We start from the raw sequence: 47,640 nt of genomic DNA on the forward strand, positions 1-47,640 counted from the left end.
GGTCCGCAGGTGCGGACCGCGCCCTTCCTCCGTGCTGTGCTCAGACTCCGGCGTAGGAGTGCTTGCCGGTGACGAAGATGTTGACGCCGTAGTAGTTGAAGAGCCAGCAGCCGAAGGCGATCAGCGCCAGGTAGGCGGCCTTGCGGCCCTTCCAGCCGGCGGTCGCGCGGGCGTGCAGGTAGCAGGCGTACGCGACCCAGGTGATGAAGGACCAGACCTCCTTGGGGTCCCAGCCCCAGTAGCGGCCCCAGGCGTCGCCCGCCCAGATCGCACCCGCGATGATCGTGAACGTCCACAGCGGGAAGACGGCCGCGTTGATGCGGTACGAGAAGGTGTCCAGGGACTTCGCCGAGGGCAGCCGTTCCAGCACCGAGCTCGCGAACCTGCCGGGCGTCCCGCCGCCCGCGAGCTTGTTCTCGTAGCTGTCGCGGAACAGGTAGAGCAGCGTGCCCACGGCGCCGAGGTAGAAGACGGCACCGCAGATGATGGCGGTGGAGACGTGGATCCACAGCCAGTAGGAGTGCAGCGCGGGCACGAGCTGGTCGCTGTCCGTGTAGAGCGTCGTGGTGGCGATGCCGAGGTCCAGCAGGACCGTGGTGATCAGCAGCAGCCCGATCCAGCGGACGTTCTTCCTCAGTGCCAGCAGGACGAGGTAGGCGCCGACCGCCACGGTGGAGAAGGTGATCGAGAACTCGTACATGTTGCCCCAGGGGGCGCGCTGCACCGACGCGGCCCGGGCGACGACCCCGCCGGCCTGGACGGCGAAGGCCACCACGGTCAGGGAGACCGCGATCCGTCCCCAGAGGTCGCCCTTGAACGTGCCGCCCGCCGCTCCGGGGCCGTCCGGGACATCCCGGGTGCCCGCTGCGGAGCGGGTGACGATCCTGGGGCGCTCCAGCACGGCTGTGCCGCCGGCGTTCTGCGCGACCTGGACCTTCACCGTGGAATCGGCGATGGCGGGCCCGGTCAGCGCGGCGGCCGTCCGGCCGACCTTGCTGCGGCTGCCGAACACCCACTCCGCGATGTGTGCGAAGAAGGCCAGGGTGTAGACGGCCATCGACGAATAGATCAGCGTGTTGCTGATGTTCGCCAGATTCTCGTTGGTTGCGGCGGCGAGACTCACTTCTCAGCCCCTTCGGCAGGTTCTTCGGAAGGTTGTTCGGTCTCAGGATCGGGATCGGGTGCCGTGGGCGCCACGGTGTTGAGCGCGACCGCGAGACCGGCCAGCTCCTCGGGAAGTCGCGCGGACTCGCTGCGGCCCAGGCCGGCCATCTCGACCACGGTGACGCCGTCCGTTCCCCGTACGGCCTTCACCCACACCCGGCGCCGCTGGATGAAGAGAGATCCGGCGAGTCCGGCGATGGCGGCGATGGCGCCGGTCAGTGCCCAGCCGCTGGCGGGCTGGCGCGAGATCTGGAAGCTGGCCCATTCCTCGACGCTCTCGAAGGTGACCGAGCCCGCCCCGCCGGGCAGCTTCATGGTCTCGCCGGGACGCAGCCGCTGCTTGAGCTTGTCCCCGTTGCTGTCCTTGAATTCCTTCATCTCGGACGTGTCGAGCTGGTACACGTTCTGCGGCAGTCCCGAGTCGACACCCAGGCTGCCGTAGTAGCCGTTGAGCGCGAGGACCGGGTAGTCGGCACCGGGGAACTGGGAGAACATCGTGCCCTGGCCGTCACCCGCGAACGTCGGGACGAAGAAGGCCTGGAAGCCCAGCTGGGTCTTCCTGCCGTCGGCGCCGCGGTAACCGTCCATCACCTTGATCGCACCGGTCGATGTGACGTTGTTGTCGATGGGCAGCAACGGCACGGCGGTCCTGTAGACCTCCTTGCCCTTGCCGTCCTTGACGGAGATCACCGGGGCGTAGCCGTGCGCGTTCAGGTAGACCTTGGTGCCGTCCACGACGAGCGGCTTGTTGACCTCGATGACCTTCTTCTTCGGCGCACCGTCCGTGCCCTCCGAGTACGTCACGCGGGCCTCGTAGGTCCGGGGCGTGCCGCGCTGGGGGCCACTGCGCTCGTACGTACCGACGAAGTCGTCCAGCGTGAAGCTGAACGGGGCGAGCTCGTCGGTGTCGAAGAGCGAACCGGACTTGAAGTTGTCGTACTGGGTGAGCGTGTTGGAGAAGCCGTCGTCCTCGACGACGAGCTTGCCGCCCTCGGACTTGAAGAGCTGTCCTCCGGCGAAGGAGACCAGCATGACGATCAGCGCGATATGGAACATCAGGTTCCCGGCCTCGCGCAGATAGCCCTTCTCCGCGGCGACGGCGTCAGCCACCGTATGCGAACGGAAGCGGCGCTTGCGCAGGATGGCGAGGGCGGCCTCGCGGACCTGCTCGGGTTCGGCATCGGTGCGCCAGGTGGTGTACGCGGGCAGCCGGGTCAGCTTCTTCGGGGCGCCGGGCGGGCGGCCGCGCAGCTGGCCGACGAACTGGCCCGTGCGCGGCACGATGCAGCCGACGAGGGAGACGAACAGCAGGATGTAGATCGCGGAGAACCACACCGAGCTGTAGACGTCGAAGAACTGCAGCGCCTCGTAGAGCGGGGTGACCGTGGTGTGGGCTTCCTTGAAGGTCTGCACCTTCAGCTCGTCCACGCTGTTCTGCGGGATCAGCGAGCCGGGGATGGCTCCGAGCGACAGCAGGAAGAGGAGGATCAGGGCGACCCGCATCGAGGTGAGCTGCCGCCAGAACCAGCGGACCCAGCCGATGACGCCCATCGCGGGTACGGAGGAGGCGGACTCTTCGCGCGGGGCGGTGGAGAGCTGCGCTCCGGCCTCGCCGAGGTCGCGCTCTTCCCTGGTGTTCGTGTTGCTCATGGACTCAGATCCCCACAGTGAAGCCGTTGGACCAGACCTGCATCTCCTGCATGAGCACGTCCCAGGCGCCCGTCAGCAGGAGCACGCCGGTCGCGATCATCATGCCGCCGCCGATGCGCATGACCCATGCGTAGTGGCGCTTGACCCAGCCGAACGCGCCGAGTGCCTTACGGAAGGCGACCGCTGCCAGCACGAAGGGGATACCGAGTCCGAGACAGTACGCCACGGTGAGTATCGCCCCGCGCCCGGCGGTCCCCTGGTCGATCGCGAGCATGCTGACCGAGGTGAGCGTCGGACCGAGACACGGGGTCCAGCCGATCCCGAAGAGGGCACCGAGCACCGGCGCGCCCATCAGTCCGGTCACCGGCCTCCTGTGGATGCGGAACTCCCGCTGCGTCATCCACGGCATCAGCCCCATGAAGAAGATCCCCATCAGGATCATCAGCACGCCGAGGACCTTGGAGAGCACCTCGCCGTGTTCCTGGAGCCGGTCGCCGAAGTAACCGAAGAGCGCGCCGCCGGAGACGAAGACCGCGGTGAAACCGAGGACGAAGAGCGAGGCGCCGGCGACGATCCGGCCACGCCGGGCTTCCGCCAGATCGGTGCCGCTGACCCCGGTGACGTAACTGAGGTAGCCGGGCACGAGCGGCAGGACGCACGGCGAGAAGAAGGAGACGAGTCCGCCGAGAAGGGCGATGGGCAGGGCGACCAGAAGGGCCCCGCTGAAGACCGTCTCGTTCATTCCGGTGTTCGCGGCGAGCTGGAGCACGGGGTCACTTCTCCGCGATCAGCGGGTCGATCATCTCGCGCAGCTTCTCGGCGTCGAGCGCGGCGAGCGTGCGGGCGGCGATCTTCCCGTCCCGGTCCACGACCACGGTCGACGGGATGGCCTTCGGGTTCAGGGTGCCCTTGGGGAAGCGGAGGAGAAGCTTTCCGGTCGGGTCGAAGAGGCTCGGGTAGGTGACGCCGTAGTCCTGCTCGAAGTTGATCGCGGCGGCCTTCTGGGCGTCCCGGGTGTTGATCCCGACGAACTGGACGCCCTGGTCCTCGGTTTCCTCGGCGACCTTCGCGAAGTGTTTGGCCTCGGCGCGGCAGGGGGCGCACCAGGATCCCCAGACGTTCAGGACGACAACCTTGCCCTTGTAGTCGGCGAGGTCGAGAGCCTTGCCGTCCAGGGTCGTGCCGTCGAGCTTCGGTGCGTTTGTGCGTTCACCCTTGGCCACGGTGGAAATACCGCCGCTGCCGGTGACGAAGTTCGTGTTGCCGCCACCACCGGCCTCGGTGCCGTCGTCGCTGCATGCGGACAGAGTCAGTGCACCGGCCACTGCTGTGGCGGCGAGCAGGGTGAAGCGGCGTCGGGGTGCACGGCCAGAGCTCATGTGAAAAGTTTCGCATGGCAGTTCCAGGGATCTTCCGCGCCCCCCTCGATGCCCGTAAAGCCCCTTGTCAGGCCTGTTTAAAGAAGGTGTTCCAGCCGCCGTCCGGCGACTGGCCGACCTCGAGGGTACGAAGCTTCGCAAGCACTGCCGGGTCCTGTACGTCGAGCCAGTCGACGAACTGCCGGAAGGAGACGAGACGCACATCCGGCTTGTCCGCGATCGTTTTGATCACTTCCTCGACGGCGTCCATATAGATACCGCCGTTCCACTCCTCGAAGTGGTTTCCGATGTAGAAAGGCGCACGGTTCGTCTCGTAGGCGCGCTCGAAACCGGCAAGGTAGGCGCCGGTGGCCTGGGTGCGCCAGCCCGGATAGCGCGACGGCATTCCGTTGGTCGAATTCATCGACTGGTTGGCGAGGATGTTGTAGTCCATGGAGAGAACTTCGAAGCTGTGACCGGGGAATGGCACGCCCTGCAGCGGAAGGTCCCAGATGCCCTGGCGTTTCTCCGGCCACATCTGCCGGCCGCCGGGCGAGCTCGCGTCGTAGCGCCAGCCCAGCTGTTTCGCGGCCGGCAGGAGATTGTCCTGACCGAGCAGACAGGGGGTGCGGGCGCCGACGAGTTCCTTCCGGTAGTCGAACGGCAGCGGATCGAGGTCTGTCCAGCCGGTGTTCGTCCGCCATTCGGTGACGAAGGAGATCGCCTGATCGATTTCACTCTGCCATTGTTCGGCCGACCAGTTGCCGACGGATCCCGAACCACCGCAGAAATGCCCGTTGAAGTGCGTACCGATCTCGTGCCCGTCGAGCCAGGCCCGGCGGACGTTCGTGAGGGTCTGCTTGACGTGATCGTCGGTGAGGTAACCGATGTCGGAGGCGCCCCTGGGATTGTTGGGCGGGCGGTACAGGGACTTCTTCGACTCGGGCAGGACATACAGCCCGGAGAGGAAGAAGGTCATCCCTGCGTCGTGTTCCTTGGCGATTTCGAGAAAGCGGGGGAAGAGACCGTTGCCGACCTCACCGGCCCCGTCCCAGGAAAAAATCACGAACTGCGGCGGTTTCTGGCCGGGTTCGAGCGGGACGGGGGTGGCGGGCTGATTCGGCTGCTTTCCGGTATCGGCGGTGGAACCGTCACCGATGAGCCTGATGTTGTTCTTGGGAGAACCTCCGCCGTTCCCGTGCGTTCCCTTGTCGCCTTTGGGAATCTTCTCGGGACCGGAACGTCCGCCGTCCGACGGGCCGAGGGTGCCGCAGCCGGCCATGGAGAGTGCGGCTGCGGCGCCGAGCCCCGCCCCGAGCAGGTCCCTTCGGTTGATCTCACGCATGGCGTCCCCATCTGCGGTCGTTTTACCTCAAGCCCATACAAACTGGCGAAGGCTTAGATGAGGAAAGCAACACGACGGTTCCACCGATAATCACAAAAGTTGTTACGTGATCAGACCCTTACAGGTGCTGCACATAACGCGGCCGCGAAGGGGCGACGCCGGGGTCGTACCGGGCCCTATGCCCCGAACGCCTTGGACTTCCCCTTCACCGGCTTCGCTCCCGCGAGCAGATGCGCGGGCACCAGATCCCTGGCCGGCTCGGTGTACCCGACGGAGACGATGCTGTCGCCCTGGTACGTGAAGCTGGTGAGCGAGGCCAGCGTGCACTGCCGCTTGCGCGGGTCGTGCCACAGCCTGCGCCGCTCCACGAAGCTCCGCACGATCCAGATCGGCAGCTGATGGCTGACGCACACCGCCTCGCGCCCGCGGGCGGCATCGCGCGCCGCGTCCAGGGCACCCATCATCCGTACGACCTGCTCGATGTACGGCTCACCCCAGGACGGCTTGAACGGATTGGTGAGGTGCTTCCAGTTGTCCGGCTTGCGCAGCGCCCCGTCACCGACCCCGAACGTCTTGCCCTCGAAGACGTTGGCCGCCTCGATGAGCCGCTCGTCGGTGGCCAGGTCCACACCGTGCGACTTGGCGATCGGCATGGCCGTCTCCTGGGCGCGCTCCAGCGGCGAGGCGACGACATGGGTGATGTCGCGCTTGTCCAGGTGCTCGGCGACCCGGTCGGCCATCCGGCGGCCGAGGTCGGAGAGGCTGTAGCCGGGGCGCCGCCCGTAGAGCACGCCCTCCGGGTTGTGCACCTCACCGTGGCGCATCAGGTGGACGACGGTGATGTCCTTGCTGCGCGCGCTGGTCTCGCTCATGCGGTGGCCTCCGATGCGGCACGTGCGGCGGCGGGCAGGGCTGCGGCGATCCGCTCGACTGCCTGCGCGTCGTGGGCGGTGGAGACGAACCAGGACTCGAACGCGGAGGGCGGCAGGTAGACGCCCTGCTCCAGCATCGAGTGGAAGAAGGCCGTGAAGCGGAAAGCTTCCTGCTTCTTCGCGTCCTCGTAGTTGCGTACGGGCTCGTCGGTGAAGAAGACGGAGAACATGTTGCTCGCCGCCGACACGGTGTGCGCGACACCCTCCTTGGTGAGCGCCTCCCCCACCAGGGCGCGGAGCTCCGCGGAGACCGCGTCGACCTTCGTGTACGCCGCGTCGTCGAGCAGCCGCAGCTGGGCGAGGCCGGCGGCGGTGGCGACCGGGTTCCCCGAGAGGGTGCCCGCCTGGTAGACCGGGCCGACGGGGGCCAGGTGCGCCATCACATCGGCACGGCCGCCGAAGGCCGCGGCCGGGAAACCGCCGCCCATGACCTTGCCGAAGGTCATCAGGTCGGGCCGCACCCCGTCGATGCCGTACCAGCCGGCCCTGGACGTACGGAATCCCGTCATCACCTCGTCGGAGATGTACAGCGCGCCGTTGGCGGCGCAGATCTCCTTCAGCCCGGCGTTGAAGCCGTCCAGCGGCGGTACGACACCCATGTTGCCCGGAGACGCCTCGGTGATCACACACGCGATCTCGCCCGGCTGTGCGGCGAACGCGGCGCGTACCGCCTCCAGGTCGTTGTACGGGAGCACGATCGTGTCGCCCGCCTGGGCACCCGTGACACCGGGTGTGTCGGGAAGGCCGAAGGTGGCGACCCCGGAACCGGCGGCGGCCAGCAGTGCGTCGACGTGCCCGTGGTAGCACCCGGCGAACTTCACGATCTTCGCGCGCCCCGTGAATCCACGGGCGAGCCGGATCGCGGACATCGTCGCCTCGGTGCCCGACGACACCAGTCGCACCTGCTCCACGGGTTCGATCCGGGCCACGATCTCCTCGGCGAGGGCGACCTCGCCCTCACCGGGAGTACCGAACGAGGTGCCACGGGCGACCGCGTCCTGGACGGCCGCGATGACCTCGGGGTGGGAGTGGCCGAGGATCATCGGCCCCCACGAGCACACGAGGTCGACGTACTCGCGGCCGTCGGCGTCGGTGAGGTACGGACCCGTACCGGACACCATGAACCGGGGCGTACCGCCCACGGCCCGGAAGGCACGCACGGGAGAGTTCACGCCGCCGGGCGTCACGAGGGACGCGCGGTCGAAAAGCGTCTGCGAAACTGGGGCTTCGTATGAATACGCCACTTTGGTCCTGATCTGCGATTCGAAGTTCGGGGGGCCTGGCCGGAATTCTCGGCCACCGGTGAGCAGGGAGCGTGCTCTCCCCGTATGAGGCTCGTACAACGAAAGGGCTTCAGTCTCCTCGCGTCTGCGAAACTGGGGCGTCATAGGGAAAGCTCACACATGCCATGGTGTCAGAGGCACCGACGGTCTTGCGGACAGGTGTTTCACCGCACGCTCGTGGGGGAGGTCACTGACACGATGATCGGGTTGCGCGGCGGGGGCTGTGTCTCCTAAGAAGTAGTCGGGTGGATGAGATATGCATCGCGGTGGCGGAGTGGGCGAAGGGACCGACGACCTGGGGCCCGAGCCTGCCCGGCGAGGGCGGCACCGGCGTGAGGCCGAAGGTGTACGGGACCCCCGGGCGGACAACGCCGGGAGTCCCGGGAGCAGGAGCAGTGGACTGGTGGGGGTGACCTACAAGTACTTCGGTGCCCCCGACGGCGCCACTGCCGCACGCGTGCCCATTTCGATGCGCCCGGAGGAGCTGGGCGGCGACGAGCTGGGCATGGGCGGCATGTTCAGCAAGATCAAGCCCGAGACGGTGGCGGCCATGGTCCTCACCGGCATACAGGGCATACCCCTCAACAAGGTCCCCCCGCTGGAACTGGTCGTGCTCCACCCCGACTACGCGGTGGTCAAGCTTCCGATGACGGTCGTCGACCCGCTGCGGGAAGTGGGCGAGGAGTCGGTCGGCGCGGCGGCCTTCATCTGGTCCACGGTCCCGGACCGCGGCGGCCCGCGCGACGCGTTCAACGTGTACCAGCTGCTCCACGAGTGGCAGGACTTCTCCCACCGGCTGCATGACGCGGGGCACCAGGCGTACTGCCTGGTCTGGCCCTGAGCCGCGGTTTCGTCGGCCATGGGCGGCCCTCCTCCGGTGCCGGAGGCGCCGGGCATCCCTCCTCAGCAGGAGACAGCCGGCCCCACGTCCGCCGTCACGAGGTCCGGCGCAACGGACAGCGCCAGGTCCCGCCGAGCCACATGAGGGTTCCGGGAACGAAGCCCAAGGAGGCCGGCCTGCTCTCCTTCGAGCGGCGCGGCACCTGGGTCCACCGCCGCGCCGAGCCCTCCGTACCGGCCGCGACGGGGCAGATGCTGCCCACCACCGCGAGCTGAGACGTCAGTGGCCGCCGGTGAGTTCGCCGCTGAGTGAGCTGTGGATGCGTGCGCTCGGTTCGTTGAGCCCGATGATCTCCACGCTCTTCCCGCGCTGTTCGTACGTGGTGGTGATGGCGTCCAGGCTCGCCACCGAGGAGGCGTCCCAGATGTGCGCGGCGGTCAGGTCGATGACGACCCTGTCGGGGTCGTCGGCGTAGGCGAACCGCCCGACCAGGTCGTTGGACGACGCGAAGAAGAGCGCACCGGTGACGAAGTAGACGACCCGGCTGCCGTCCGGGTCGGTGACCGCGGTGACGTCGGCGAGGTGGGCGACCCGCTTGGCGAAGATGACCATCGCGGTGACCGAACCGACGATGACGCCGACCGCGAGGTTCTCCGTGGCGACCACACAGACCACCGTGATGACCATGACCGTGATCTCACCGGCGGGCATCCGCTTGAGGGTCCTGGGCGCGATGGAGTGCCAGTCGAAGGTCGCGAAGCACACCATGACCATGACCGCGACGAGGGCCGCCATCGGGATGTCGGAGACGACCGGCCCGAAAGCGATGCACAGCACCATCAGGAACGTGCCGGCGAGGAACGTGGACAGCCGGGTACGGGCGCCCGAGACCTTTACGTTGATCATGGTCTGGCCGATCATCGCGCACCCGCCCATGCCGCCGAAGAACCCGGTCACGATGTTGGCGACGCCCTGGCCGATGGACTCGCGGGTCTTGCTGGAGCGGGTGTCGGTGATCTCGTCGACCAGCTTCGCCGTCATCAGCGACTCCATCAGGCCGACCAGCGCCATGGCCAGCGCGTAGGGAGCGATCGTGGTCAGCGTGTCCAGGGTGAAGGGCACGTCCGGCAGGCCCGGCACGGGCAGCGACGAGGGCAGCTCGCCGTTGTCACCGACCGTCGGGACGGCGATGCCGGCCGCGACGGTGATCACGGTCAGGATGATGATGGAGACCAACGGGGCCGGGACCGCCCTGGTGATCCTAGGGAAGAGCACCATCATCGCCAGCCCGCCGATGACCAGCGGATACACGGGCCAGGGGACATCGCTGATCTCGGAGATCTGCCCCATGAAGACGAGGATGGCCAGCGCGTTGACGAAGCCGACCATCACGCTGCGGGGCACGAACCGCAGCAGCCTGGCGACGCCGAGCGCCCCGAGGACGATCTGGAAGAGACCGCCCAGGATGACGCCCGCGACCAGATAGCCGAAGCCGTGCTCGCGGTTGAGCGGGGCGATGACCAGCGCCACCGCGCCCGTCGCGGCGGAGATCATCGCGGGCCTGCCGCCGACGAAGGAGATGACGACGGCCATGGTGAACGAGGCGAACAGACCGACCGCGGGGTCGACACCGGCGATGATCGAGAACGAGATCGCCTCGGGAATCAGCGCCAGGCCCACGACGAGACCTGCCAGTGCCTCCGTACGGAAGACCTTCGGGGACAGCCAGGACGGGCGGTGACCACGCAGCAGGCCGGCCGCGGAAAGTACGGAAGAGGGCAAGGGGAGCGACACCTGTCGTACTCGGGCACGTCCGGCAGCACCGTGGGACATGCGTGGACCGCGGAGCCCGGACGGCTTTCCGCGGATCGTCCGCGACGGCGGACGGAAGTTTCGGGGGCAGCAGCGCCGATAGCTGTTGCCGGGGCAGCAGCACCGATGGCTGTTACCGGGGCGGAGTTTTCGCGGCGAGCGGCTGCGTCGGCACACATGCTCCGCCGGCACACGACGTCGCCGGGGGCATCCTCGGCCCCGTCCCGGCGCCTGGGAGCTGAGCAACTCTACCCTAACGTTAGGGTAGAGATCGGAACGCCGTCCGCTCCCGGCCGCGGCGAGAGGCGAGAAGGGCACTCCGCGTGAGCAGCGCGCACATGCAGATCGGCGAGGTCGCCGCGCGTACCGAACTGTCGCTGCGCACGATCCGGCACTACGAGGAATCGGGGCTCGTGGTCCCCTCGGCGCGCTCCCGGGGCGGGTTCCGCCTGTACACCGAAACCGATGTCGCCCGGCTGATGGTCATTCGCCGGATGAAGCCTCTCGGCTTCACCCTGGAGGAGATGCGGGACCTGCTGGAAGCGATCGGTCGCCTCGATCGTGACGAGGACCTCACGGCGGCCGAGCGCGACGCGCTCGTGGAACGGGTACGCACCTACGAGCGCGCCGCGGCCGAGCAGGTGGTCAGGCTGCGGACGCAGCTGGCACGCGCCGAGGAATTCGCCGGGACACTCCGCGCACGCCTGCAACGGACCGGCCCGCCGGAGGCGTAGCGCGCCTCGTCAGCCCTTCTCACCAGCGGCGACGAGGGCCGCGGGGGCGAATTTTTGCCGCCAGGCCAGTGACACGTACACCAACGCGATCAGTACCGGGACCTCGATCAGCGGGCCGACCACGCCCGACAGCGCCTGACCGGACGTGACGCCGAAGGTGGCGACGGCGACGGCGATCGCCAGCTCGAAGTTGTTGCCGGCTGCCGTGAACGCGAGCGTCGCGGTGCGGTCGTAGCTCAGGCCGATGGCCTTGCCCAGCAGGAACGTGCCGAACCACATCAGGGCGAAGTAGACCAGCAGCGGGAGGGCGATCCGGACCACGTCCAGCGGCTGCGAGGTGATCGTCCTCCCCTGCAGCGCGAAGAGGACGACGATCGTGAAGAGCAGCCCGTACAGCGCCCAGGGGCCGATCTTCGGCAGGAACGCCGCCTCATAGGTGTCGCGCCCCATCCGCTTCTCGCCGATGCGGCGGGTGAGGAAACCCGCGAGCAGCGGCACACCGAGGAAGACAACGACGTTGAGGGCGATCTTCCCCATCGAGATGTCGAGCTTGTCGCCGTCGCCGAGACCCAGCCATCCGGGCAGCAGGTCGAGGTAGAACCATCCCAGCACGCCGAAGGCGATGACCTGGAAGACGGAGTTGAGGGCGACGAGCACGGCGGCGGCCTCGCGGTCGCCGCAGGCCAGGTCGTTCCAGATGATGACCATGGCGATACAGCGGGCCAGCCCGACGATGATCAGACCGGTGCGGTACTCGGGCAGGTCGGGCAGGAAGATCCAGGCCAGCGCGAACATGACGGCCGGGCCGACGATCCAGTTGATGACCAGCGACGAGACCATGAGTCTGCGGTCCCCGGTGACGGCATCGAGTCTGTCGTACCGGACCTTGGCCAGCACCGGATACATCATGATCAGCAGGCCGACGGCGATCGGCAGCGAGACACCGCCGATCTCGACCTTCGCGAGCGCGTCGTTCAGCCCGGGGACCAGCCGGCCGAGCCCCAGACCGAGAGCCATGGCGACGAGGATCCACACGGCCAGGAACCGGTCGAGCGTGGACAGCCCGGCGACGATCGAGCCGCTGCCGCCGTCCGGTGCGGGCGTCCGCGCCGGTGAGGCGGTGCCCTGTTCGGACGTGGACATCAGCAGGCCCGCTTCCGGCCGGTCCCGGCCGTCGCACGCGCGGTGGCGGCCAGCTCGCCGAAGGAACCGGCGAGCGCCTCGATGACCTCGGTCCGCAGCGAGTAGTACGTGAACCGGCCGCACGGCTCCGTCTCCACCACACCGGCCTCGCGCAGGACCTTCAGGTGGTTGGAGAGATTCGTCTGCCGGGCACCCGTCTCCTCCACGAGGTGGGAGGTGCACAGGGTCTCGTGGGCGAGCAGGGTCACGATCTGCAGCCTGAGCGGGTCGGCGAGAACCCGGATCAGATCAGTAGTGGCTGATGTCATCATGGACTGATACTTTCACACATCAGTGGTACCTGATATCAGCGGGCGCACTGAAGCGTACGGAGCCCCGATTCCGCCGTGAGACGAGAGAGATCCCTGATGCCCGACAAGCCCTCCGTGCTGTTCGTCTGTGTCCACAACGCCGGCCGCTCCCAGATGGCCGCCGCCTGGCTGACCCACCTGGCCGGGGGCCGCATCGAGGTCCGCTCCGCCGGTTCCGCCCCCGGGGACGCCGTAAATCCGGCCGCCGTCGAGGCGATGGCGGAGGTCGGCATCGACATCTCCGCCGAGACCCCGAAGATCCTCACCGTCGACGCGGTCGAGCAGTCCGACGTCTGCGTCACCATGGGCTGCGGCGACACCTGCCCCGTCTTCCCCGGCAAGCGGTACCTGGACTGGAAGCTCGATGACCCGGCCGGACAGGGCGTCGCAGCCGTCCGCACCGTCCGGGACGGGATCAGGGCTCTGGTCGAGGGCCTGATCGAGGAGATCGCCCCGGCGGGAACGGCCTGAGGGAGCAGCCGGGCGCGCCGGGGCGCTGACCCGACCTCGCACAGGTCACGGCCCCATTCAGCCATTCATTGGCCGAAGAAGGATCTTCAGCCGCCCCGTCGGCCGTGCCGATGCAAGAGGCATCGACGTCGGAGGAGGCCCGGCATGGGCGACATTCTGCTGGCCCTGTCCATCCCGGTCCTGACCTTCGCGAGTGGCATCTACGCGGCATGCGACTGCTGGTGGCGGCGCAGGCATCCGGTCCCGCCGTCCCCGTACACCCGTCACGCGGCCCGTCGCGCCGAACAGGACCTGCTGACACGGGCCGAGGGCATCATCGACCGTGCGTACGCCTCCCTCGGCGGCCTCTACGACAGCCCGCCGGGCATGCCGCATCCAGCCACGGAGGAGGGCGGCCACGTCACGGCCGGGGCGAGCGCCAGCCCGGATCGCGGCCCGTGACAGCCAGTACCTGCTCGAAGGCCCCCGCACCCGGCGGCAGGGGGAACGGCTCGCCGAACACCTTCATCTCCCGGGCCTGCGGCGCCATCCCGGCCAGTCCCGGGCCCAGCTCCCGCACCACGGCCGGGTCGGGCACAAAGTCCTGGCCCGTCGCCCGCGCCAGGTCCCAGGCGTGCACGGTCAAGTCCCCCAGCACCATGAGCCCCACCGTTCTGGCCGGGAGCTCCATGCCGCCCGCCACACCGTCCTCCGCACCCGGCTCGTCCCAGGCCTTCACCAGCCGCTCCGTCCCGTCCGCGAAAGTGCCGCGCCAGTCGCCCGTGACGACATCCGGCGTCCGGGTGAAGTCGACGGGCTCCCGGGCCGCCAGGGCCCGGAAGTTGGCAACCACGAGGAACAGATGGTTCAGCAGGGCCCGCACGTCGTACTCGCTGCACGGCGTGGGAGCCGCCAGGTCCTCGTCGCCGATCCCCCGCACGACGGGACAGGCCTGTGCGGCGGAGACGTCCAGAAGTTCACTGATCTTCTTCATGCTCCCGACGATGCCCCCCGGCCGGGCACGCCGTCTTGAACAAACGCGACAGGTGCACCCGGGGCGCGCCATAGGATCCCGACCATGGCCGGACCCCCACGCGACACACGGGGCATCGTCGACGCCCACGACCTGTTCACGCGCGTGCACTTCCGCCTGCGTGAACCCGACCCCGCGCTGCGCCCCTGGCTGGAGCACTACTGGCTGATCGACTGGGATCTCACGGGGCCGTACACCTCGCATGTGGTCCCCCACCCGTCGGTGCATCTCGTATTCCAGCGGCACGAGTCCGGCAGCGCGGCGGAACGGGCCGGTTTCGCCGAGGTCGTCGGCATCGTCGAGGGGCTGTTCAGCCAGCGGCTCGAGGGCCGGGGACGCGTCTGCGGCGTGAAGTTCCGGCCCGGCGGGTTCCGCCCGTTCGCACCGCACCGGCCCGTGTCGGCGTGGACCGGGCGGCGACTCCCTGCGGACGAGGTGCTTGCTGCACCGCCGGTCGGGGCCGTTCTCGATCCTCGTGAGGAGGACGCCCGGGTGGCAGAACTCGATGCGTATCTGCTGCCTCTCGTGCCCCGGCCGGACCCGCAGGCCGAGCGCGCGATGGCGCTCGTCGAGCTCGTGCGCACGGACCGCTCGCTGCTCCGGGTCGACGCACTGGCCCGGGCCGAGGGCCTGTCGGCACGCTCGCTGCAGCGGCTCTTCTCCACGTACGTGGGTGTCGGGCCCAAGTGGGTCATCCTGCGGTACCGCATCCACGAAGCACTGCAGCGCGCCGAGACGGATCCGGAAACCGACTGGGCCGGGCTCGCCGCCGATCTCGGCTACAGCGACCAGGCACACCTGGTCAGAGACTTCACGGCGACGGTGGGCGTGCCGCCGACGGCTTTCGCACCCCGCTGACACCGGCCCGCAGCCGAGGCCGCGCACTACAGTCGCACCATGGAACGCAACTCACCGGTCCCGCCATCCGTGCGGATCGACCCTTGGTCGGACAATGACCTCGAGCTGCTCAGCCTGGCCAACGCCCCCGAGCTGATGGACCACCTCGGCGGTCCCGAGACCCAGGAGCAGCTCGAAGCCCGCCACGACCGGTATGCGGCACTGAGCGCCGACCGGACGGGCAAGGGCCGCATGTTCCGGATCACCCTGGCCAAAACCGGCGAGGGGGTGGGAACGATCGGATTCTGGGAGCTGACCTGGCAGGGCGAAGAGGTGTACGAGACGGGATGGGCGGTCCTGCCCGGCTTCCAGGGGCTCGGCATCGCCACCACCGCCACCACGGCCGTCGCCGAGCAGGCACGCGCCGAGCGCAAGCACCGCTTCCTGCACGCCTTCCCGTCCGTCGCCAACGCCGCGTCGAACGCGGTGTGCCGCAAGGCGGGTTTCGTGCGCCTCGGCGCATGCGACCTGGAGTACCCGCCGGGCCGCCCGATGGTGGCCAACGACTGGCGGCTGGACCTGCGCCCCGCCGTCTGACCGCGTCGTCCCACCCGGAAACCTCTCGCTGCCGCGCCCCGGGCAATGGCATCCTGACCAGGTGAACGGACCCGAGATCGACCTCGAAGTAGCCCCGGAACTGCGGCTCTTCGTCGCCCACGAGCGCCGCCGGGGGCGCACCGGCGTCATGACCGACGGCTCGTCGACCCTGGGACACGTCGTGGAGTCCCTCGGCATCCCGCTCACCGAGGCCGGACAGCTCCTCGTCGACGGCCGCCCCGTGCCCGTCTCGCACATTCCCGGCGCGGGCGAGCTGGTCGAGGTGCGGGCCGTGCAACGCCCGCAGCAGGTCCCCGGTGCGCCGCTCCGCTTCCTGCTCGACGTCCATCTGGGCACGCTCGCACGCCGGTTGCGGCTCCTGGGTGTGGACGCGGCATACGAGAGCAAGGACATCGGAGACCCGGCACTGGCGGCCCTCTCGGCGAAGGAGCAGCGGGTGCTGCTCTCCCGCGACCGGGGGCTGCTCAGGCGGCGGGAGATCTGGGCGGGGGCGTACGTCTACAGCGACCGTCCGGAGGAACAGCTCCGCGACGTCCTGGGCCGTTTCGCCCCGGCACTCGCACCATGGACACGCTGCACCGCCTGCAACGGGCAGCTCGCTGAGGCCGACAAGGAATCCGTGAGCGCTCGTCTGGAGCACGGCACGCAGGAGACCTACGACGTGTTCGCGCAGTGCACGGCCTGCGGGCGCGTGTACTGGCGGGGTGCCCACCACGCCCGCCTGGAGGCCGTCGTGGCGGACGCCGTGCGCGAGTTCGGCGAGCTCTGCAACGAGGCCCCCGCCACATAGAGGCCCCCGCACCGGACACCACGACTGCCCCTGAGGGCGGCCGCCCGCCCGCCACTGCCGACGCCCGCCCGCTCCGACGGCTGCTCAGCCGTCGGACGGCGCCGGACCGTGGGTGCGAGCCGGCCGACGAACTGCTCCCGGGACATCGGGACGGCGGGTCCGGGCGTCACCGAACGGCACCCGGTCGGCGCCACCACCGCTTCGGCCCCGCTCGTCCACGCGCACTCGACCAGGGACCGCACCGCCGCCACGCTGCTCGTCCGTCCCGACGGATACAGCGCCCGGGCAGGCGGGGCCCCGGCCCCGGAGCGCTGAGCCGCGCCACAGACCGATGACCGCCGCGGAGCGGAGCGGGGCGCGGTGCACCGCATCGCCGGTTCGCAGCGGCCCGGTCCCGCACAGCGCCGTCCGGCCGCCGTGAAACGCTGCCCCCATGGTGGTCGCCCGTTCCGTCGCGCTCTTCGCCGTTGCCGCGCTCTTCGAGATCGGGGGCGCCTGGCTCGTCTGGCAGGGCGTGCGCGAGCACCGCGGCTGGATCTGGATCGGTGCGGGAGTCATCGCGCTCGGCGCCTACGGTTTCGTGGCAACGCTCCAGCCGGACGGGGAGTTCGGCCGCATCCTCGCCGCGTACGGCGGGGTGTTCGTCGCCGGTTCGATCGCGTGGGGCATGGTCGCCGACGGCTACCGCCCCGACCACTGGGACGTGATCGGCGCACTGGTCTGCCTGGCCGGCATGGCGTTGATCATGTACGCACCGCGAAACCACTGAACCCGCGCTCCGGCCGACTGCCTATTCTTGGCCCGTACCGATCAACAGTCCGAGGAGTTCGCCATGGCCGCCACCCCCATCGCCGTCATCACCGGCGCGAGCAGCGGCATCGGCGCCGCGACCGCCCGGCAGCTGGCCGCCGCCGGATACCGCGTCGTACTCACCGCCCGCCGCAAGGACCGCATCGAAGCGCTCGCCGCCGAGCTCACCGAGGCGGGTCACCAGGCAACGGCCTACGCCCTGGACGTCACCGACCGTGCCGCGGTCGACGAGTTCGCCACCGCCTTCCGCGCGCTCGCCGTCCTCGTCAACAACGCGGGCGGCGCCCTCGGCGCCGACCCCGTCGCGACCGGCGACCCCGACGACTGGCGCCAGATGTACGAAACGAATGTCATCGGCACCCTCAATGTCACCCAGGCCCTGCTCCCCGCCCTCACCGCGAGCGGCGACGGCACGGTCGTGATCCTCTCCTCCACGGCCGCGCTCTCCGCGTACGAGGGCGGCGGCGGCTACGTCGCGGCCAAGCACGGCGAGCACGTCCTGGCCGAGACCCTTCGCCTGGAGATCGTCGGCACCCCGGTCCGCGTCATCGAGGTCGCGCCCGGCATGGTCAAGACCGAGGAGTTCGCCACCACCCGCTTCCGGGGCGACACCGAGAAGGCGGCGAAGGTCTACGCAGGCGTCGAGGCCCCGCTCACCGCCGACGACGTGGCCGACACGATCACCTGGGCCATCACCCGCCCCAGCCACGTCAACATCGACCTCCTGGTGGTCCGCCCCCGCGCCCAGGCCTCCAACTCCAAGGTCCACCGCACACTCTGACGCCGGCGAGCTGCAACGGCGGGCGGCGGCGAGCAGCACGCCTGCACAGCTGAGCCCCCGTGCCGCCATGCGGCCCGGGGGCTCTGTCCGCGTTCAGGGATCCAGGGCTCAGCCCTTCACGCACACGACCTGCTTCAGCTTCGCGACGACCTCGACGAGGTCGCGCTGCTGCTCCATGACCTGCTCGATCGGCTTGTACGCAGCCGGGATCTCGTCCACGACGCCGGAGTCCTTCCGGCACTCCACGCCCTGCGTCTGCTCCTCCAGGTCCTTTGTCGAGAAGCGGCGCTTCGCGGCGTTCCTGCTCATCCGCCGGCCGGCACCGTGCGAGGCGGAGTTGAACGACTTCTCGTTCCCCAGGCCCTTCACGATGTACGAACCGGTGCCCATGGACCCCGGAATGATCCCGAAGTCACCGGAGCCGGCACGGATCGCGCCCTTCCGCGTGACCAGAAGATCCATACCCTCGTACCGCTCCTCCGCCACGTAGTTGTGGTGGCAGGAAATGACCGGCTCGAAGGTGACCTTCGCCTTCTTGAATTCCTTCCGGACCACGTCCTGGAAGAGACTCATCATGATCGAGCGGTTGAACTTCGCGTACTCCTGCGCCCAGAACAGGTCGTTGCGGTAGGCCGCCATCTGCGGGGTGTCCGCGATGAAGACGGCCAGGTCACGGTCGATGATGCCCTGGTTGTGCGGAAGCTTCTGCGCCTGCCCGATGTGGAAGTCGGCAAGCTCCTTGCCGATGTTCCGGGATCCGGAGTGCAGCATCAGCCATACCGATCCCGCCTCGTCGAGACAGAACTCAATGAAGTGATTTCCGCTTCCGAGCGTTCCCATCTGCTTTGTGGCGCGTTCCTGTCGGAATTTGACCGCATCGGCGATCCCGTCGAACCGCGACCAGAAGTCGTCCCAGCCCGCGGTCGGGAATCCGTGCAGCTTTCCCGGGTCCACGATGTCGTCGTGCATCCCACGGCCGACCGGGATCGCCTGCTCGATCTTCGACCGGAGCCGCGACAGGTCCCCCGGCAGGTCATTGGCCGTGAGCGAGGTCTTCACCGCGGACATTCCGCAGCCGATGTCCACACCCACCGCCGCCGGACAGACCGCGCCGTGCATCGCGATCACCGAACCGACGGTCGCGCCCTTGCCGAAGTGGACGTCCGGCATGACGGCGAGACCCTTGATCCAGGGCAGCGTGGCCACGTTCCGCAGCTGCTGCATCGCGACGTCCTCGACCGAAGCCGGGTCGGCCCACATACGGATGGAGACCTTCGCACCCGGTACCTCTACATACGACATAACCCCTCAGCTCCCCCGAAAAAGACTCAAAGCGCAAAACCGGTGCCGAGGTCGGCAAACAGGTCGGCCGACCGGCATTCACAGCGGCGCGTGCGATACACATTGTGTCCATCGGCCGCCATCGAGCGGCAACCTGTTTTCGTACCGAAGGGAGCCTGGGACCGTGCGACACATGGCGTACGTACCCGGCGTCGCGCTTCTCGCAGCGCTCGTCGTCGGCTGCAGCGCCGGCTCCGGCGCCGACGACCCGCCCGCCGACCGCGAGCCCGGCAGCCCGACGGTCTCGGCCGCACCCCCCGGCAAGTACCGGACGCTGCCCGAATCCTGCCGTGCCGTGCCGCGTTCCACCCTGAAGGACCTGCTGCCGGGCGCCGCCGAGCTCCCCGAGGAGCAGCAGGACAAGGTGTACGAGGGCACGGCCTCCGTCACCTTCGACACCGACCGCAAGGTCGGCTGCCGCTGGAAGTCGGAGGCCCCGGACGCGTCCCGGAATCTGAGCATCGACTTCGAACGCGTGGTGTCGTACGACCCCGCGGTGAGCGACGACGACCGGGCCCGCGAGCTGTACGCGAAGAAGGAGGGTGCCGCCGGCCTGTCGGCCGCGCCGAGCGGTTCAGCCACCGGGTCACCCAGCGGGACGCCCACCGGGTCACCCAGCGACTCCCCCACCGGCTCCCCCGGCGGATCGGCCTCCGGCACTCCCCCGACCCCGTCCTCCCCGTCCGCCGACGCCGACGCCGACGCCGACGCCGACGAGGATCTGCGGCCACGTGTGCTCGACAGCCTCGGTGACGCCGCATTTCTGGACGATGCGCTCACCCGGGCAGGTTCCACCGCACAGCACCGCACCGTGAGCGTGGTATTCCGCACATCGAACGTCATAGTGACCGTCCAGTACACCGAGCAGTCTGCCCTCATCACCGAGGTTCCCGACAGCAAGGAACTCCAGGAGAAGGCCCAGGCCCTGGCCCGGAAGCTGGCCCAGACACTCAGCGAGTAGCCGGGATCCGGCGGCCCCGCCGGGGCCGTACCGCGCTCCCCCGGGGCATGCGGCCGAGGCGGCATCCCGCCGCCGTCCGTCGTACCGTGGCCCTTCGTAGCGCCGGGCCGCCCGGCCGACGTGCCCGCCCGACCACCCGCACGACCGAGACCGCCGTGCCATCCGAGTGAAGGAACCATGCACCGATCAGCCCCGCGACTGTCCCGCATACTCGCCTGTGCCGCCGTTCCGGTGATGCTCGTCGTCGCCGGCTGCTCGTCGGACTCCGACGACACGAAGGGCTCGGGCTCCGACTCCCCGAGCGCGCAGAAGTCGCAGTCGAGCGTCGAGCCGGCGAAGTTCGCCGCGCTGCCCGACGCCTGCGCGTCGATCGGCAAGAAGACGATCGAGTCCCTGGTTCCGAAGACGAAGAACAAGGGCGGTACGCCGGGCAGGTCCAGCGACACCGCGACCCGCGGCAGCTGCTCCTGGAACGGCCTGGACGACAACGGCGTCAAGGGATCGCAGTACCGCTGGCTCGACGTCGGCTTCACCCGCTTCGAGTCGGACCAGTCCCTCGGCAGCGGTGCCAAGCGGGCGGCGAACGACTACACGAAGCAGATCGCCAAGGCGCAGGCGACCGAGGGCGCCAAGAAGGTCTCGGCCGCGCCCGCCGCCGGTATCGGCGAGCAGGCAACCGCCGTCACCTACGACCTCACCAAGACGAGCGAGGACTTCAAGTACGCGACGATCGTGGCCCGTACGGGCAACGTCGTCGTCACCCTCACCTACAACGGTGCGGGCTACGCGGGCGCCAAGGCCCCCTCCGCCGCCGACATCCTCGAGGACGCCCGGACGGCGGCCAAGGAGGCGGTCGCCGCGGTCGGGGCGGACACCGGCGACGACGCTCCCGCAACGGGGAAGCCCTCGGCCAAGCCGTCCGGCAAGGCCTCGGGATCGGCCGACACCACCTCGTAACCCAAGCCCGGCAGGGACACGAACACACCTGCCCAGAGGCGTCCTTGCGAAGCCCGGTCCTCCCCCGAGGACCGGGCTTCGCACCCTCCCCACGCAACGTTGCTCGCACACATGTGCCAGGCTGTGCCCGCGCCGGATGCCGAAGCAGGGCCGGTCCATCGAAGTCGGGAGGGGAACGCGGGTGGCCGCAATGCAGCTGACACGCACACACCGCGTACTCATCGGGGTTGTCGTCGCCGGTGCTGTACTCATTGCCGCGATCGGGTTCGCGGGCTCCTACGCCGCGGTGCGCGAGCTCGCGGAGGAGAAGGGTTTCGGCCAGTTCTCGATCGTCTTCCCGATCGGTATCGACGCGGGCATCTGCGTCCTGCTGGCGCTGGACCTGCTGCTGACCTGGATGCGCATCCCCTTCCCGCTGCTGCGCCAGACCGCGTGGCTGCTGACGGCGGCGACCATCGCCTTCAACGGTGCCGCCGCCTGGCCCGACCCGCTGGGCACCGGGATGCACGCGGTGATCCCGATCCTGTTCGTCGTCTCCGTCGAGGCCGCCCGGCACGCCGTGGGCCGGATCGCGGACATCACGGCCGACAAGCACATGGAGGGCGTGCGCCTCACCCGCTGGCTGCTCTCTCCCATACCCACGTTCAAGCTGTGGCGCCGGATGAAGCTGTGGGAGCTGCGCAGTTACGAGCAGGTCATCAAGCTCGAACAGGACCGGCTCATCTACCAGGCCCGCCTGCAGGCCCGGTTCGGCCGCAACTGGCGCCGCAAGGCGCCCATCGAGTCGATGATGCCGCTGCGTCTGGCGAAGTACGGCGTTCCGCTCGCCGAGACCGCTCCGGCCGGCCTCGCCGCCGCCGGCATAGAGCCTGCCCTGCTGCCACCGGCCCCGGCAGCCGTCGAGGCGGGGCAGCAGCCCCAGCTCGCGTACGCCCCACAGGGGCCGGAGCAGCAGCCCGCCGGGCCCCAGCAGCATCCGCAGCAGCACCAGCAGCCCGACGAGCAGGGTGAGTGGCCGCCCGAGGAGGGCCCTGGCTCGCACGACAGCCCTTGGTTCGCGGCGCCGCAGGACGCGTACGAGGGCGCGTACAACCCCACGTACGTCGAGGGCCTGGAGCCCGCCCCGGTCATGATCCCCTCGGGTCCCGGTGGCCGGACCCGTCCTCTGGGCAATGTGGGGACGATCGGCGCGTTCCCGCACCCCCGCAGCGCGGAACCGCAGCCCGGCGAGGAGCGGCCGGCCCCTCACCAGGAGCAGTCGGCAGCCCGCCACGAGGCCCCGGCGCCCCGCCACGAGCTGGAGGAGCCCCACGGTGAGGCTCCGGTGGCGGACCCGGCCGAATGGGCCGAGGCCGAGATCGAGTTCAGCGAGATCGCGTACGACGTGTTCACCGCGTACACGCACCAGCACCAGGACTACCCGAGCGCCGAAGTGCTCGACATACACCTCTCGGACGGCCACAACGTCCGGCATCCGCGCAGTGCCGCCCTGCTCCGACGTCTGCTGCCGGGATTCAAGCAGCGCTTCGACAACGAGATGGCCGCGGACCACATCGCCTAGGAATCCGTACAGAGAACCGATCGCCCAGGAATCCGTACGAAGAACCGGGCGGGCCGTCCAGCGGCCCGCCCGGTTCTCTGTGTCCGCGGCTCTATGCGCCGAGCAGCGTGCGTACCCGGTCCGCCCCTACCGCGAGGAGCAGCGTGGGCAGTCGCGGTCCGGTGTCCCGGCTGACCAGCAGCCGGTACAGGAGCGCGAAGAAGGACCGCTGGGCCACCTTCAGTTCGGGCGTCGGCTTGGCGTCGGACTCCAGGCCCTCCAGCACCTTCGGTACGCCGTAGACGAGCGTGGTCAGCCCGTCGAGCGACCAGTGCGAGTCGAGCCCTTCCCGCAGCAGCCGCAGGGACTCGAGCGCCTTCTCGTCGAGGGAGCCGAGCAGCTCCTTGTCCGGCTCGTCGCGGACGATGGTGCGGGCCTCGGCCGGGACCTGGCTGGTGATCCAGTTCTCGGCGCGGTCGAGCCGGGGCCGTGCCTCGTCGAGCGAGGTCAGCGGGTTCTCCGGGTCGAGCTCGCTGAGGATGCGCAGCGTCTGGTCCTCGGCGCCCGCCGTGATGTCGGCGACCGACGCGAGCGTGCGGTACGGCAGGGGGCGCAGGGTGCTGGGGAGCTCGCCTGCGGCCGTACCGATGGCCCGTGCGTAGGCGGCGGCGTCGGCGGGCAGCACCGAGCCGTCGGCGACCTTGCGGGCCAGCGAGTCCCACTCGTCGTACAGCCGCTGGATCTCCTGGTCGAAGGCGATCTTGAAGGACTGGTTGGGCCTGCGGCGCGCGTACAGCCAGCGCAGCAGCGGCGCCTCCATGATCTTCAGCGCGTCGGCCGGGGTCGGCACGCCGCCCTTGCTGGAGGACATCTTCGCCATGCCGGAGATCCCGACGAACGCGTACATCGGTCCGATCGGCTGGACGCCGTCGAAGATCTCCCGCACGATCTGGCCGCCGACGACGAAGGAGGAACCCGGCGAGGAGTGGTCCACGCCGCTGGGCTCGAAGATCACGCCCTCGTAGGCCCAGCGCATCGGCCAGTCGACCTTCCAGACCAGCTTGCCGCGGTTGAATTCGTTCAGCCGGACCGTTTCGGCGAAGCCGCAGGCCGAGCAGGTGTAGTTCAGCTCGGTCGAGTCGTCGTCGAAGGACGTGACGACGGTGAGGTCCTTCTCGCAGTTTCCGCAGTAGGGCTTGTACGGGAAGTAGCCCGCCGAGCCGCTGCTGCCGTCGTCCTCGTCGGCGGCGCCGGAGCCCTCGACGGCCTCCAGCTCGGCCTCGTCGACCTTCTTCTGCTGCGGCTTCTTGCCACCCTTGGCGCCGGCCGCCCCGTCCTTCTTGGTGCGGTAGCGGTCCAGGACGGCGTCGATGTCGGCGCGGTGCTTCATCGCGTGCAGGATCTGCTCGCGATACGTACCCGCCAGGTACTGCTCGGTCTGGCTGATCCCGTCGTACTCCACGCCGAGCTCGTCCAGCGCCTGGGTCATCGCGGCCTTGAAGTGCTCGGCCCAGTTCGGGTACGCGGACCCGGCAGGGGCGGGCACCGACGTCAGCGGCTTGCCGATGTGCTCGGCCCACGACGCGTCGACGCCCGCGACACCGTTGGGTACCTTGCGGTAGCGGTCGTAGTCGTCCCAGGAGATCAGGTGCCGCACGGTGTGACCGCGGCGGCGGATCTCGTCGGCGACGAGGTGCGGGGTCATGACCTCGCGCAGGTTGCCCAGGTGGATCGGGCCGGACGGGGAGAGACCGGACGCGACGACGACCGGTTTGCCAGGCGCACGTCGCTCCGATTCGGCGATGACATCGTCCGCGAAGCGGGAGACCCAGTCGGTCTCGGTGCTGCTCTGACTCTGAGCCACGGTCGGCACGTCCTTCTCTCGTGTAGGACTCGTAGGGGCCAGACCATTCTCCCAGGTACCACCCGTAGCGCGAAAACGGCTTTGCACCGCGTGGGATACTTGGGTGATCCCTTGTCTCCTACGGAAACGGCAGCCGTCTCATGGCTTCGGTCCCTTCCCTCGCTTCCACGCTCCAGCAGCAGCTGGCGGACGCCCTGACGGCAGCCCTGCCGGAGGCCGGCACCGCGGACCCGCTGCTGCGCCGAAGCGACCGGGCCGATTTCCAGGCCAACGGGATCCTCGCCCTCGCCAAGAAGCTCAAGGGCAACCCGCGCGAGCTGGCGTCCAAGGTCACGGCCACCCTTGCGACGGGTGACCTGATCAAGGACATCGAGGTCTCCGGCCCCGGCTTCCTGAACATCACGCTCACCGACGGGGCGATCACCAGGACGCTCGCCGCGCGCGCCGCGGACGGCGACCGGCTCGGCGTCCCGGTGAACGCCGAGGCGGGCACGACCGTCATCGACTACGCCCAGCCGAACGTGGCCAAGGAGATGCACGTCGGCCACCTGCGGTCGGCGGTCATCGGTGACGCCATGGTGCAGATCCTCGAGTTCACCGGCGAGAACGTGATCCGGCGCCACCACATCGGCGACTGGGGCACGCAGTTCGGCATGCTCATCCAGTACCTGATCGAGCACCCGGGCGAGCTGGGCCACAAGGAGGGCGAGGCGGCGGACGGCGAGGCCGCGATGTCGGCCCTGAACCGCGTCTACAAGGCGTCCCGGGTGCTCTTCGACTCCGACGAGGAGTTCAAGACCCGTGCCCGGGACCGGGTGGTGGCCCTCCAGGCCGGTGACCCGGAGACGCTGGCGCACTGGCAGGGCTTCGTCGACGAGTCGAAGATCTACTTCTACTCGGTCTTCAACAAGCTCGACATGGAGATCCGCGACGCCGACATCGTCGGCGAGTCCGGCTACAACGACATGCTGGAGGAGACCTGCCGGATCCTGGAGGAGACGGGCGTCGCCGTCCGCTCCGAGGGTGCGCTGTGCGTGTTCTTCGACGACGTGAAGGGCCCGGACGGCAACCCGGTCCCGCTGATCGTCAAGAAGACGAACGGCGGCTACGGCTACGCGGCGACGGACCTCTCCGCGATCCGCGACCGGGTGAAGGACCTCAAGGCCGACTCCCTGGTCTACGTGGTCGACGTCCGGCAGTCCCTGCACTTCAAGATGGTCTTCGAGACGGCCCGCCGGGCGGGCTGGCTGAACGAGGACGTCCATGCGCACCAGCTGGCGTTCGGCACGGTCCTGGGCAAGGACGGCAAGCCGTTCAAGACCCGTGAGGGCGTGACGGTCCGGCTGGAGGACCTGCTGGACGAGGCCGTCGAGCGGGCGACCGCGGTCGTCCGGGAGAAGGCCGAGAAGGTGGGCCTGTCCGAGGACGAGATCGTCGAGAACGGCCGGTACGTCGGTGTCGGCGCCGTGAAGTACGCGGACCTGTCGACCTCGGCGGTACGGGACTACAAGTTCGACCTGGAACAGATGGTGTCGCTGCACGGCGACACGTCGGTGTACCTCCAGTACGCGTACGCCCGGATCCGCTCCATCCTGCGCAAGGCCGGGGACGCGAAGCCGGCCGCGCACCCGGAGCTGGAGCTGGCTCCGGCCGAGCGGGCGCTGGGTCTGCACCTGGACCGGTTCGGCGAGGTCCTGGCCGAGGTGGCGTCGGCGTACGAACCGCACAAGCTGGCCGCGTACCTCTACCAGCTCGCCTCGCACCTCACCACGTTCTACGACCAGTGCCAGGTGCTCAGCGACGAGAACCCGGCGGAGGTCGTCGAGAACCGGCTGTTCCTCGTCGAGCTCACGGCCCGCACCCTGCACCAGGGCATGGAGCTGCTCGGCATCAGGACGCCCGAGCGGCTCTGACCGCATCCCGACGGCGAAAGGCCCGGCACCCCTCACGGAGTGCCGGGCCCCTGCTGTTCCTACGCACCACCCCGGGTCACTGCGGCCGCCCCAGCGCCCATCCCGACACATCGGCCAGCCGGCCGCGCCACAGCGGCAGGTGCAGGGCGCCCGCACCACCGAGGACGAGTGTGACGTCCCTCAGATGGATCCAGCGCGGCAGTTGTCCCACGCCTTCGCCTGCGACCAGCTCCCTGATTCCCTGGTCCACCGTCTCGGGGAACTCCGCGACCAGGTTGGCGCCCTCGCCCTCGACCTGGCGCAGACTCCTCGCCCAGTCGGCCTTCCACGCCTCGTGACCGATCACGTCCCCGTGGAGCACACCGCCGGTGAGGGTGAGGGTGATCGGCAGGCTCGACCGCAGCTCTCTGTCCAGCAACTGGATCAGCAACTGCAGCTGCAGATCGGGCACGGGTTCCGTGATCACCGCAGTCGTTTCCGGTGGTGCCTGGACGGACTCGCTCATGGCGTACTCCCTTCACCTGACGAACGGCAGGTGAATGCCCGTATGCCCCCGGCCGGGAACGCCACACCCGGCGCGCCCGGACGCGTCCGTCACAGCCAGCGGCGGATCGGCACGACGGCTGCCTCACGCACCCGCTGCACCGGTGAGCGGCGCTTCCACCGGCCACCCTCGATCAGCTCGCTCTTCGTCAGGTCCTGCTCGAAGTGACCGTCCAGGACCGCGGTGAACTCCGGGTCCAGCACGGCGAGCATCACTTCCTCGTCGTGGTCCAGCGAGCGCCGGTTGAAGTTCGTCGAGCCGATCAGCGAGGCGACCAGGTCCACCGTCAGCGCCTTGGTGTGCAACATCGTCGGCTGGTACTGGTAGATCTTCACGCCACAGGCGAGAAGGTCCTCGTAGTGGTGCTGTCCCGCCAGCTGGCAGACTCGCTTGTCCGTGTGCGGTCCGGGCAGCAGGATCTCCACGGTGACGCCCCGCGCCGCCGTGGCGCAGAGCAGCTCGACGAAGTACGTGTCGGGCGCGAAGTACGCCGTGGTGAGCCGCACCCGCTCCTCGGCGGACTCCAGGACGACCCGGAGCAGGGTCTGCATGTCCTGCCAGCCGAAGCCGGCCGAACCCCGCACCACCTGCACGATCGCGTCGCCCTGCGGCCGGAGCTCGACGAAGCGGTCGCGCTCGGTGAACAGCTCGTCGTGGCACTCCGCCCAGTTCTGGGCGAACGCGGCGGCGAGACCGTCCACCGCGGGGCCGCGCAGCTGCACATGGGTGTCGCGCCACTCGCGCTCGTTACGGGCGTCGCCGCACCACTCCTCCGCGATGCCGACACCACCGGTGAACGCCGTCTCCTCGTCGGTCACCAGGACCTTGCGGTGGCAGCGGTGGTTCTGCTTGAGCGGCGACAGGTACAGCGGCTTGCGGAACCACGCCACCTCCACCCCGGCCTCGTCCATCATCGCCAGCTGGTCCTTCTCGATCAGCCGGCTGCCGAACCCGTCCAGGAGCAGCCGCACCCGCACTCCGGCGCGGGCCCGCTCCGACAGCGCCTCGGCGAAGTCACGGGCTATGTCACCGCGCCAGTACACGAACGTCATCATGTCCACGGTGTGCTCGGCGTCACGTATCGCGCCGAGCATCGCGGCGAATATCTCGTCGCCGTTATGGAGGGGGACGAGGGCGTTTCCCTCGGTCGCGGCGATGCCGATGAGCCGCTCCAGCCGTCGCCGCAACCGCAGGATGCGCTCGGGGTAACCGGCGTCCCGTCTGTTGTCTGTGTCACTGGACATGGGTCACCTGGCCTAAGTGAGGGGGTGGGAACCCGGCGACTGTACTCCCCCACCCGGTCAGTAATCGGGTTCCACCCACTGGGCCGTATCCGCCCGATAGCGGTACTCCGGCCGGCCCGTGATGCTGCTCGTACGGAACGGCTTGCCGTTGTCGTCGATGCGCAGGGTCCCGCTCCGGCCGCCGCTGCTCCACTCCAGCTCCAGGTACCAGGTCACGTCGTGTCCCTCCACATGCGCGTCGAGGTGGAACACCTCCACGTCGGTGGAGCTCACCCGGTACGGGAAGTCCTTCGCCGGGACGACGACACCGCCGTCCTGCCCCGCGACCGGCTGCGAGCGCGGCCGGCTCTCGTCCAGGTCGATGTCGAAGCTCTGCGGGGTGATACCGCTCCCGCAGCCCTCCGCCATCGAGTACGCGGACCAGGCGAGCGCAGGTTCGCGCCCCAGTACCCGCACATGCAGGCCCTTCAGCACGACCGCTTCCTGCGACGCCCCCTGGAGGGTGAGTTCGAGCATCATGTCGCCCCCGTCCACGCCTCCGAGCGCCTTCGCCCAGCCACGGGTGTCCTGGGGCACGGGCGGCGGCGGTACGGTGCCGGGCTCACTGTCGAGCAGGTAGTACTGCCCGCAGGGCGCCTCCCAGTTGTACGAGCTGATGGTGGCGCTCACGGGGACGCCCCGGTCGTCCGCCCCGCCGCCCTGCCGTGCCCGTGCGCCGGAAGAAGCGGAGGGCGTGGCGGGGGCGCTGTCCCCGGCCGACGGTGAAGCCGGCCGGCTCGGCGTCGCGGACGCGCTGCCGCTGGCGCCGCCGCTCCCGCTCCCGCTCGCGCTCGGCACGACCGGGGCCGTCCCGGTGGCCGCGTCGGTACGTCCGCCGCCGGACCGGTCGTCCTCCGTGAGGCCGTGGATGGCGAAGGCGGCGGACACGGTGAGCGCGACGACGGCGGTCGCGGCGAGCAGGACGCGCAGCCGCCGGGAGGGCCGCCGTCCGGGGGCGGGGCCGGCCGTGGTGCGGGGCGCCTCGGGCGGCGTCACATCCTCGGCTTCGACCTCGGGCTCCGGTCCTGATTCCGGTTTCGGCGCGGCGTTCTCCGACGGAACGGGTACGGGCTCCGCCGGTACGTCGGCCTCCGCCTTCCGACCTCCCCGCCGCTTCGCCTCGTCGGCCAGGATCCACTTCCGGTGCAGTGCGACCAGCTCGTCGGCCGACGCCCGGCACACCCGGGCAAAGCGTTCGACCGGCGCGTAGTCATGCGGAACGGCGTCGCCGTTGCAGTACCGATGGACCGTCGACGTACTCATGTGCAGCTTCTGGGCCAGCGCTCCGTAGCTCAGCCCGGAACGCTCCTTGAGCCCACTGAGCTCTGCTGCGAAGTCCTGGATCTCCGTACCCACCCCGACCGTTCCTCCCTCTGATCCATCCCGGAACGGCGTTCCAGGGGGGCCATGTTTCACCAGGTCAGAAGGCATTCAACCGTTCCAGCGTCCCGTGCCGTCCGGCAGCCGTTGCCACCGGAATCCAGCCCCGCACAAAATATGGACACACCGCCGGACCCCACCTCGTCCACCCCGGGAGACGCAGTGCGTACCCGCTTCGAACTGAGCCTTACGGATGCGGTTGCCACAGGAGTGCTGATCGCCTCCACGGCAACCGTCATCACGCTCCTGTGGCACCTCTGACCACTCGTCATTGTCCAGTACATCCAGCTCCACCCGGCGCGCCAACGCGGCGCCCCGGACACGACAGACCTTTGAACGGGGAGAACCACCTCATGAGTAACCGTCACTTCCGCCGCGCCGCCCGCACCTCCGTCCTCGGCACCGCCGCACTGCTGGCCGCGCTCACGCTGACCGCCTGCCAGGAGGACGGCCAGGCGGCAGCGGGCACCTCCACCCCGGCACCGGCCGCCCCGTCCGAGCAGTCGACGGACAGCCCGAAGGCGCCCGCGGACCAGGGGAAGGGGTCCAGCGATTCCGGTTCGAGTTCCGCTCCGGACTCCGGTTCGTCCGGTTCGACCGACGCGGAGCCCACCGCACAGCAGCCGAAGGACACCGGCGACGACAGCGGCCCCGCCACCCTCGCCTGCAGCGGCGGGAACTCCAAGGTGACGATCACGGCCGTGCCCCGCCCCGTCAACCACATGCTGCTCACCGTGACCAACACCGGTTCGAAGGCCTGCAACGCCTACTACTACCCGTTCCTGAAGTTCGGCGAGGCGCAGGCCGCCCCCCAGGCCTACGAGGAGAGCAAGCCGCAGGCCGTCGTCACCCTCAGCCCCGGAGAGTCCGCCTACGCCGGCATCATGACCGCCTCCGCCGACGGAAGCGGCACGGACGGCTACTCCACCAAGGACCTGACGGTCAGCTTCCAGGGCCGCGAAGGCTCCGGTTCCAGCGGCCCGTCCTCGGACGTCCCGCTCACCAAGGCCGTCTACGTCGACAGCACGCTGGCCGTCACGTACTGGCAGACGGAGATGGACGACGCCCTCACGTACTGACCGCCCCGGTGACGAACGGGTGGCATCCGCGCGGGTGCCACCCGTTCACCCGTGCCGCGTGAACGCGCACCACACGACCTTGCCGGGGTCCCGCTCCCCCACACCCCACCGGCCGGCGGGCGCGTCCACGAGCAGCAGCCCGCGCCCCGACTCCCCGTCGGGCCGCTGCACCGCCGGCACCCCGCCCCCGCTGTCGTGCACCTCCACGAGGTCGCCGCGCACCCGTCCGCCATTCACGTCCGCGACTCCAGGACCCCCGAAGGTCCCACCTTCACCGTCGCCCCCACCACCTGGTCGGCCTTCGCCGCGTTCGCCGCCCGGGGCTGAACAGGGCGTTGTCAGTGGGGACTTCTAACATCATCTGTATGGCGACGCTTCCTAATCCCCTGCCCCTGCTGGCCCTTCCGCCGGGCACGCTCGTGGACACCACGAGCGGCGACCCGTGGCACGAGCCCCTGCTCTGGTACGCCGACGAGCCGGCGCAGCCGGGCACATGGGCCCGGCTGAGGGCGACCGGCCGGCCGCTCGGCCTGCTCCCGGTGCTGATCGACGGCGGGCGGCGCCACCAGTGGCCCGAGGACTGGGACCTCAACCCGGCCGGGACCTCGTATCCGGGTGACCACGACGCGGAGGACATCCTCAGCGAGTTCTGGGAGGAGTACGCCCCCGACGAGCTGGAGGACGGAGCCGAGTGGCCCGGCCTGGCGCCCGCCCCGTCCGCGAGCGCGTCCGAGGCCCCGGACGAACTGGCCGCGGAGATAGCCGACCAGCTCACGCAGGGCGCGCGGACGGCGCTCGTACCCGCCCGCCGCAGCGCGGACATACCGGCAGCGATCGGCTGGTCGGGCCCGCTCAACTACGAGAACGACGTGGCCCGGCTCTGTGCGGTGCTGCGGTCCTGGGAGGACCGCTTCGACATCCGGGTCGTCTCGCTCGGCTTCGACACCCTGACCGTGTCCGTGGGGCGGCCTCCCGCCACCGCGGCAGAGGCCCGGGCGCTGGCCGCCGAGCACTTCGCGTTCTGCCCCGACACCATCGAGGCGGCCCCTCCGAACGGTCTGGACGCCTACGCCGAGAAGTACCTCCTGGGTCAGGAGACGTGGTCGTTCTGGTGGGACTGAGTAGGAGCGCCCATGTGCCCGGTCCTTAGGGCGCGTTGAATCGAGCGCATGCCCGATGACATGCCCGATCCACTCAACGCCCGTACCCCGAAGGCCTGGATAGGCCCACTGGTCTCCACGGTCGCCACACTGCCGGCAGCCGGTCTCACCCTGTTCTTCGGCGGGCTCGCGCCCATGGCCTGCGACTCGTGCGAGGGCGCCCAGGAAGACCGGTTCACCCGCAGTTTCGACTCCGGGTGGGCGGTGCTGTGCACGGGCCTCCTGCTCGCGCTGGCCGTGCTGGTCGCGAGCTGGGCCCCGGCCGTGGCGCCAGCAGCACGCCGCGAGACGCGTGTTGCTGGCGGTGACCGCGCCTGCCGTCGTGTTCTGCTCCTTCATCGCGTTCGTGGCCCTCATCGACTGGCCCTGACCCAGGCGGTCAGGGGGCTTTGAGCAGATCACGAGGCCCGGCGACGGCTGCCCGTAGAGCGACCGCGCGCAGGGCCTGCACCTCGCTGCGGAACCGGGTGCGGAACTCCGGCTGATGCACCAGCGAGGCGTGCACCACCTTGATCGCCACGGACCGCCCGCCCGGCGAACGGCCCAGGAACACCTGCCCATCCCGCCCGCGCCCAGGCGTCCCACCACCTGGTAGTCCCCCAGGGAACGCGGATCTCCCGGTTCCAGCGGCTGCACCACGACAAACCCCTCCCACGCCCACGTTCACAGCCTCCCGCAGCGTACGGGCCCCTCGGACACACCGGCCGACGACCGAACCGCACCCACACCCAGGGGACTTGTCCCCCATGCGAGCTACGCGCAGGTGTCCACCATGAGGTGACGATTCGAAGCCGCCCGATCCGTAGCGTTCGAAGCGCCGCGGCACCCCGGCCGCGGCTCCCGCAAAGGAGCGTTCATGAGATTTGTATGGCAACTGGCGGCAGTCGTGGCGGTCTCCTTCGTCGGCAACCAGGCCGTCGCAGCCGTACAGGACGACCCGTGGCTCAGCCTCGCCGTGGGACTCCTGGTGTCCGTACTCGCGGTACTCGTCTACGGCTGGGTGGTGCGGCGGACCGAACACCGCCCCTCCACCGAGGTGGCCCGAACCGGCGCCGGTCCCGCGATCGGCCGGGGCGCACTGATGGGCGTCGCCATGTTCGGGGCCGTCATAGCGAACATCGCCCTCCTCGGACACTACGAGATCGACGGCCTGGCCTCCGTGCAAGGCGCAGTCGGGCTGTTCGGCTTCATGGCGGTCGCGGCCGTGACGGAGGAACTCCTCTTCCGCGGCGTCCTGTTCCGGATCGTCGAGGAGTACGCCGGCACGTGGATCGCACTGACGCTGACCGGAACGCTGTTCGGCCTCATGCACCTGCTGAACCCCCACGCCGACCTGTGGGGCGCCATCGCCATCGCCATCGAGGCCGGTGGCATGCTCGGCGCCGCCTACGCCGCCACCCGCACCCTGTGGGTGCCGATCGGCCTCCACTTCGGCTGGAACTTCGCGGCGGCCGGCATCTTCAGCACCGAGGTCTCCGGCAACAACACCCCTCAGGGACTGCTGGACACCGTGACCTCGGGACCGAAGCTGATCACCGGAGGCGACTTCGGCCCCGAAGGAAGTGTGTACGCGGTGCTGGCCGGCGTCCTGATGACGGCCGCGTTCCTGTGGCTCGCCCACCGGCGCGGCAACCTGGTGCCCCGCCGCAGGCGCGCCGACAAGGCCGCCGCCCCCACTACACTTCCCCGATGAACGGTCCTCGGCGGCTCCGGGAACTGTGGCGCCGCTCGGGCACCACCGGCTGGTACCTCCCGCTCGCGCTGGTGCTCTTCGCCGCGTCCTTCCTCCCGGTGCTCCGCAGCAACGGAACGGAGGTCGGTGGCCTGCCGAACCGCCCCTACGACGCCCTGGCCGTGGCGGCCATCGCCCTGCAGTGCCTCCCGCTCGCCGGGCGCCGGCGGTGGCCGGCCGTCTCCCTCACCCTGGTGTCGCTCGGGTTCGCCGTCGACCAGCTCCGCGGCTACCACTCGCTCGCGGGCGCCGCGCTGGCCGTCGCACTGGTGAGCGTGGGATCCCGCCTGGAACACCACCGGCGCGCCACCGCGATCCTCTTCACCACGGCGTACGTGTCGCTGGCGGTCGCGCTCCACCAGCTCGGCCCGGGTGATCCGCCGAGCGAGTTCGTGACGTTCTACCTGCTCCTGGCCCTCACGTGGGCCGTCGGGACGTGGTACCGCTCCACCCGGATCGCCGAGGCCGAGCACCGCCGCCGCGTCGCCGAGGACACCCGCACCGCCGAACGCGCCCGCATCGCCCGCGAACTCCACGACGTGGTGACCCACCACGTGACGGCGATGGTCGTACAGGCCGAGGCGGCACGCTACCTGACCGCCGCGCCCGACCGTCTCGACCAGAGCCTGACGGCCGTCACGGAAACCGGCCGTGCGGCCATCACCGATCTGCGGCACCTGCTCGACCTGCTCGACCCCGGCCACGGCACCGAGCCCAGGACACCGCACGCCGGGCGGCTCCTCACCCTCGCCGAACAGACGCGGCAGGCCGGGCAGCCCGTGGAGTTCACGGAGGAGGGCACCCCGGCCCGGTCGGCCGGCAGCGCCGACCTCGTGGCCTACCGGGTGGTGCAGGAGACTCTGACCAACGCCCTCAAGTACGCCCAGGGCAGCCGCACTTCGGTCCGGGTGCACCACGACGAGAAGGAGATCACCGTGGAGGTCGGCACGGACGGCCCCGGCCCGAAGGCGCAGGGCGCGCTCCCCGGCGGAAGCGGGCGGGGCCTGGCCGGTCTCCGCGAACGGGTCGACGTCCTGGGCGGCGACTTCCACGCGGGCCCGCACCCGGACGGCGGCTTCGTCGTCCGGGCCCGAATACCCGCCGGGAGCCCGTCATGACCACACCGATCCGGGTCCTGATCTGCGACGACCAGGTACTGGTGCGCACCGGACTCTCGACGATCGTCGACGCCCAGCCGGATCTCGAGGTCGTCGGCGAATGCGGGGACGGGCAGACCGCCGTCGACCTCGCCGGCCGGCTGCTCCCCGACGTCGTGGTCATGGACATTCGTATGCCGGTCCTCGACGGCATCGAAGCCACCCGCCTGCTGGCCGGCGCCGGAGTCCGACAGCCCGTCAAGGTGCTCGTGGTGACGACGTTCAACCTCGACGAGTACGTCTACACGGCGTTGCGCGCCGGCGCGAGCGGCTTCCTCCTCAAGGACGCACCGCCCTCCCAGCTGCTGCACGGTATCCGGACCGTGGCCTCCGGCGCCGCCCTGCTGGACCCCGAGGTGACGCGACGGCTCGTCGGCAGGTACGCGGCCCGCATCCGGCCCTCCGATTCCACAGAACCCGACAGCCCCCTGACCCCCCGTGAACAGGAGGTCCTGCGCCTCATCGCGGACGGCCTCTCCAACAACGAGATCGCCGCGACCCTCGTGATCAGCCGTGAGACGGTCAAGACCTTCGTCTCCCGCATCCTCACCAAGCTCGGCCTCCGCGACCGCGTCCAGGCGGTCGTCTACGCATACCGCCACGGCCTGGTGTCCTGAATCATCAGGATGTCACGCTCGGCCGACGAGGTCGCATGAACGCGCACCACACGACCTTCCCGGGATCCCGTTCTCCCACGCCCCACCGGTCGGCGAGCACGTCGACGAGCAGCAGCCCACGCCCCGACTCCCCGTCAGGCCGCCGCGCCGCAGGCATTCCGCCTCCGCTGTCGTGTACCTCCACGGACAGGGACCGCCCCTCCGCCTCCAGCCGCAGCCGGACCAGATACCTACGCCCGCCGCCCCTCAGAGGAACCGTGAACTGCCCACCGGCCCCGGCGACCGCAGTCGGGCCCGGTCACCCTGGAGCCAGGTGCCGCGCACGGCCGAGACGAAGTCCGTGAGCTTCTCGACGGGGTCGGCAGGCGTCTCCCCGTCCCCTCCGTCCGGCGTCGGATCGGCGCCCACGATATCGGCGGCGATCTCCGCCTCCGGCCTCCCGTCGGCCTCCCCGCGCTCCGCTTCTCCGTCGTCGCCCAGCCGAAGGACCTCACCCCACGGAGGCACGACCGACTGATGGAGCAGGGTGACGCTGTCGGCGGCGATGACGGGCGGGTCGGTCCAGCAGCTCGCGTGCTCGTGCAGCACCTGTCCCGGCGCCCGGTGGAAGAGCTGCCCGAGCAGTTCGGGGCCCTGGTCGGCACCTGCGGTGTCGTCCAGGTCGTAGGCGATCACGACGGTGTCCTCCCGTCCTGCCTCGAAGGGCTCCGCGGCCAGGCCCAGCACCTCGGCGGCTGCCAGGCCCAGGATCCTGCTCCCCCGGTCCGGCAGCAGGGACACCGAACGCGGCCGCACCCCGGCAGCGGCAAGCACCGACTTCAGCCGCAACAGGCCCTGCAGGCACTGGTCGTGGGAGTCCTGGAACCAGGCGTACCGACCGGTCATCCCCGCGTCGTACCCGTGCGGGGACAGCGTGCCCAGCACGGTGCCGCCCATGACGTACTGCCAGCCGCGGAGATCGGAGTGGTCCAGCGGGGTCACCGGCCCGGCGGTCCCGGCACGCTCCAGGACGCGGTTCTGCCGGTCCCGCGCACCGAGCCAGGTGTCGTCGGCAGGGGCGGCCAGACGAGCGTGCTGACGGCGGGCCAGCTCCAGGTCACCCGCCAGGACGGCGTTGAAGACCAGGAGATAGCGATCGGGCCAGTCGGCGAGGCCGTCCTCGTGCGCGAGCAGGGCGTCGACGGCATCGCGGTGCCGCCCCTCGTCCTCGCAGGCGGAGACCAGCTCGCGCAGCATGCCGGAGGAACCCGGCTGCAGGCGCAACGCCTCGCGCAGGGCGGGTATCGCCAGATAGGACACGCCGCGTTCCACGCAGGCGTAGCCGTAGTCGTAGAGCGGTCGCACCCGATCGGGGTGCGCGGCCAGCGCCGTGGCGGACGTGTGGAGGTCGTCGAACCCCGCCGCCCGGGCAGCACGGCCGACGACGACCGCGACCTGCCCCAGCGGCGCCGCGGGAGCCGTCCGCAGCGCGCGCAACGCGCCCGGGACGTCACCTCCGTCGAGGCACTCCCAGGCCGCGGCCAGTTCGGGGGACGGGGGACGACGATTCCTGCGCGAGAACATGTGCACGATCTTCGCGGTAACCGGGCCCGCCCTCAATCGAATTGATCACCGACGAGGACTCCTGCCGACTCGGCCCGGGGCCCTGCCCCCGACTTCGGCGAGCAAGCCCGGCACAGGAGAGCGGGCCACGGCACCCGCGGCCCGCTCTCCCGCGACGACCGGCCTCAGCGGCCGAGCCGCTGCGCGACCTCCGTCGCCCAGTACGTCAGGATCATCTGCGCACCCGCGCGCCGGATCCCCGTCAGGCTCTCCAGGATCGCCGCGTCCCGGTCGATCCAGCCCCTCTCCGCGGCGGCCTCGATCATCGCGTACTCACCGCTGATCTGGTACGCCGCCACCGGCACGTCCACCGCGTCGGCGACCTTCGCGAGGATGTCCAGGTACGGTCCGGCGGGCTTGACCATGACCATGTCGGCGCCCTCCTCCAGGTCGAGCGCCAGCTCGCGCATCGACTCGCGGCTGTTCGCCGGGTCCTGCTGGTACGTCTTTCGGTCGCCCTTGAGCGAGGAGCCCACCGCCTCACGGAACGGCCCGTAGAACGCGGAGGAGTACTTCGCGGTGTAGGCGAGGATCGACACGTCCTCGTACCCGGTCTGGTCCAGCGCGTCGCGGATCACTCCGACCTGGCCGTCCATCATGCCGCTGGGGCCCACCACATGGGCGCCCGCGTCCGCCTGGACCTGGGCCATCTCGGCGTACCGCTCCAGCGTGGCGTCGTTGTCGACGCGGCCGTCCTCGGTCAGTACCCCGCAGTGACCGTGGTCGGTGTACTCGTCCAGACAGAGGTCGGACATGACCACGAGGTCGTCACCCACCTCTTCCCGTACCGCCCGCAGGCCGACCTGAAGAATGCCGTCCGGGTCGGTGCCCGCGGTGCCACGGGCGTCCTTCTTCTCGTCCAGCGGGACGCCGAAGAGCATGATCCCGGAGACCCCGGCCGCGACCGCGTCGACCGCGGCCTTCCGCAGGGTGTCCAGGGTGTGCTGCTGCACGCCGGGCATGGCCGAGATGGCGACCGGCGCGTCGATGCCCTCGCGCACGAACGCGGGCAGGATCAGATGCGCGGGGTCGAGCCGGGTCTCGGCGACCATGCGCCGCATGACGGGCGTCGTCCGCAGCCGCCGGGGCCGCGAGCCGGGGAAGTTTCCGTACACAGTCATCCTTCGAGACTAGACCCGTACACATCACCGGCTTACCGACACCCGAACCGGAAAAACGGACAACGAAAAGCAGGGGCCCGGCCGCTTCACGACGAAGCAGCCGGGCCCCACACATCCGTTCCGACCGTCAGGTGGTCGTCCGGCGGCGTCTCGCACCCGGGCGGCGCTCGCTCGGACGCGTCACCGGATCACCGGCCTCCTTGGCCGCATCCCGGCGCTGCGCACCGAAGTCCGCCAGCGCCTGGGCCAGCTTGTGGACCGACGGCTCCGGGGACAGCACGTCCACCCGCAGGCCGTGCTCCTCGGCGGTCTTCGCCGTGGCGGGGCCGATACACGCGATCACCGTCACGTTGTGCGGCTTGCCCGCGATACCGACCAGGTTGCGGACCGTCGAGGACGAGGTGAAGAGCACCGCGTCGAAGCCGCCGCCCTTGATCGCCTCGCGGGTGTCGGCCGGCGGCGGCGAGGCGCGGACCGTGCGGTACGCGGTGACGTCGTCGACCTCCCAGCCCAGCTCGATGAGCCCGGCCACCAGCGTCTCCGTGGCGATGTCCGCACGCGGCAGGAACACCCGGTCGATCGGGTCGAAGACCGGGTCGTACGGCGGCCAGTCCTCCAGCAGACCGGCGGCGGACTGCTCACCGGACGGCACCAGGTCCGGCTTCACACCGAAGTCGACCAGCGCGGCGGCAGTCTGCTCGCCGACGGCCGCGACCTTGATCCCGGCGAAGGCACGCGCATCGAGCCCGTACTCCTCGAACTTCTCGCGTACGGCCTTGACCGCGTTCACCGAGGTGAAAGCGATCCACTCGTACCGGCCCGTGACCAGGCCCTTGACCGCGCGCTCCATCTGCTGGGGCGTACGCGGCGGCTCGACGGCGATCGTCGGGACCTCGTGCGGCACGGCACCGTACGAACGCAGCTGGTCGGAGAGCGACGCCGCCTGCTCCTTCGTCCGCGGTACGAGCACCTTCCAGCCGAACAGCGGCTTGGACTCGAACCACGACAGCTGGTCGCGCTGGGCGGCAGAGCTGCGCTCCCCGACCACGGCTATGACGGGCTGGTGCCCGTCCGGCGAGGGGAGGACCTTGGCCTGCTTGAGGACCTGAGCGATCGTCCCGAGCGTCGCCGTCCAGGTGCGCTGGCGCGTCGTCGTTCCCGCGATCGTCACCGTCAGCGGGGTGTCGGGCTTGCGGCCCGCCGAGACGAGCTCGCCGGCGGCCGCGGCCACCGAGTCGAGCGACGTGGACACGACGGCCGTCGCATCGCTCGCGCCGACCTCGGACCAGCAGCGGTCCGAGGCGGTACGGGCATCGACGAAGCGCACATCGGCACCCTGCGCATCACGCAGCGGCACACCGGCGTACGCGGACACGCCGACGGCGTTCGCCACACCGGGCACGACCTCGAAGGGCACGCCCGCGGCAGCGCAGGCGAGCATCTCCACGCCCGTGTTGCCGTCCAGGCCGGGGTCGCCGGCGACAGCACGGACAACCCGCCTGCCACCCTTCGCGGCCTCCATGACAAGATTGGCGGCGTCCCTGAGAACGGGTACCCCGACGGCTGTTGACGACATGTCAACAACCGTCAGCTCAGGGGTGCTTACCCCTGCCCGCGCATGGCAGCGAACGACGTCGAGAACGTCGGGTTCGGCCACAAGGACGTCCGCGCTCGCGAGCGCCTCGACGGCGCGCAGAGTCAGCAGTCCCGGGTCGCCGGGACCGGCGCCGAGGAAGGTGACGTGCCCTGCGGACAGGACCGGAAAATCGGATACGGCGGGGCCGGTGGGGCTCAAAGTGCTCGCTCCCCCATAAGACCGGCCGCACCCTTGGCAAGCATCTCGGCCGCGAGCTCGCGACCGAGGGCCGCCGCGTCGTCGTGCGACGTGGGGACGGGACCGGTGATGGACAGCTGCACCAGGGAAGTGCCGTCGGTGGAACCGACGACACCGCGCAGGCGCAGTTCGTTGACAGTCTGCCCGTCGACCAGGAGGTCGGCCAGCGCACCCACAGGTGCGGAACAGCCGGCCTCCAGGGCGGCGAGCAGGGCGCGCTCGGCGGTCACGGCGACCCGGGTGTACGGGTCGTCGAGCTCGGCGAGTGCTGCGGCGAGGTCCGCGCTGGTTGCAGCGCATTCGATCGCCAGTGCTCCCTGACCGGGAGCAGGCAGGACGGTGTCGACCGGCAGGAAGTCGGTCACTTCACCGGTCCGGCCGAGGCGGCTGAGCCCGGCGGCGGCGAGTACCACCGCGTCGAGCTCTCCGCTTCGTACAAAACCGATACGCGTATCGACATTGCCCCGGATCGCCACGGTCTCGATGTCGAGGCCGTGCGACCGGGCGTACGCGTTGAGCTGCGCCATGCGGCGCGGCGAGCCGGTGCCTATACGGGCACCGGACGGCAGTTGCCCGAAGGTCAGCCCGTCCCGCGCCACCAGTACGTCGCGCGGATCCTCGCGCTCCGGTACGGCGGCCAGGACGAGGCCCTCCGGCTGTGCGGTCGGCAGGTCCTTGAGCGAGTGGACGGCGAAGTCCACCTCGCCACGCAGCAGCGCCTCGCGCAGCGCGACGACGAACACGCCGGTCCCGCCGATCTGCGCCAGGTGCTCCCGGGAGATGTCTCCGTACGTGGTGATCTCGACGAGCTCGACGGCGCGCCCGGTCACCTCACGGACAGCCGCGGCAACCATGCCGGACTGCGCCATGGCGAGCTTGCTGCGCCGGGTGCCGAGCCGGAGCGGCTTCGTGGTCTCCCCACCCAGGGGTGAGTTGTCGGTCATGACCGCCCTCTATTCGGGTCGTTCAGGTCTGCCCGGGAGACGGCGGCCACCGTCTGCGGGTCGAGGTCGAAGAGTTCCCGCAGCGCATCGGCGTACCCGGCGCCACCGGGCTCGCTGGCGAGCTGCTTGACCCGCACGGTGGGCGCGTGCAGGAGTTTGTCGACGACGCGGCGCACGGTCTGCGTGATCTCGGCGCGCTGCTTCTCGTCCAGGTCGGGAAGGCGTCCGTCGAGCCGCGCGATCTCGCCGGCCACCACATCGGCGGCCATGGTGCGCAGGGCGACAACGGTCGGGGTGATGTGGGCGGCACGCTGGGCGGCGCCGAAGGCCGCCACCTCGTCGGCGACGATGGTGCGCACCTGGTCCACATCGGCGGCCATCGGGGCGTCCGCGGACGCCTCGGCGAGCGACTCGATGTCGACGAGGCGCACACCGTCGATGCGGTGGGCCGCTCCGTCGATGTCCCTCGGCATGGCGAGGTCGAGCAGGGCGAGCCGCACGGGTCCGGTGGCCGGAGCCTGCACGGGCACCCGGCGCACGGCCCGGTCCTGTGCGGCAGCGGTGGCGGAACCGTTCTCCACCCAGGCGGCGTGCTGGTCCAGTTCCGCGGGGGCTGCGGCGCGGGCCGCAGGCGGCTGCACCGCGGTGTCGAAGTCGACGCCGAGCGCCTCGGCGACGGCCTCGGCGGTCAGGACGAGCCCGGTCGCGCCGGTACACGAGACCACCACATCGGCACGTGTCAGTTCGTCCGCCACTGCGGCCATTTCCACAGCGCGTGCCGTCGCCACGCCGCTCTGGGCGAGGATCTCGACGAGCCGGTCCGCACGGCCCCGGGTCCGGTTGGCGACGACGATCTCGGCGACGCCGGTACGGACCAGGGTGGCAGCGGCGAGGGAGGACATCGAGCCCGCACCGATCACCAGGGCGCGCTTGCCCGCGGCCCATTCGGTGACCTCGGTACCGTCCGCGAGCTGTTCGAGACCGAACGTGACGAGCGACTGCCCGGCCCGGTCGATCCCGGTCTCGCTGTGGGCGCGCTTACCGACCCGCAGCGCCTGCTGGAACAGGTCGTTCAGCAGCCGTCCGGCGGTGTGGAGCTCCTGCCCCAGCGCGAGCGCGTCCTTGATCTGGCCGAGGATCTGGCCCTCGCCGACGACCATCGAGTCCAGCCCGCACGCCACCGAGAAGAGGTGGTGGACGGCACGGTCCTCGTAGTGCACATAGAGATAAGGAGTGAGCTCGTCCAGCCCGACGCCGCTGTGCTGCGCGAGCAGCGTGGACAGCTCGGCGACACCCGCGTGGAACTTGTCCACGTCCGCGTACAGCTCGATGCGGTTGCAGGTGGCCAGCACCGCTCCCTCGGTCGCGGGTTCCGCGGCGAGGGTGTCCTGCAGCAGCTTCGTCTGGGCCTCGGGCGCCAGCGACGCCCGCTCCAGCACGGAGACGGGGGCGCTGCGGTGACTCAGTCCTACGACAAGGAGACTCATGCCGGCATCACGGCGGGCATGTCCCCGTCGGGTCCCTTCCGGCTCACGGGGGTGGCACGCATCGGCGGCGCCTCGTCCGCGTCGTCGTTCGCGGCCGCGTTGCCTTCGGCGGCGGCTCCTTCGCCGGCCTTGCGCTGCTCGTGGAAGGCGAGGATCTGCAGCTCGATCGAGAGGTCGACCTTGCGCACGTCGACGCCTTCGGGCACGGAGAGCACGGTCGGCGCGAAGTTCAGGATGGAGGTCACGCCCGCGGCGACGAGCCGGTCGCAGACCTGCTGGGCCGCGCCGGGCGGGGTGGTGATGACGCCGATGGACACACCGTTGTCGCTGATGATCCGGTCCAGATCGTCGGTGTGCTGGACGGCGATACCGGCGACGGGCGTACCCGCCATGGCGGGATCGGCGTCGATCAGCGCGGCGACCCGGAAACCACGGGAGGCGAAGCCACCGTAGTTGGCGAGCGCGGCGCCGAGATTACCGATACCCACGATGGCGACCGGCCAGTCCTGGGTGAGCCCGAGTTCGCGGGAGATCTGGTAGACGAGATACTCGACGTCGTACCCGACACCACGCGTGCCGTAGGACCCCAGGTAGCTGAAGTCCTTCCGCAGCTTGGCGGAGTTGACCCCCGCCGCCGCCGCGAGTTCCTCGGAGGACACCGTGGGCACCGAGCGCTCGGAGAGCGCGGTCAGTGCGCGGAGATACAGCGGAAGCCGGGCGACGGTGGCCTCGGGAATTCCTCGGCTACGGGTCGCCGGTCGGTGAGTTCGGCCAGTTGCCACGGTGCTCCTGCGGGATGAGCGGGGCTGCAGGCGGCCGTATGTTCCAAGACCGCCCCGTCGAATGCAGGCTATGTCTTTGTGAACGCGTGCACAAAGATGGTGTCCGTTTTGTCTGGTCAAAGTGACCGGGGTCACGCATATTCCTCGCGCGGTCCCGGAACCTGGGACCGCATCAGCCCGTTGCGGGCTCGAAGGGGGCAAAGCGGTACACACTCCTCATGTCCACGCCCCCGAGACCACTCAAAACGCCCATGATGTTAACCGGGTTTCGTCTAGGTACCCAGTGCCGTGCGCAACCTCGCCGGGTCCACCCGCCAGAACGTGTGCTGTTCGTCATCGATCAGGACCACCGGGATCTGCTCCCAGTACTCCTTGTACAGCTCCTCGTCCTGCGTGATGTCCTTCTCCACCCAGGACGCGCCTGTCTCCTCGCAGACGGCGCGCACCACCAGGCGCGCATCGTCACAGAGGTGACAGCCGGGCTTCCCCACGAGGGTCACCACCCGGTCGGCGGGCTTCTTCTTCGTACGCCGCAGCAAGGCACTCATGCCTCCATTCTGCGCCGCCCCCGAGGCCACCCGTTTAACACTCCGGTCCCGGAGAGTTCACACTTCCGCATCCCGCCAGGTCGGGAACGGCCGAACGGAATCGCTATGCTCACGGCATGGCCGCTCTTGGATGGCTCACACCCCGCAGGCGCCCCGCGACAGCACGGAGCGTGCTGGCAGGCGAGGCAGCAGCCGAGGCAGCGCGGAAGTCGACGCTTCCCGCCGACGAGTCCCTTCTTCCCGCAGACGCCGCGGATCTGCTGACCGCGGCCGAGGGCGTCGGAGAGCCCGCGTTCCCGGTGGCCGGGGACGACCGGGCCGCCGCCTTCTTCGACCTCGACAACACCGTGATGCAGGGCGCCGCGATCTTCCACTTCGGACGCGGCCTCTACAAGCGGAAGTTCTTCCAGCGCCGCGAACTGACCCGCTTCGCCTGGCAGCAGGCCTGGTTCAGGCTGGCCGGCGTCGAGGACCCCGAACACATGCAGGACGCCCGCGACAGCGCCCTGTCCATCGTCAAGGGCCACCGTGTCGCCGAGCTGATGTCCATCGGCGAAGAGATCTACGACGAGTACATGGCCGACCGCATCTGGCCCGGCACGCGCGCCCTCGCCCAGGCCCACCTCGACGCGGGCCAGAAGGTCTGGCTGGTCACGGCCGCCCCCGTGGAGACCGCCACGATCATCGCCCGCCGCCTGGGCCTGACCGGCGCACTGGGTACGGTCGCCGAATCGGTGGACGGCGTCTACACCGGCCGCCTGGTCGGCGAACCGCTGCACGGCCCGGCCAAGGCCGAGGCGGTACGCGCACTGGCGGCGGCCGAAGGCCTGGACCTCGACCGCTGCGCGGCGTACAGCGACTCGCACAACGACATTCCGATGCTGTCGCTGGTCGGCCACCCGTACGCGATCAACCCGGACACCAAGCTCCGCAAGCACGCCCGAGCCCTGGACTGGCGCCTGCGCGACTACCGCACCGGCCGCAAGGCCGCCAAGGTCGGCATCCCGGCCGCGGCGGGCGTGGGCGCCCTGGCCGGCGGCACGGCAGCCGCAGTCGCACTCCACCGCCGCCGCCGCTGACCTCGGGGCACCGCCGACCTCGGGGCACCGCTGACCTCCGGGCGTCACTGACCTCCGGGCGTCACTGACCTCGGGGCGCCGCCGACCTCCGGGCGTCACTGGCCTCCGGGCGTCACTGACCTCGGGGCGCCGCTGACCTCCGGGCGTCACTGGCCTCCGGGCGTCACTGACCTCGGGGCGCCGCCGACCTCCGGGCGTCACCGACCTCCGGGCGAAGGCCGCGGGCCACGCCCGGGGCGTTCGGCCAATCGGGAGGTGAGAGCCGCCCGGGCCCGCTCACCCCTCCGGCCAGTCGGATTGACGTCGAGCGACCACAACCCGTCGCCCTCGCAGGCAGATCACGAAGTAATTCGATCAATAACCGGTCACGATGTGCCACTTGATCCGTCACTTAGAGGTTACAGAAGCGACGGAATCGATGATTTGAGCAACTGGGTGTAGCACGGCCTGTACGAAGCGTTATTCTCCTCAGACGCATAAGGAGCCCGCCACCCGCTACCACGAGTGACGGTTTTCGAACTGAACGTGATGGAAGCTCTGCCTCTGGGAGTCCCGTGTACCCACACGTCGGGGTTGACACCTCGGGCCTGGCTACGCTGCGCGCAACGGTCCTCGACCACTTGCGCGGCTTCGTCCCCACCGCGTACGCCGTCCCCGCATTTGCCACCCCTGCACCTGCCGGCCCTTGCTACGCGTTGGCCGAACGCAGCGCGGCGGTCGGAAGACGCAGTAACCGCGGCGCCACGACGACGTCAGCCGTTCGCCGGCCCACAGCCGACAGCGACAGCGCGCGCATGATGGATCTTGTCGAGCGCGCACAGGCCGGTGAGGCCGAGGCCTTCGGCCGCCTGTACGACCAGTACAGCGACACCGTGTACCGGTACATCTACTACCGCGTGGGCGGGAAGGCGACAGCGGAGGACCTCACCAGTGAGACCTTCCTGCGCGCCCTCCGCCGCATCTCCACCTTCACCTGGCAGGGCCGGGACTTCGGCGCCTGGCTGGTCACCATCGCCCGGAACCTGGTCGCCGACCACTTCAAATCCAGTCGTTTCCGACTGGAAGTGACCACCGGCGAAATGCTCGACGCGAACGAGGTCGCGCGCAGTCCCGAGGACTCCGTCCTGGAGTCCCTCTCCAACGCCGCGCTTCTGCAAGCCGTGCGGCGACTCAATCCACAACAGCAGGAGTGCGTCACCCTCCGGTTCCTCCAAGGTCTCTCCGTCGCCGAAACGGCCCGCGTCATGGGCAAGAACGAGGGTGCGATCAAAACCTTGCAGTACCGCGCCGTCCGCACACTCGCCCGGCTCCTGCCGGACGACGCCCGCTGAGATCACCATTGGTGACGGGTACGTGACACACTGGTCCGATCATCTTTCGTCCGTAACCCAACTGCCGCGCCACTCGTTGTGCCGGATGCAGGCCCCCTGTCGTCGCACTCCGACCGTATCCACTCGCTCGATCGTGTGGAAACGCGTCTGGTGCGCAACCTTCCGGACGCTCAGGGGAGTCGACCGTCATGACGAGAGGAGGTGCCGCCAGTGATCGCAAACGTTTCGGCACACCGGCGGGCGAACGCCTTCGCCCAGGCCCTGGAGGAGCAGTCGCCCCAGGGTGCGGCGGCCGTACAGCCCGAGGAACCGGCCGAACCGGCCGACCACGGAACGCTGTTGGCCCTGGCGAACGGCCTCGGTGAGCTACCGAAGCCCCAATTGGATCCCGAAGTCAAAGTGGTGCAGCGAGCCCAACTCGTCGCGGCCATGGAGACCATGTTCGCCGAGGGCGGTGCGTCCACGGGCCCTACCGTGCCCGAACAACGGGGCAAGGGGGCCCACCGGGCCTCCCCGCTCCGGAAATTGCGCCCCCGCTCCCGCTGGGCGAAGGGCCTCACCGCGGGCGGACTCACCGTCGGTGTGGCCGCGGGAGCTTTCGGCGGAGTGGCCGCTGCCAGTTCCGACGCCCTGCCGGGTGATTCCCTGTACGGGCTGAAGCGCGGCATCGAGGACATCAATCTCACCATGGCCAACGGCGATGCCGACCGGGGCGAGGTCTACCTCGACCAGGCATCGACGCGCCTCGGCGAAGCCCGCCGCCTCATGGAGCGGGGCCGCGCGGGCGAGATGGACCACGAATCGCTGGGGGAGGTCAGACGCACGCTCAACGGCATGACGCACGACGCCACCGAGGGACACCGGCTGCTCCACTCCGCATACCAGCGGGACGGCTCCATCCGGCCGATCCAGACACTGGATTCCTTCTCCCGCGCACACCGCGAGAGCTGGAGCAGCCTCCGTGACCGGCTGCCCGTCCAGCTGACCGACATAGGCGACAAGGTCAGCTCGGTCTTCGACGCCATGGACCAGGAGGTCGCGCCCCTGCAGTCCCTGCTCCCCCGTACCCCGGGCACGAGCGAGGAATGGACACAGTCCGAAACCCCGGACGGCACCGGCCCCTCGGGCACGGACCGCCCGGCGCCCTCCTCACCCACCGCCCCGGACGGCAGCCCGGCCGGCAGCACCGCACCGAAGCCGTCCGGATCCGGCAGCACGCCGGCCGACGACCTGGGCAACGGCGGTACGGACGGTCTGCTCGACGACCTCCCGACGGACGACGGCACCCCGTCGTCCCCGGCGGGCGGCGGAGACGGCTCCCCGGCACCGGACGTGACCCTGCCGCCCCTGCTCCCCGGCCTGCTCCCCGGCCTGGGCATCGAGGGCGAGGACTTCAGGCCGTAGGCGAAACGCAGTGGACCGCATGTGAAGGGGGGCCGTCCGGATCCGGACC

47 protein-coding genes and 3 pseudogenes are annotated in these 47,640 nt (G+C 69.9%); 25 read left to right on the forward strand and 25 right to left on the reverse strand.

Going from position 1 to position 47,640, the window contains the following annotated elements; all coding sequences use genetic code 11:
- Window positions 1-40 precede the first annotated feature (40 nt).
- The 7 genes from ccsB to hemL form a co-directional block, all read right to left on the reverse strand.
- A complete protein-coding gene (gene ccsB, locus ACFWBQ_RS35930; RefSeq protein ID WP_385507378.1) occupies window positions 41-1,123 on the reverse strand; it encodes a c-type cytochrome biogenesis protein CcsB in 1,083 nt (360 codons plus the stop codon).
- A complete protein-coding gene (locus ACFWBQ_RS35935; protein WP_385507381.1) occupies window positions 1,120-2,814 on the reverse strand; it encodes a cytochrome c biogenesis protein ResB in 1,695 nt (564 codons plus the stop codon). Before ACFWBQ_RS35935 ends, ccsB begins: the two co-directional genes overlap by 4 nt.
- Before the next feature lie 4 nt (window positions 2,815-2,818).
- Window positions 2,819-3,556: a cytochrome c biogenesis CcdA family protein gene (locus tag ACFWBQ_RS35940; RefSeq protein WP_385507479.1), complete on the reverse strand. Its 738-nt coding sequence runs from the start codon at window positions 3,554-3,556 to the stop codon at window positions 2,819-2,821.
- A gap of 31 nt (window positions 3,557-3,587) precedes the next feature.
- A complete protein-coding gene (locus ACFWBQ_RS35945; RefSeq protein WP_385507383.1) occupies window positions 3,588-4,193 on the reverse strand; it encodes a TlpA family protein disulfide reductase in 606 nt (201 codons plus the stop codon).
- 67 nt (window positions 4,194-4,260) lie between these two features.
- On the reverse strand, window positions 4,261-5,517 hold the full coding sequence (locus ACFWBQ_RS35950) for a hypothetical protein (RefSeq protein ID WP_385507386.1): 1,257 nt from the start codon (window positions 5,515-5,517) through the stop codon (window positions 4,261-4,263).
- A 176-nt stretch (window positions 5,518-5,693) separates the two neighbouring features.
- Complete coding sequence (locus ACFWBQ_RS35955) at window positions 5,694-6,389, reverse strand: histidine phosphatase family protein (protein WP_385507389.1); 696 nt, start codon at window positions 6,387-6,389, stop codon at window positions 5,694-5,696.
- On the reverse strand, window positions 6,386-7,693 hold the full coding sequence (hemL, locus tag ACFWBQ_RS35960; protein ID WP_385507390.1) for a glutamate-1-semialdehyde 2,1-aminomutase: 1,308 nt from the start codon (window positions 7,691-7,693) through the stop codon (window positions 6,386-6,388). Before hemL ends, ACFWBQ_RS35955 begins: the two co-directional genes overlap by 4 nt.
- Window positions 7,694-7,988: 295 nt before the next feature.
- Here hemL and ACFWBQ_RS35965 point away from each other — a divergent pair, with 295 nt between their 5' ends.
- Together ACFWBQ_RS35965 and ACFWBQ_RS35970 are read left to right on the forward strand one after the other, a co-directional pair.
- Window positions 7,989-8,573 (forward strand): hypothetical protein, encoded by a 585-nt coding sequence (locus ACFWBQ_RS35965; RefSeq protein WP_385507392.1) that lies wholly within the window; start codon window positions 7,989-7,991, stop codon window positions 8,571-8,573.
- A gap of 158 nt (window positions 8,574-8,731) precedes the next feature.
- Window positions 8,732-8,848: pseudogene (locus ACFWBQ_RS35970) on the forward strand (ArsR family transcriptional regulator); the annotation flags it as partial.
- A gap of 4 nt (window positions 8,849-8,852) precedes the next feature.
- Here the strand turns inward: ACFWBQ_RS35970 and ACFWBQ_RS35975 are convergent.
- Complete coding sequence (locus tag ACFWBQ_RS35975) at window positions 8,853-10,355, reverse strand: SulP family inorganic anion transporter (RefSeq protein ID WP_385507393.1); 1,503 nt, start codon at window positions 10,353-10,355, stop codon at window positions 8,853-8,855.
- A 353-nt stretch (window positions 10,356-10,708) separates the two neighbouring features.
- Between ACFWBQ_RS35975 and ACFWBQ_RS35980 the strand changes: the two genes are divergently transcribed.
- Complete coding sequence (locus tag ACFWBQ_RS35980) at window positions 10,709-11,119, forward strand: MerR family transcriptional regulator (protein ID WP_385507395.1); 411 nt, start codon at window positions 10,709-10,711, stop codon at window positions 11,117-11,119.
- Between the two features lie 9 nt (window positions 11,120-11,128).
- Here the strand turns inward: ACFWBQ_RS35980 and arsB are convergent, their stop codons facing one another.
- Both arsB and ACFWBQ_RS35990 read right to left on the reverse strand, forming a co-directional pair.
- Window positions 11,129-12,262, reverse strand: coding sequence for an ACR3 family arsenite efflux transporter (gene arsB, locus ACFWBQ_RS35985; RefSeq protein ID WP_385507397.1), 1,134 nt, complete (start codon window positions 12,260-12,262; stop codon window positions 11,129-11,131).
- Window positions 12,262-12,573: an ArsR/SmtB family transcription factor gene (locus tag ACFWBQ_RS35990; RefSeq protein WP_385507399.1), complete on the reverse strand. Its 312-nt coding sequence runs from the start codon at window positions 12,571-12,573 to the stop codon at window positions 12,262-12,264. Before ACFWBQ_RS35990 ends, arsB begins: the two co-directional genes overlap by 1 nt.
- Window positions 12,574-12,669: 96 nt before the next feature.
- On the opposite strand from ACFWBQ_RS35990, the gene ACFWBQ_RS35995 reads away from it, so the two are divergent.
- Together ACFWBQ_RS35995 and ACFWBQ_RS36000 are read left to right on the forward strand one after the other, a co-directional pair.
- Entirely contained in the window at window positions 12,670-13,083 is a 414-nt protein-coding gene (locus ACFWBQ_RS35995) for an arsenate reductase ArsC (protein ID WP_385507402.1), read from the forward strand.
- A 144-nt stretch (window positions 13,084-13,227) separates the two neighbouring features.
- Entirely contained in the window at window positions 13,228-13,524 is a 297-nt protein-coding gene (locus ACFWBQ_RS36000; protein ID WP_385507404.1) for a hypothetical protein, read from the forward strand.
- Here the strand turns inward: ACFWBQ_RS36000 and ACFWBQ_RS36005 are convergent.
- On the reverse strand, window positions 13,484-14,056 hold the full coding sequence (locus tag ACFWBQ_RS36005; RefSeq protein WP_385507406.1) for a TIGR03086 family metal-binding protein: 573 nt from the start codon (window positions 14,054-14,056) through the stop codon (window positions 13,484-13,486). The two genes, ACFWBQ_RS36000 and ACFWBQ_RS36005, sit on opposite strands and share 41 nt — an antisense overlap.
- 84 nt (window positions 14,057-14,140) lie before the next feature.
- Between ACFWBQ_RS36005 and ACFWBQ_RS36010 the strand changes: the two genes are divergently transcribed.
- The 6 genes from ACFWBQ_RS36010 (at window position 14,141) to ACFWBQ_RS36035 (ending at window position 17,931) form a co-directional block, all read left to right on the forward strand.
- Window positions 14,141-14,953: a DUF6597 domain-containing transcriptional factor gene (locus ACFWBQ_RS36010; RefSeq protein WP_385507408.1), complete on the forward strand. Its 813-nt coding sequence runs from the start codon at window positions 14,141-14,143 to the stop codon at window positions 14,951-14,953.
- Between the two features lie 39 nt (window positions 14,954-14,992).
- Entirely contained in the window at window positions 14,993-15,529 is a 537-nt protein-coding gene (locus ACFWBQ_RS36015; protein ID WP_385507411.1) for a GNAT family N-acetyltransferase, read from the forward strand.
- A gap of 61 nt (window positions 15,530-15,590) precedes the next feature.
- A complete protein-coding gene (locus ACFWBQ_RS36020) occupies window positions 15,591-16,340 on the forward strand; it encodes a Mut7-C RNAse domain-containing protein (RefSeq protein ID WP_385507413.1) in 750 nt (249 codons plus the stop codon).
- A gap of 108 nt (window positions 16,341-16,448) precedes the next feature.
- Entirely contained in the window at window positions 16,449-16,655 is a 207-nt protein-coding gene (locus ACFWBQ_RS36025) for a hypothetical protein (protein WP_385507415.1), read from the forward strand.
- 118 nt (window positions 16,656-16,773) lie between these two features.
- The gene (locus ACFWBQ_RS36030; protein WP_385507417.1) at window positions 16,774-17,109 is read left to right on the forward strand and encodes a YnfA family protein; all 336 of its coding nucleotides are present in this window, start codon (window positions 16,774-16,776) and stop codon (window positions 17,107-17,109) included.
- Window positions 17,110-17,172: 63 nt separating this feature from the next.
- The gene (locus tag ACFWBQ_RS36035) at window positions 17,173-17,931 is read left to right on the forward strand and encodes an SDR family NAD(P)-dependent oxidoreductase (protein WP_385507420.1); all 759 of its coding nucleotides are present in this window, start codon (window positions 17,173-17,175) and stop codon (window positions 17,929-17,931) included.
- A 108-nt stretch (window positions 17,932-18,039) separates the two neighbouring features.
- Here the strand turns inward: ACFWBQ_RS36035 and ACFWBQ_RS36040 are convergent, their stop codons facing one another.
- Window positions 18,040-19,233 carry an RtcB family protein gene (locus ACFWBQ_RS36040; protein ID WP_385507421.1) on the reverse strand — a complete coding sequence of 398 codons (1,194 nt, stop codon included), beginning with the start codon at window positions 19,231-19,233 and terminating at the stop codon, window positions 18,040-18,042.
- Window positions 19,234-19,405: 172 nt separating this feature from the next.
- Here ACFWBQ_RS36040 and ACFWBQ_RS36045 point away from each other — a divergent pair, with 172 nt between their 5' ends.
- From ACFWBQ_RS36045 to ACFWBQ_RS36055, 3 genes are all read left to right on the forward strand, one after another.
- Complete coding sequence (locus tag ACFWBQ_RS36045) at window positions 19,406-20,233, forward strand: DUF3558 domain-containing protein (RefSeq protein WP_385507423.1); 828 nt, start codon at window positions 19,406-19,408, stop codon at window positions 20,231-20,233.
- A gap of 177 nt (window positions 20,234-20,410) precedes the next feature.
- Complete coding sequence (locus tag ACFWBQ_RS36050; protein WP_385507425.1) at window positions 20,411-21,190, forward strand: DUF3558 domain-containing protein; 780 nt, start codon at window positions 20,411-20,413, stop codon at window positions 21,188-21,190.
- A 181-nt stretch (window positions 21,191-21,371) separates the two neighbouring features.
- Entirely contained in the window at window positions 21,372-22,751 is a 1,380-nt protein-coding gene (locus ACFWBQ_RS36055; protein ID WP_385507427.1) for a DUF2637 domain-containing protein, read from the forward strand.
- Between the two features lie 91 nt (window positions 22,752-22,842).
- Here ACFWBQ_RS36055 and lysS read toward each other — a convergent pair whose 3' ends face one another.
- Window positions 22,843-24,603 (reverse strand): lysine--tRNA ligase, encoded by a 1,761-nt coding sequence (gene lysS, locus ACFWBQ_RS36060; RefSeq protein ID WP_385507430.1) that lies wholly within the window; start codon window positions 24,601-24,603, stop codon window positions 22,843-22,845.
- 131 nt (window positions 24,604-24,734) lie between these two features.
- Between lysS and argS the strand changes: the two genes are divergently transcribed.
- A complete protein-coding gene (gene argS, locus ACFWBQ_RS36065) occupies window positions 24,735-26,507 on the forward strand; it encodes an arginine--tRNA ligase (RefSeq protein ID WP_385507432.1) in 1,773 nt (590 codons plus the stop codon).
- A gap of 76 nt (window positions 26,508-26,583) precedes the next feature.
- On the opposite strand, the gene ACFWBQ_RS36070 is transcribed toward argS, so the two are convergent.
- The 3 genes from ACFWBQ_RS36070 to ACFWBQ_RS36080 all read right to left on the reverse strand — a co-directional run bounded on the left by ACFWBQ_RS36070 (window position 26,584) and on the right by ACFWBQ_RS36080 (window position 29,690).
- Window positions 26,584-27,012 carry a hypothetical protein gene (locus tag ACFWBQ_RS36070; protein ID WP_385507435.1) on the reverse strand — a complete coding sequence of 143 codons (429 nt, stop codon included), beginning with the start codon at window positions 27,010-27,012 and terminating at the stop codon, window positions 26,584-26,586.
- A gap of 89 nt (window positions 27,013-27,101) precedes the next feature.
- Window positions 27,102-28,295, reverse strand: coding sequence for a phosphatidylserine/phosphatidylglycerophosphate/cardiolipin synthase family protein (locus ACFWBQ_RS36075; RefSeq protein ID WP_385507437.1), 1,194 nt, complete (start codon window positions 28,293-28,295; stop codon window positions 27,102-27,104).
- Window positions 28,296-28,352: 57 nt separating this feature from the next.
- Complete coding sequence (locus ACFWBQ_RS36080) at window positions 28,353-29,690, reverse strand: helix-turn-helix domain-containing protein (protein ID WP_385507439.1); 1,338 nt, start codon at window positions 29,688-29,690, stop codon at window positions 28,353-28,355.
- A gap of 377 nt (window positions 29,691-30,067) precedes the next feature.
- Here ACFWBQ_RS36080 and ACFWBQ_RS36085 point away from each other — a divergent pair, with 377 nt between their 5' ends.
- Genes ACFWBQ_RS36085 through ACFWBQ_RS36100 form a run of 4 tightly spaced genes read left to right on the forward strand, consistent with a single transcriptional unit; the run spans window position 30,068 to window position 32,346 of the window.
- The gene (locus tag ACFWBQ_RS36085) at window positions 30,068-30,793 is read left to right on the forward strand and encodes a DUF4232 domain-containing protein (protein ID WP_385507441.1); all 726 of its coding nucleotides are present in this window, start codon (window positions 30,068-30,070) and stop codon (window positions 30,791-30,793) included.
- A 51-nt stretch (window positions 30,794-30,844) separates the two neighbouring features.
- Window positions 30,845-31,120, forward strand: a complete 276-nt coding sequence (locus tag ACFWBQ_RS36090; protein WP_385507442.1) for a DUF397 domain-containing protein — start codon at window positions 30,845-30,847, stop codon at window positions 31,118-31,120.
- Between the two features lie 38 nt (window positions 31,121-31,158).
- The gene (locus ACFWBQ_RS36095) at window positions 31,159-31,914 is read left to right on the forward strand and encodes a DUF4253 domain-containing protein (RefSeq protein ID WP_385507444.1); all 756 of its coding nucleotides are present in this window, start codon (window positions 31,159-31,161) and stop codon (window positions 31,912-31,914) included.
- A gap of 48 nt (window positions 31,915-31,962) precedes the next feature.
- A complete protein-coding gene (locus ACFWBQ_RS36100) occupies window positions 31,963-32,346 on the forward strand; it encodes a hypothetical protein (protein ID WP_385507446.1) in 384 nt (127 codons plus the stop codon).
- 34 nt (window positions 32,347-32,380) lie between these two features.
- Here ACFWBQ_RS36100 and ACFWBQ_RS36105 read toward each other — a convergent pair.
- Window positions 32,381-32,589: pseudogene (locus ACFWBQ_RS36105) on the reverse strand (protein kinase); the annotation flags it as partial.
- Window positions 32,590-32,809: 220 nt separating this feature from the next.
- On the opposite strand from ACFWBQ_RS36105, the gene ACFWBQ_RS36110 reads away from it, so the two are divergent.
- The 3 genes from ACFWBQ_RS36110 to ACFWBQ_RS36120 are packed head-to-tail and all read left to right on the forward strand — an operon-like array spanning window position 32,810 to window position 35,459.
- The gene (locus tag ACFWBQ_RS36110) at window positions 32,810-33,646 is read left to right on the forward strand and encodes a CPBP family intramembrane glutamic endopeptidase (protein ID WP_385507448.1); all 837 of its coding nucleotides are present in this window, start codon (window positions 32,810-32,812) and stop codon (window positions 33,644-33,646) included.
- The gene (locus ACFWBQ_RS36115) at window positions 33,643-34,803 is read left to right on the forward strand and encodes a sensor histidine kinase (RefSeq protein ID WP_385507451.1); all 1,161 of its coding nucleotides are present in this window, start codon (window positions 33,643-33,645) and stop codon (window positions 34,801-34,803) included. The genes ACFWBQ_RS36110 and ACFWBQ_RS36115 overlap by 4 nt, the downstream gene beginning before the upstream one ends.
- Window positions 34,800-35,459 (forward strand): response regulator transcription factor, encoded by a 660-nt coding sequence (locus ACFWBQ_RS36120; RefSeq protein WP_351171617.1) that lies wholly within the window; start codon window positions 34,800-34,802, stop codon window positions 35,457-35,459. Before ACFWBQ_RS36115 ends, ACFWBQ_RS36120 begins: the two co-directional genes overlap by 4 nt.
- 4 nt (window positions 35,460-35,463) lie before the next feature.
- Here ACFWBQ_RS36120 and ACFWBQ_RS36125 read toward each other — a convergent pair.
- The 8 genes and pseudogenes from ACFWBQ_RS36125 to ACFWBQ_RS36160 form a co-directional block, all read right to left on the reverse strand.
- Window positions 35,464-35,697 (reverse strand): annotated as a pseudogene (locus ACFWBQ_RS36125) (ATP-binding protein); the annotation flags it as partial.
- 8 nt (window positions 35,698-35,705) lie between these two features.
- A complete protein-coding gene (locus tag ACFWBQ_RS36130) occupies window positions 35,706-37,022 on the reverse strand; it encodes a hypothetical protein (protein ID WP_385507458.1) in 1,317 nt (438 codons plus the stop codon).
- A 164-nt stretch (window positions 37,023-37,186) separates the two neighbouring features.
- Complete coding sequence (gene hemB / locus ACFWBQ_RS36135; protein ID WP_385507459.1) at window positions 37,187-38,182, reverse strand: porphobilinogen synthase; 996 nt, start codon at window positions 38,180-38,182, stop codon at window positions 37,187-37,189.
- A 127-nt stretch (window positions 38,183-38,309) separates the two neighbouring features.
- Window positions 38,310-39,977 (reverse strand): uroporphyrinogen-III synthase, encoded by a 1,668-nt coding sequence (locus ACFWBQ_RS36140; RefSeq protein ID WP_385507462.1) that lies wholly within the window; start codon window positions 39,975-39,977, stop codon window positions 38,310-38,312.
- Window positions 39,974-40,960: a hydroxymethylbilane synthase gene (hemC, locus tag ACFWBQ_RS36145; RefSeq protein WP_385507465.1), complete on the reverse strand. Its 987-nt coding sequence runs from the start codon at window positions 40,958-40,960 to the stop codon at window positions 39,974-39,976. The genes ACFWBQ_RS36140 and hemC overlap by 4 nt, the downstream gene beginning before the upstream one ends.
- A complete protein-coding gene (locus tag ACFWBQ_RS36150) occupies window positions 40,957-42,447 on the reverse strand; it encodes a glutamyl-tRNA reductase (protein ID WP_385507467.1) in 1,491 nt (496 codons plus the stop codon). Before ACFWBQ_RS36150 ends, hemC begins: the two co-directional genes overlap by 4 nt.
- The gene (locus ACFWBQ_RS36155; RefSeq protein ID WP_385507469.1) at window positions 42,444-43,229 is read right to left on the reverse strand and encodes a redox-sensing transcriptional repressor Rex; all 786 of its coding nucleotides are present in this window, start codon (window positions 43,227-43,229) and stop codon (window positions 42,444-42,446) included. The genes ACFWBQ_RS36150 and ACFWBQ_RS36155 overlap by 4 nt, the downstream gene beginning before the upstream one ends.
- A gap of 272 nt (window positions 43,230-43,501) precedes the next feature.
- On the reverse strand, window positions 43,502-43,777 hold the full coding sequence (locus ACFWBQ_RS36160) for a glutaredoxin family protein (RefSeq protein ID WP_385507471.1): 276 nt from the start codon (window positions 43,775-43,777) through the stop codon (window positions 43,502-43,504).
- A 116-nt stretch (window positions 43,778-43,893) separates the two neighbouring features.
- Between ACFWBQ_RS36160 and ACFWBQ_RS36165 the strand changes: the two genes are divergently transcribed.
- The 3 genes from ACFWBQ_RS36165 to ACFWBQ_RS36175 all read left to right on the forward strand — a co-directional run bounded on the left by ACFWBQ_RS36165 (window position 43,894) and on the right by ACFWBQ_RS36175 (window position 47,591).
- Entirely contained in the window at window positions 43,894-44,856 is a 963-nt protein-coding gene (locus tag ACFWBQ_RS36165) for an HAD family hydrolase (RefSeq protein WP_385507473.1), read from the forward strand.
- 554 nt (window positions 44,857-45,410) lie between these two features.
- The gene (locus ACFWBQ_RS36170) at window positions 45,411-46,187 is read left to right on the forward strand and encodes an ECF subfamily RNA polymerase sigma factor, BldN family (protein WP_329209862.1); all 777 of its coding nucleotides are present in this window, start codon (window positions 45,411-45,413) and stop codon (window positions 46,185-46,187) included.
- 210 nt (window positions 46,188-46,397) lie between these two features.
- Window positions 46,398-47,591 carry a DUF5667 domain-containing protein gene (locus tag ACFWBQ_RS36175; protein WP_385507476.1) on the forward strand — a complete coding sequence of 398 codons (1,194 nt, stop codon included), beginning with the start codon at window positions 46,398-46,400 and terminating at the stop codon, window positions 47,589-47,591.
- Window positions 47,592-47,640 lie beyond the last annotated feature (49 nt).

It is taken from the genome of Streptomyces sp. NPDC060035, assembly GCF_042736635.1.
Classification (GTDB): domain Bacteria; phylum Actinomycetota; class Actinomycetes; order Streptomycetales; family Streptomycetaceae; genus Streptomyces.

What these genes read in the sequence shown, in the direction of transcription:
- ACFWBQ_RS36160 (WP_385507471.1), bottom strand. Translation starts at nt 43,777, where the DNA reads ATGAGTGCCTTGCTGCGGCGTACGAAGAAGAAGCCCGCCGACCGGGTG.
- ACFWBQ_RS36010 (WP_385507408.1), top strand. Translation starts at nt 14,141, where the DNA reads ATGGCCGGACCCCCACGCGACACACGGGGCATCGTCGACGCCCACGAC.
- ACFWBQ_RS36120 (WP_351171617.1), top strand. Translation starts at nt 34,800, where the DNA reads ATGACCACACCGATCCGGGTCCTGATCTGCGACGACCAGGTACTGGTG.
- ACFWBQ_RS36115 (WP_385507451.1), top strand. Translation starts at nt 33,643, where the DNA reads ATGAACGGTCCTCGGCGGCTCCGGGAACTGTGGCGCCGCTCGGGCACC.
- ACFWBQ_RS36150 (WP_385507467.1), bottom strand. Translation starts at nt 42,447, where the DNA reads ATGAGTCTCCTTGTCGTAGGACTGAGTCACCGCAGCGCCCCCGTCTCC.
- ACFWBQ_RS35955 (WP_385507389.1), bottom strand. Translation starts at nt 6,389, where the DNA reads ATGAGCGAGACCAGCGCGCGCAGCAAGGACATCACCGTCGTCCACCTG.
- ACFWBQ_RS36085 (WP_385507441.1), top strand. Translation starts at nt 30,068, where the DNA reads ATGAGTAACCGTCACTTCCGCCGCGCCGCCCGCACCTCCGTCCTCGGC.
- hemC (WP_385507465.1), bottom strand. Translation starts at nt 40,960, where the DNA reads ATGACCGACAACTCACCCCTGGGTGGGGAGACCACGAAGCCGCTCCGG.
- ACFWBQ_RS36165 (WP_385507473.1), top strand. Translation starts at nt 43,894, where the DNA reads ATGGCCGCTCTTGGATGGCTCACACCCCGCAGGCGCCCCGCGACAGCA.
- ACFWBQ_RS36005 (WP_385507406.1), bottom strand. Translation starts at nt 14,056, where the DNA reads ATGAAGAAGATCAGTGAACTTCTGGACGTCTCCGCCGCACAGGCCTGT.
- ACFWBQ_RS36000 (WP_385507404.1), top strand. Translation starts at nt 13,228, where the DNA reads ATGGGCGACATTCTGCTGGCCCTGTCCATCCCGGTCCTGACCTTCGCG.
- ACFWBQ_RS36100 (WP_385507446.1), top strand. Translation starts at nt 31,963, where the DNA reads ATGCCCGATGACATGCCCGATCCACTCAACGCCCGTACCCCGAAGGCC.
- ACFWBQ_RS35945 (WP_385507383.1), bottom strand. Translation starts at nt 4,193, where the DNA reads ATGAGCTCTGGCCGTGCACCCCGACGCCGCTTCACCCTGCTCGCCGCC.
- ACFWBQ_RS35965 (WP_385507392.1), top strand. Translation starts at nt 7,989, where the DNA reads ATGCATCGCGGTGGCGGAGTGGGCGAAGGGACCGACGACCTGGGGCCC.
- ACFWBQ_RS35935 (WP_385507381.1), bottom strand. Translation starts at nt 2,814, where the DNA reads ATGAGCAACACGAACACCAGGGAAGAGCGCGACCTCGGCGAGGCCGGA.
- ACFWBQ_RS36070 (WP_385507435.1), bottom strand. Translation starts at nt 27,012, where the DNA reads ATGAGCGAGTCCGTCCAGGCACCACCGGAAACGACTGCGGTGATCACG.
- hemB (WP_385507459.1), bottom strand. Translation starts at nt 38,182, where the DNA reads ATGACTGTGTACGGAAACTTCCCCGGCTCGCGGCCCCGGCGGCTGCGG.
- ACFWBQ_RS35995 (WP_385507402.1), top strand. Translation starts at nt 12,670, where the DNA reads ATGCCCGACAAGCCCTCCGTGCTGTTCGTCTGTGTCCACAACGCCGGC.
- ACFWBQ_RS36095 (WP_385507444.1), top strand. Translation starts at nt 31,159, where the DNA reads ATGGCGACGCTTCCTAATCCCCTGCCCCTGCTGGCCCTTCCGCCGGGC.
- argS (WP_385507432.1), top strand. Translation starts at nt 24,735, where the DNA reads ATGGCTTCGGTCCCTTCCCTCGCTTCCACGCTCCAGCAGCAGCTGGCG.
- ACFWBQ_RS36040 (WP_385507421.1), bottom strand. Translation starts at nt 19,233, where the DNA reads ATGTCGTATGTAGAGGTACCGGGTGCGAAGGTCTCCATCCGTATGTGG.
- ACFWBQ_RS36030 (WP_385507417.1), top strand. Translation starts at nt 16,774, where the DNA reads ATGGTGGTCGCCCGTTCCGTCGCGCTCTTCGCCGTTGCCGCGCTCTTC.
- ACFWBQ_RS35950 (WP_385507386.1), bottom strand. Translation starts at nt 5,517, where the DNA reads ATGCGTGAGATCAACCGAAGGGACCTGCTCGGGGCGGGGCTCGGCGCC.
- ACFWBQ_RS36045 (WP_385507423.1), top strand. Translation starts at nt 19,406, where the DNA reads ATGGCGTACGTACCCGGCGTCGCGCTTCTCGCAGCGCTCGTCGTCGGC.
- ACFWBQ_RS35990 (WP_385507399.1), bottom strand. Translation starts at nt 12,573, where the DNA reads ATGATGACATCAGCCACTACTGATCTGATCCGGGTTCTCGCCGACCCG.
- ACFWBQ_RS36050 (WP_385507425.1), top strand. Translation starts at nt 20,411, where the DNA reads ATGCACCGATCAGCCCCGCGACTGTCCCGCATACTCGCCTGTGCCGCC.
- ACFWBQ_RS35940 (WP_385507479.1), bottom strand. Translation starts at nt 3,556, where the DNA reads ATGAACGAGACGGTCTTCAGCGGGGCCCTTCTGGTCGCCCTGCCCATC.
- ACFWBQ_RS36110 (WP_385507448.1), top strand. Translation starts at nt 32,810, where the DNA reads ATGAGATTTGTATGGCAACTGGCGGCAGTCGTGGCGGTCTCCTTCGTC.
- arsB (WP_385507397.1), bottom strand. Translation starts at nt 12,262, where the DNA reads ATGTCCACGTCCGAACAGGGCACCGCCTCACCGGCGCGGACGCCCGCA.
- ACFWBQ_RS36015 (WP_385507411.1), top strand. Translation starts at nt 14,993, where the DNA reads ATGGAACGCAACTCACCGGTCCCGCCATCCGTGCGGATCGACCCTTGG.
- ACFWBQ_RS36075 (WP_385507437.1), bottom strand. Translation starts at nt 28,295, where the DNA reads ATGTCCAGTGACACAGACAACAGACGGGACGCCGGTTACCCCGAGCGC.
- ACFWBQ_RS36035 (WP_385507420.1), top strand. Translation starts at nt 17,173, where the DNA reads ATGGCCGCCACCCCCATCGCCGTCATCACCGGCGCGAGCAGCGGCATC.
- ACFWBQ_RS36130 (WP_385507458.1), bottom strand. Translation starts at nt 37,022, where the DNA reads ATGTTCTCGCGCAGGAATCGTCGTCCCCCGTCCCCCGAACTGGCCGCG.